The organism is Rhodococcus baikonurensis, assembly GCF_040489275.1.
GTDB classification, from domain to species: Bacteria; Actinomycetota; Actinomycetes; order Mycobacteriales; family Mycobacteriaceae; genus Rhodococcus_F; species Rhodococcus_F baikonurensis.
The window spans coordinates 225973-283643 of the sequence record NZ_JBEUOQ010000001.1; the positions used below are offsets into that span (position 1 = coordinate 225973).

Sequence of the window (57671 nt, forward strand, 5' to 3'; positions counted from 1 at the left end):
GATCACGGTCGGCATTGCCGGCCCAGATGTCGAGTACTTTCTCGCCGCCCAGGTACACGACCAGCGCGCCGCCGCCTTGTTGCGGTTGGCGATACATCGCGAAGAAGCGGTCGGCCAGGGGAAGGAATCGCCGGTCCACGTACAGCTCGGTGCGCGAAGGCACCTCCACCCGGGCGAGCGAACCCCGTCGTGCATTGGGAGTCATCGCGTCCTCCGATCCCCACTGATTCAAGTTGTCCGGTCACCGGATCGGTGGCGGGAGCTTGACACCATTGTGACCACTGTCACGCAAGGGGTTCAGGACCGGGGTGCACTCACGGGGTGACCCACGTCGAAGTGCCGTCGCTGAAACATCCCTGACCTGTGGCAATGTTGAAAACAAGGGTGGGTCCGCCTGAGCAGATGGCTCCGACGTCTGCGTCACCCACCGCCGCTCTGCCTCCTGGTCCGCTGAGCACCACGGCAAAGGGTGAGGAATCGGTGCGGCCGAGTGCGAGCGAACCGGGGCCGTACGCAATGGCAGCAAGCACTCCACCGCGCGACTCGGCGGCAGCGACGCCGCCGAAGAGCCCCACGCCTGCAGACCTGCCGCCGTCGCGTGAATCTGCGACGCCGACGCCGTCACCCTCCACGTGCGAAATCGCATAACTGGAGGGATCGGCCACCGCTCGGCATGCTGATGACCCGTCGACGATCGTCTGATCTTGGCCGCGCGCCGAACAATCCAACGTCGCAGCAGATGCCGTTCCGCTACCGAGAGACAATCCGAAGGCGGCCAGAACGATGCCGCCCGCCGCCAAACCTGCTGCTCGCTGTTTCCGGCGATCCATATCCAACCCCCACAGTGCATTCGACGTGACCGTACATTCGACGTCTAATCGAATTACCCGATATGTCCGCCTCTGACGCTACCCGTCTTTGTTCTTCCTATCTCGGTCCTTGCTCGGTTGAACACGTTTGGGTTCACCGGGCATTTTGGGATAGTTCGGGGGGTACGGCAGATCGCCCAGTCCTGCCGCCAGATCCTTCTCCCACATCTCCAGCAGAACGTCGAGGGCAAAGGCGTTGTCGTGCATCGCTTCCATCGGATCACCACGGTCGGCGAGCAGGCCGGGAACCGTGGCAATGGTGCAGTCGTCTGGATGCACGTCGCGCAGTTCGTCCCAGGTCACCGGCGTCGACACTGTTGCGATCGGAGTCTTACGGGCTGAGTACGCCGCCGCGATGGTCCGGTCGCGGGCATTCTGATTGAAATCGATGAAGATTCGCTCCCCCCGCTCTTCCTTCCACCATGCCGTGGTGGCGCGGTCGGCACTACGACGCTCGACTTCGCGAGCAAGCGCGATACCCGCGTGACGGACCTCGACAAAATCCCAGCGCGCTTCGAGCGGGATGTAGACGTGAAGGCCTCGGCCACCGGAAGTCTTGGGGAATCCTTCCAATCCCAACTCGTCGAGTAGCGGACGAAGGACTTCGTCCGCGATCGCTACGGCCTCGTCGAACCCGGTCCCCGGTTGCGGATCGAGATCGATGCGGAGCTCGTCCGGATGGTCGGTGTCCGGGCACCGCACGGCCCACGGATGAAACGTGACGGTACCGAGATTGGCAGCCCACACGATGTTCGCAGCACTGCGCACTCGAAGGACGTCGGCCTTGCGACCCGACGGGAACGTGACCTCGCAGGATTCGACGTGCTCTGGCCGCTTCGCCGGCAGCCTCTTCTGGTAGACCTCTTCGCCCTCGATGCCGTCGGGGAACCGCTGAAGATGTGTGGGCCGATCTCGGAGCGCCCGCAACGCTGCACCCTGCAGTGCCACTGTTCGGTAGTACTCGACAAGATGCCGCTTGGTTCCGCCGTCCTCACCCAACTGCGGATAGTAGATCTTGTCCGGGCTCGACAACCGGACCGCGATCCCGTCGACGTCCAGCTCCTCTGCCGGGCTCGCCATCACTTACCGCCTGCAAGTACATCCGCGAAGTCGTATCGCACCGGAACCTCCAACTGATCGAATGTGCATTCGTCGGGCACCCTGTCCGGACGCCAGCGCAGGAACCGCGCGGCGTGCCGAAAGCGTTCCCCTTCCATCTGGTCGTACGCCACTTCGAGCACCCGCTCAGGACGAAGCGGAATCCAGGAGCGGTCTGCGGCCGATCTCCACCGGCTGGCCTCTCCCTCGGCCACTACGTCGTCCCCGAGGCGCAACGGTTCGAGTTCGGCCAACAACTCGATCCGCCGCGCCGCGGTGAAAGCAGAAGCGCCACCGACCATCTTCAATTCGGAACCGTCGTACAGACCCAGAAGCATCGACCCGATACCCGGCTGGCTCTTGTGGGGACGGTAGCCCAGCAGTACGACATCCGCGGTCCTGGCGTGTTTCACCTTGATCATCTCGCGTTTGTTCGGCAGGTACGGTCCCGCCAGCCTCTTGGCGACAACCCCGTCGAGACCCGCGCCTTCGAAGGTTTCGAACCAGGCCATTGCTTCGGCGCTGTCGGCCGTCGCTGCAGTGACGTGGCAACTCGGCCCGCCACCGACGCAATCGAGGAGCAACGCACGTCGCACACCGAAATCCTCGATCGAGACGTCGCGATCCCCGAGCGCCAGTAAATCGAACCCGACGAATTGCGCGGGCGTCTGTTCCGACAACAATGCGACGCGACTCGCGGCGGGATGAATCCGCTCGGAGAGCGCTTCCCAACTCAGGCGCGTCACACCGTCGATCTCACGGGGAACCACCAGTTCTCCGTCCACCACACATTTTTCGGGCAATTCAGACTTGACGGCTTCCACCGCCTCGGGAAAGTACCGCGCCAAGTCCTTTCCTCCTCGCGACCCGAGTACCACTTCGTCACCATCACGAAAGATGATTGCTCGAAATCCGTCCCATTTCGGCTCGTACGACCACGTCGGGTCACCGGACTCGGGCTGAGGCGGCACAGCGGCCGCAGCCTTCGCGAGCATCGGGGCAAGCGGCGGCATCAGGGGTAGCTCCACCTACCCATACTGACAGTCCGGTTGGCAATTCGACTACCGATGTATTGGAATAGGTCCCGAACAATCTACGAACCAACAGAATTATCCAAGAATCAACAAAGGGGTCCTTATGTCCGGAATCGTCCGGCGACTTTGCACTGCGGTGATCGCAACTTCTGCAATCGCCGCCTTCACCGTCGGTTGCGGTTCCGACATCGAGCCGAAAGCCATTGCGGAATCGTCTTCCTCGGTTGCCGATTCGACCACTACCTCCGCGGCCCCGACCACCTCGAAGATCACCGGCCAGGAAGGCTCCGACGACGGCGGCGACGTCGACATCGACGTGTCGATCGGTGATTGCGTCAAACTCGGCGGTACCACGACGGCCGCGGAAATCGACAACGCGGACTGCGGTAGCAAGGATTCCAACTACAAGGTGGTCGCCAAGGTACCCACCTCCGACCAGTGTGCCTCCGACGTCGACTCGTACTACTACGAGACCCTCGCGGGTGACGAGCAGGGCGCTGTCTGTCTCGACGTCGACTGGGTAGTCGGCGGATGCATGGACCTCGGCAGCGGAATGGATGAGCCCGCCCGCATCGAATGCTCGGATACCAGCGGCACCAATGTCGTCGAGGTCGTCGAAATCCTGCAGAACTCCACGTCGATCGACGAATGCGGTTCGGGGGCAGACTCGGGATTCGAGCACCCGGAACGTAAGTTCACGGTCTGCGTCGCAACGCTCTGATTCGAGCGCCCTCCCGAAAAACACCTGTGCGCCTTGCCAACCGATCTCGGTTGGCAAGGCGCACAGCGCTTTCTACAACCAGCCCCGACGTTTGAAGATCGTGTAGAGACTTCCACACGTCAAGAACATCATCGAGAGCGCAAACGGATAGCCCAAGTGCCAGTGCAGTTCCGGCATGTCGTCGAAGTTCATTCCGTACACGGTTCCGATGAGCGTCGGCGCGAAGAGAATTGCCGCCCACGCCGAGACCTTCTTGATCTCCTCGTTCTGCGCGTAACTCGCCTGCGTCAGATTGCGCATCTCCTCGTTCTGGTTCTGCGACACCAGAGTTGCGTTCACCGTGAGGATGTTTCCGAGCAACTGACGAAATCCGTCGGCCCGCTCCACCACAGTCGTCGCATGGTCGGTGACGTCGCGGAGGTAACGCTGGAGTTCTTCGTCCGTGTGGTACTTGTCGAATCCTGCCGACAACCCACGCAGCATCCCCAGCAGCGGACGAGTCGCCCGCTGGAATTCGATCACCTCACGGGTCAGTTCGTAGATGCGGCGCGAAACTCCGGGATCGCCACTGAACACTTCGGTTTCGATCTCGTCGATGTCGTTCTGCAGGCCGGCCACCACCGGGGCGTACCCGTCGACGACTGCGTCGAGAATGGCGTAGAGAACGGCCTCGGTACCCAACCGCAACAGGTCAGGATCGTTCTCCATGCGAGTCCGCACCGCCGAGAGATCCGGCGATTCACTGTGACGGACGGTCAGAATGAAGTTCGGACCACAGAAGATGTGCAACTCGCCGAATTCGACCCGCTCGGTCTCGTCGCGGTACCGCGCAGCACGCAGGACCACGAACAGTGTCTTGCCGTAGCGCTCGAGCTTCGGGCGCTGGTGCGCGACAATCGCATCCTCGACCGCCAGCTCGTGGAGATCGAAATGCTGTGCAGCGGCATACAACTGGGCGTCATCGGGCCGGTACATCCCGATCCACGCCATCGACTGCGAATCAGGAAGGCATGACAGTGCTTCCGCCAGGGTGGACGGTGACGCTATCCGCTCGCCGTCGCGGTACACGCCACTGTTGACGACAGTCGATTCGACGGGCGCCACCGCCTCGGGCGGGGCAGCCTTGACGACGGTGCGTGCGGCACGCGAGTGCCCGGGATGCGAGTCACCGAGACCCGCAGAACGACGTGGCAGTACCGAACGTGAACGACGAAATTCGCGCATGCTGAACAGCTTTCGAGGGAAGAGTGAACGACGACGCTTGCTTCACAGCAAAGCCGAAGCCGATGAACACACGATGAAGCTGCAGCAAAATACCGGATCAACCCGGGCGGCTACAGCTTCAGTTGGTACTCGGAGGTTGGCCACGCATTACAGCCACACCTCCTCTTCCCTGAATTCCCGCGCAAGTCCGCGCACGACGCCAACATGCTACCCCGACTGCCAGGGCACGACAAACCGAACGACAAGCCGCAGGACCGCGTGAGCCTGCCGAAGGAATCCCGCTCGGTGAATGCAGCTTTCAGTCAGCTCGCGGCGCGCAATCCGCCGATCAACAGTTCGACGATCTCGTCCGCCAACGACTCCGTCTCCGCCAACGTCTGCCCTTCGCGCCTTCGGTACCAGAGGTCGATGCCGTTGAGACTGCTGAGGAGTACTTTTGCCGCCATCCGAGGTGAGCCCACGCGAATGGAACCATCCGCGACGCCTTCGGTCATCACGTCGACGAACAGATTCTCGTAGTCGAGCCGCAGCGAATTCAGTTCCACGAGGACTTGCTGTTGCCTCGGCTTGAGCGCGGAGTTCATCTGGCCCCGGACACCTTGGTGGATCGTGTGGTGGTACCCGAGATGTGTCATGAGATTGACCAGGTGGGCGTGCGACATCGATTCGAGACGCGCGAGGCCGCTGTCTGCGCCGTCCATTCGAGACTCGACTTCGGCGCGAAGCAGGCTCATCCCGCGCTCGTAGATTGCCAGGTAGATGTCGAACTTCGAACGGAAGTGGTAGTAGACAAGACCTTTGGTGGCACCGATTCGATCGGCCAGTAGATCGACAGTCGTGGCCGCGTAACCATCTTCGGCAAAAGCGTCGGCGGCGCTCGTGATGATCGCGGATCGCACGTCCGGAAGATCACTACTCATTCGACTTCCACTCCCATTCACACTGCCTGCCGGCCCTTGACTGTTTCCACGCTATCGCATAGTAATACTGAGTAGTATCCCAGATCAGAGAGGTTTTCCAATGTCGTTGGATTTTTCCGGCAAGGTAGCGATCATCACGGGCGCAGGCGGCGGACTCGGCCGTTCGCACGCATTGGCCCTCGCCGCGCGCGGCGCTCGCGTAGTCGTCAATGACATGGGTGGTTCGGTCAACGGCAGCGGCGGCGCCGATACTGCGGCAGCCAAAGTAGTGGCAGAGATCGTCGAGCTGGGCGGCGAAGCGATCGCGGACCACTGCGACATCACCGACGTCGACGCCGTTGCCGCCATGGTCGCAACGGCTGTGGACAAGTGGGGCCGCGTGGACATCCTCATCAACAACGCCGGAATCCTGCGCGACAAGTCGTTCATCAAGGCCGAGCTCGACGACTTCCGCAAAGTCATCGACGTGCATCTGATGGGTTCCGTCATCTGTTCGAAGGCAGTCTGGCCGCACATGGTCGAACAGAACTACGGACGCATCCTCATGACCACGTCGGCATCGGGAATTTACGGCAACTTCGGCCAGGCAAACTACGGCGCCGCGAAGTCCGGCGTCGTCGGCCTGATGAACGTTCTCGCCATCGAGGGTGAACGCAAGGGCATCCGCGTCAACTCGCTGGCGCCGACCGCCGCGACCCGCATGACCGAAGACCTCCTCGACGAGAAGACTCTCGCTCTGCTTGCACCCGAATCGATTTCACCCGGCGCACTGTTCATGGTCTCCGATGACGCACCGACCAAGACCATCCTCAGCGCCGGCGCCGGCGTCTTCGCGATCGCTCGCATGGAAGAGTCGCAGGGCGTGTACATCCCCGAAGGCGCACTCTCCCCCGAGGTCGTCGCCGAACGGTGGTCCGAGATCAGTGACATGACCAATTCCGTCCAGGTGCCCGCGGCGTTCGATCAGACCCGCCGGTTCGTCGAGAAAGCTGTAGCCGAGCAGCCGACCACCTGAGCAGGGCAACCAGCCAACTGATCGATCCTGCTCCCCCTAAGGTGTGGTGGTGACCACACCCACGGGAGTTTCGATCGTCGACATCGTCGACAGACTGGGAATGACGTTCCTCAGCGGAGGCGACACCGTCGACGACGCCCGCACTGTCAGCCGAGTGACCCTGCACGAAGGGTCCGGAGTTACGCAGGACAGTGCGGGCGCCGTCGTGCTCGGCGCAGGACTCGCCGGGTCGGCCGACATTGCCACTGCAGTAAAAGAATACGGTTCGGCCGGAGCCGTCGCGCTGATCGTCAGGGAGCCATTGGCTGTCGACGACAGCGTCGCACGGGCGGTCGCCGAAGCCGATATCGCACTACTTGGAATGGTCAAGGATGCAAGTTGGCTGCAAAGTGCGTCGCTGATCAACGAGATCCTCGAATCCGGCAACAACGGGGACCACACGTCGGCCGCCGACGCCGACCTGTTCGATCTTGCCAACTCGATCGCTCAGGTACTGAACGGCCCGGTCACCATCGAGAATCAGTCGAGCCGGATCCTCGCGTTCTCGGCAGATCAAGCCTTCGGTGACGAGGCACGTAAGCAGAGCGTCCTCGGACATCAAGTGCCGCAGCACTATTCCGACCGACTCCGATCGATGGGGTACTTCAACAAGATCTACGGCTCCACCCTGCCGGTATTTCTACCGGGTATCGGGCCAGGCATCAGGCCCCGAGTCGGCATGCGAATACATGCGGCATCCCAGATCCTCGGTTCGATCTGGGTGATCTTGGACGAGGAGCCGAACGAATTGCAGGTCAAAACGCTCGTCGAGGCGGCGGGCGTAGCCGCGATGAGTTTGCTTCGCGCCAAGCTGGCAGCCGATTCCGCACGACGACTGAGGTTGGGCGAGGTGATCACGCTACTGAGTGGCGGCACTTCGGCCAAGGAAGCGGCCGAGCGTCTGGGGTACGGCCGTTCGAAGGCAAACGTGCTTGCGGCCGGCTTCCGTAGCGGCGCCGGCGCATCGTTGGAGGCCGAAGCCGACGTCGATCAACTGGCCCTGACACTCAATACCTACCTCCACCAAGTATTTCCGCTGTCGGTGGCGGCAGCGATCGGCGGCACCGTCTACGCCGTCATTCCACACACCCGGCACCAGACCGACGACGACTACGTGCGTCGGATCGCGTCGGAGTTTGCAGACCGTTCCCGTTCGGAAAAGTCGGTGGTCATCGGAATCGGTGCGACAGTGGCCGACGTGATGACGCTGGAGAAGTCACGCGACGAAGCCGACCGAGCGCTTCGCGTTCTGAGGTCGACGTGGAATTCCTCGGGCCGGACCGTCGCGCGCGCCGACGACGTGCAGATCAATTCCCTGCTACTGCGCCTCTCCGACGCCCTGGCGGACGAGGACGAGACCGCGTCGGGACCGCTCGCGGTACTGCGTGAGTACGACCGCACTCACGACATCAACCTCGTCGACACCCTCCGCGCCTGGCTCGACACGTTCGGCGACATTCCGGCGGCCGCGTCGTTGGTTCACATCCACGTCAACACGTTTCGATACCGCCTCAAGAAGCTTGCCGGGATTGCCGGAATCGATCTCGACGATCCGGAAACTCGATTCAGCCTGATGCTCCAGCTTCGTCTTTTCTATCCGACAGCGTTGTAGCGATCTACCAAGTCTCACGAAACATTCGTAAATCCGGACGATGTTCTCCACCTTTTGTTGGGTGAAGATTCAAGCAATCGACTTTTGCTCCTGACCCGACAGACCTCGCGTCACTCGGGGGCGGGACTTCACCTTCCGGAGGCACCATGAAACAACGGTCCTACGCACTACTGGCTGCGGCAACTGGCACCGTTCTTGCCCTGAGCGCATGCTCATCGGGTGGCTCGTCGGGTGCGGGTGGGGGTGAACCCGTCACGGACGGCACCTTCAAATTGGCTCTCGTGGCCGACCCCGGCGCTCTGAATCCGCTGATGACCGCCGCATCGCCGGCGCACCAATTGGCACGTCTGAGCTACGACTATCTGGTCCACCCGGACCCCGATACCGGTGTCACCAAGCCGTGGCTCGCCGAAAAATGGGAAGAGACAACCACTTCCGCGTCCTTCACCATTCGCGACGGCGTTACGTGTAACGACGGATCCGCTCTGACTGCCCAGACGGTCGCGGACAACGTCAATTTCATCACCAACGCTGCAAACAAATCCGCTCTCCGCGGGGTGTACGCCCCGGCTACCGCGAGCGCCACCGCCGACCCGGCGACCCGGACAGTAACGGTCACAACTCCGGAGCCCTCTCCGTTCCTGCTTCTCAACCTGGCGCGAATACCGATCATGTGCGAGGCCGGGTTGAAGGATCCGACGGCGGCAAACAAGACGACCTTCGGGTCGGGCATGTTCCAGATGACCGAGGCAGTCGCCAACGATCATTACTCCTACGTTCGGCGCGACGGATACAACTGGGGACCGGACGGCACTACCTCCGATACTGCCGGAGTACCCAAGAATGTCGTCGCATCCATCATCACGAACAACAGCACAGCGGCCAACCAGGTGTTGTCCGGTGATCTGAATGCCGCAGCGGTTTCCGGCCCCGATCAGGATCGCATGAACGCCGCGAACCTGGATACCGTCAAGCAGCCTGCTCCGGCGGGCGAGATGTTCTTCAACCACAGTCCTGGCAATCCGACGAGCGATCCTGCCGTACGCAAGGCTCTGGTCCAGGCTCTCAATCTCGACGACCTCGCCGAGATCTTCACGGCCGGTCGCGGAACCCGATCGACCACGATGGTGTCCATCGAACCGCGGGCCTGCATCTACGACTCTGTCGCCGGAAACCTGCCGGACTTCGATACCAGTGCAGCCGCAGCAACTCTCGAGTCTGCGGGCTGGAAGGCCGGCGCGGACGGTAAGCGCAGCAAGGACGGCACACCGCTCCGAATTCGGATGGTCTACGAGACGTTCGGTGACGCGACCGATGCTGCCGCCGACGTCGCGGTCAATGCGTGGAACGACCTGGGCGCCACCGTTGAACTCACCAGTGGTGACTCGAACAAGATTCTCGATGTAGCACTCAGCGGCAAGGACAACACGGCGTGGGATGTCGCGTGGGAGCCGATCAACGTCGCGCTGCCCAGCATGCTGGTCCCCTTCCTCTCCGGTCCGGTGCCCGCTGCGGGAATGAATTTTGCGTCGATCTCCAACCCGGCCTACGACGCAGCCGTCGAAAAGGCTTCCGGGCTGACAGGCGAGGACGCTTGTGCCGCTTGGGCAGACGCCGAATCCGAAATCATCAAAGCAAACTCGGCGGTACCTTTTGCCGACAAGATCACGACTCTCTACTTCAACAATGCGGGTCTTGCATTCGGCCGCAATTTCATCGGTTCGGCCCTGCGCCTGTACCAGTAGAACACCGGTAGCGACCGGGGAAATCGTTCTGTTTCGCCGGTCGCTGTCGGTATACGGACAGGTATTCACTGATCCCGCCGGTTTTCGTGGGAGCGGACGAAAATCGACCCGATTTTCGTGAGGATCGACAGAGATGCGCGTCACGTCATACGCCAAGATTTAGCAGTCAACACTCAACCGCGCCCTCACGTTTTTCGCTCGGGCCCCTGCTCCATCACGGAGGCACCATGAAACACCGCTTCTACCCAACACTTGCAGCAGCCGCAGGGCTCACGCTCGTGTTGTCTGCCTGTGGCTCGGGAGGCACGTCCTCGGGCGCCAGTGGCGGTGAACCGGCCACGGACGGAACCTTCCGTTTCGCTCTGCAGGCCGACCCCGGTGCACTCAACCCGATCATGTCGGCAGCGTCGGCGACCGCAGAGTTGTCGCGTTTGGCCTATGACTACCTCGTCTACCAGGATCCCGATACCAGTGAAGTCGGACCGTGGTTGGCCGAGAAGTGGGAAGAGACCCCGACCTCTGCGTCCTTCACCATCCGCGAAGGGGTGACCTGTACCGACGGATCCACGCTGACTTCCCAGACCGTCGCGGACAACATCAACTTCGTGGCCAATCCGGACAACGGTTCACAGTTGCGCGGGTCCTCCGTTCCGACCGGTGCCACTGCAACCGCCGACGCTGCAGCGCGCACCGTCACGGTCACCACTCCGGCGCCGAGTCCCTTCCTGCTTCTCAACGTCGGTCGCCTGCCGATCCTGTGCGAGGCCGGGTTGAAAGATCCGACAGCGTCGAACAAGAAGTCGCTCGGCACCGGCATGTTCGAAGTCACCGAAGTCGCCGCCAACGATCACTACACGTTCCAGCGTCGCGAGGGCTACAACTGGGGCCCCGACGACACGACCTCCGACACCCCGGGTGTCCCCAAGACGGTCATCGCCGCGATGTCGCCGAACGTGAGCACCGCCGCCAACCAGCTTCTCTCGGGTGAACTCAATGCAGCTCCGATCGCCGGTCCGGACAAGGACCGCGTCGCGGCAGCCAATCTGGACTCGGTCGGCCGTCCGCTGCCTTCCGGTCAGATGTACTTCAACCAGATCGCGAGTAATCCCACCAGCGATCCCGCAGTGCGCAAGGCCCTGATCCAGGCGGTCAATCTCGACGACCTCACTCAGGTCATCACTGCCGGACACGGAGTCCGGGCAACCAGTCTCGTCGCCGTCGAACCGCGCGCGTGCGTCTACGACTCCGTCGCAGGCAACATTCCGGACTTCGATCTCACTGCCGCCAAGGCAACACTGGACGCTGCAGGTTGGACCGCTGGTTCTGACGGCAAGCGAAGCAAGGACGGAAAGCCGCTCAATCTCCGTCTCGTGTACGACGGCACAGACGATCCGCGCAACGCAGCAGCAGAACTCGCTCAGTCGGCGTGGTCCGAACTCGGCGCAAACGTCGAGGTGATCGGCGGCGACTCGAACAAGATCATCGACGTCATCCTGAGCGGCAAGGACAACTCTGCCTGGGACATCGCCTGGGTCCAGATCAACTCCTCGCTCCCCAGCACCTTCACCGCCTACTTCACCGGTCCGGTTCCCGCTGCAGGCAAGAACTTCGGGTCGACAAGCAACCCCGCGTACGAAGCAGCAGCCACCAAGGCTTCCGGTCTGACCGGTAGCGACGCTTGCGACGCTTGGGCCGACGCCGAGTCGGAGCTCACCAAGACGATCTCCGCTGTGCCGTTCTCGGATTCAGTTATGAACGTGTACTTCAACAAGGCTGGACTCTCATTCGGTAAGTCGCTCAACGGTTCTGCGTTGCGCCTCTACCAGTAGGTCGCCCGCCCACTCTGAATATCTTCCCGCCCCAGCATCCCGCCCTCCGGAAAGACAGCCCATGAGTCAAACTATTGAAGCCGCGAAACCAGAAGCGGCGCCTCAGGCTCGAGCAAAGTGGCTCGAGTCTGACAGCTGGCCCGCATATCTTCTGCGTCGTTTCGGCACCTTCGTGATTTCACTCTGGGCGCTGGTGACTGCGGCGTTCCTGATGCTCCAACTGATTCCGGGCGACCCTGTTCGGTTGGCTCTGGGAATGAACGCACCGGTCGAACTGGTCGAGACAACGAGGTCTCAGCTCGGTTACGACCTTCCCTTGTGGCAGCAGTACTTCCGATTCGTCGGCGGGTTGCTGAGCGGGAATCCCGGTGACTCGATCACCTTGAGGACTCCGGTCTTCGAGGTGATCGCGTCCCGCCTCCCTGCAACACTCGAACTGGCTGTACTCACAGTCGTCACGGTGCTGCTGTTGGGCATTCCGATCGGCCTCATCTTCGCTGCACTGACCCGCAACGGCCGACGACGCGGAGTCGAGATCGGTTACACCGCAACGTCGGGCACCATCGCCGTGATCCCCGAGTTCATGTTCGGCACGGCGCTGGTCTACCTCTTTGCCGTCACGTTCCCTGTTCTGCCCGTCGCCGGCCGCGGTGGACCGGAAAGTTACATCCTTCCGGTCGCGGCCATGTCGATCGGTGCCATCGCCTCGATGTCGCGCATCGTCCGTGCAGAGGCGCTCGGCGTGTTGGACATGGACTACATCCGTACGGCGCGCGCCAAGCGAATGACTGTGGCACGAATCTACTTCCGTCATGCAATGCCCAACCTCATGACGTCGACGCTGACGCTCGCCGGACTCCTCCTTGGTGGTCTGATTGCCGGCACCGTGCTCATCGAGAGCATCTTCGCCTGGCCCGGCATGGGCATGGCGCTGGTCAAGTCCATCACCGAGAAGGACTACCCGCTCGCCCAGACACTGGTCGTGATCTACGGCGCCATCGTCCTTCTCATCAATTTCATCGTCGACGTGGTGCTCGCTCTCATCGACCCACGATCCACAATTCGGGAGAACTGAGTTGAGCACCTCACCTACGGCCCCCACTGCGGCCCCCAAGACGCCCCCGCGACGACACTGGATCGTCGGAACGTTCCGCACCCCACTGGGAATCCTGGCCCTCACCTTCCTGACCGCTCTGATCGCCCTCGTCATCTTCGGACCGATGATCTGGGGTGACGCCGCTGTCGCAGCCAACCCGAAGGCACTGTCTCAGGGACCGAGTTCCGAGCACATCTTCGGCACCGACGCCGGCGGGCGTGACGTCTTCGCCCGCACGATGACCGCCGCGAGACTGTCGGTGCTCATGGCTCTCGGAGCCGTCGCACTCGGTGTCACAATTGGCCTGATACTCGGTACGCTCCCGACGCTCGCTCCCCGCTGGGTCGGACGCATGGTTGTGGCATTCCTCAACTTCGCCATCGCATTCCCCGGGCTGCTCCTCGCGATCTTCCTGTTGGTAGTTCTCGGACAGGGTGCGGGCAGCGCGGTGATCGCCATCGGTCTTGCCCTGGCCTCGCCGTTCGCGAGGTTGACGTACGCACTGGCTTCGTCGGTCAACGGACGTGACTTCATCGACGCAGCACGCATCCTCGGGGTCACCAAGCCCGGGTTGCTGTTCCGCCACATTCTCCCCAATATCCGTGAACCACTCATCGTCAATGCCAGCATCGCTGTCGGCAGCGGCCTCGTGGTCTTCGCCGGACTCTCGTTCCTCGGCTTGGGCATTCAGCCGCCTGCATTCGACTGGGGCCGGATGCTCAACGAAGGTCTGTCGAAGATCTTCGTCAACCCGGCCACCGCACTTGCCCCCGGCATCGCCGTCGTGCTCGCCGGCTTGACCTTCACGCTGCTCGGCGAGGCCATTGCTCGCGGCTCGGGAGTTCGCAGCCCGATCAGCAGTCGCCTGCCGAAGTGGAAGCCGATCAACCGGAAAACTGCCCAGGCCGATTCGGCACCCAGCGACGAGGACGCAGTTCTCACCGTCCGCAACATGTCCGTCGCAGTCCCCGCGGGTGACGACTGGCGTCGCCCCGTCGACAACATCAGTTTTACAGTTCATCGCGGCGAAACCGTGGGCATCGTCGGTGAATCCGGCTCCGGAAAGTCACTGAGTTGCATGGCAATCGCGCAGCTGACCGACCATCCCACCGTGGTCGACGCCGGGCTCATCGAGTTCGACGGCACCGTGCTGATGAAGGACGGGAAGCGGCCGGACAACGCGGCTTCGCGCAAGGTTGCCCGCCAACTCGGCACACGTATGGCGATGGTGTTCCAGGATCCGATGTCGTCCATGAATCCGTCTCTCAAGGTCGGATACCAGGTCGCCGAGATCGGTTGGCTCCACGAAGGTATGAGCAAGGCCGACGCGAAGAAGGCGGCAGTCGAGCGACTGAACGCCGTCAAGATCCCCGACGCGCCCAAGCGTGCGAAGCAGTACCCCCACGAGTTCTCCGGCGGTATGCGTCAGCGCGCGATGATCGCCATGGGTCTGATGGGCAAGCCCGCTCTGATCATCGCGGACGAACCCACCACCGCGCTCGACGTGACCGTTCAGCGTGAGGTCCTCGGGCTGCTCCACGAGGTTCGCGAAGAAACCGGCGCCGCAATCCTTCTCATCTCGCACGACATGGCCGTCATCACCGGCATGTGCACCCGTGTCCTGGTCATGTTTGCCGGCGAAATCGTCGAAGACATCGCAGTCGACGATCTGATTGCCGGTCGTGCAAAGCATCCGTACACCCGCGCGCTGATCGCCGCGGTCCCCACCATGAGCACAGATCGCGACAAGCCGCTTGCCACCGTCGACGAAGCCTGGCAGGTGGAGAGCCTCGACGCCGAGGAGAGCACCGCCGACATCGAGTTGGAAGAACTGTTGGCTGTTGCAGAGGAGATCCGATGAGCAGGCTCGAATTCCGTGACGTCAACGTCCACCTCGGTAGCGGATCGAAAAAATTCCACGCCGTCAAGAACATCAATCTCGACATCCCCTCCGGATCGGTGGTCGGGCTCGTCGGTGAATCGGGTTCCGGAAAGTCGACACTGGCGCGAGCAACTGTCGGCCTGGCCGAGCCCAATTCCGGCCAGATCCTTCTCGACGGTGTGGACGTCGCTCATGCCCGCGGCGCGACGGCTCGTCTGCGCCACCGGATCCAGATGGTCTTCCAGGATCCGTACTCGTGCCTCGACCCACGAATGACGATCGGCCAGTCACTCGCCGAGGCTCTGCGGTCCACCGAGCGTCGTGACAAAGCTCGCCGCAGCCGCGGCGACCGCGCTGCCGAGGTGGCCCGACTCCTCACCACCGTCCAACTGCCGGTGGAGAAGGCGCACGAATACCCGTCGTCGTTGTCTGGTGGTCAGCGCCAACGCGTTGCCCTCGCACGGGCATTGGCAGCCGCACCGGCAGTTCTGCTTGCCGACGAAATCACCTCTGCACTCGACGTATCCGTACAGGGCGCGGTTCTGAATCTCTTGGTCGATCTGCAGAAGCAACTAGGTCTGACAGTTCTGTTCGTCAGTCACAACCTTGCGGTGATCCGCTATGTCTGTGACCACGTCGCAGTCATGCTCGGCGGCGAGATCGTCGAACACGGGCCGGTTCTCGACGTGATCGATTCGCCCAAGGAGCCGTACACGGCAAAGCTGTTGTCCGCGATCCCGACCTTCGGGGAGCCGATGTTCCAATGACAACACCGACTACTCTCGAATCCCCTGCTGCCGTATCCCGTGCCGAAGAACGTCGTTCGGCGCGAATCCACGATTACGCATCAGTGGTCACACCAACCGGCATCGCTGTATCGGCGTCGGGATGCATTGCATACGTACGTACGGAGTCGAACCCGGGCGCAGATACCAACGAGCACTCGATCTGGTTGGCTTCCCCGCAACTACAGCTCACGGTAGGTCCTGCCGATACCTCGCCGGCGTGGCATCCCGTTTCCACGCTGTTGGTCTTCGTGCGGCCGGATTCCTCGGGCACACCACAACTGTGGAAGGTCGATGCCGGCGGTGGGCCCGCCGTTCAGATGACCACCGCGGAACAACTCCCGCTCGGTGCTGGGGCACCGGTGTTCTCTCCCGACGGCGCTCGAATCGCCTTCAGCGCTCCGGTCGACCGCACTGCCGCCGGATCGTCACACCTCTTGGTGGCGAAACGCCTCAACTACAAGGTCGACGGATCCGGTGTCCGGGGCAGCGTTCGGGCGCACCTGTTCGAGTTCGATCTGGCCGCCGGGTCGCTACGGCAACTGACGGACGGCGATTGGGACGCTTCGCATCCCGCGTACAGTCCCGACGGCACTGAGCTGGCCTTCACCGCAGCGATGGACGGCGACGCCGATCTGACGCGGGCGAGTTCCGCCTGGACCGTGTCGCTTACTGATCTCGCCGCCGCTCCGCGGATGTTGGGGCACGCACGCGGGATCGCCGGACCACTTGCGTGGACACCGGCCGGCGACGCCGTCGTAGCAGTCGGTTGGCACACGCCGATCATTCACAACAGCGAACTTCTCGTCCTGCATCGCGACCAGCGAATGGAAGACCGCAGCCTGACATCCGAACTCGACCGAAACGTCATGCCTGGCGGGACCGGTTATCCCGGTGGCGCACCGAGTTTCACCGCGGACGGCAACATCGTCTTCTGCATCCGCAACCACGGCTCCACCGAACTGCACAAGGTGGATTTCGGATCAGGCTCCGTCTCACCACTTCTCATCGGAGAGCAGGCAGTGGTCTCCGGCCTGGCCTTGACGTCCGGGCGGGCCGTCGTCGCGCTGGCAACGGCGACGTCCTTCGGTGAGGTCGCCGTCATCGATCTCGAGACTCGCGCCGTCGAGATCGTCACCGAGTTGAACACGGAACTGACAACTTCCGTCGCGTTTCCCGTCGCCACCGAGCGTTGGTTCGACATCAGCGACGGCACCCGAGTTCAGGGTTGGATCCTGCGCGACCCGAACCTCACGGGCACCGGACCACTGGTCCTGGACGTCCATGGTGGGCCGCATAATGCCTGGACCGGTACCCCCACCCTCATGCACGCGTACCACGCGGAATTGGTTGCGCTCGGATACACGGTCTTGATGATCAATCCGCGTGGAAGTGACGGCTACGGAAACGACTTCTTCGACGGTGTGCGGGACGGCTGGGGCGAGGCGGATCGTGCAGACCTGCTCGAACCGGTCGAAACCCTTGTCGCCGAAGGGGTAGCCGATCCGAAGCAACTGGTGCTCACGGGCTACAGCTATGGCGGATTCATGACGTGCGCCCTGACGTCCGTCACCGATCGGTTTGCCGTCGCAGTCGCCGGTGGCCTCGTTTGCGACATCGCGAATACGGCCGGCCCCTCGGACGAGGGCATTTTGCTACAGACGGTCGAATTCGACCCGCAGTCATCTCGGGTACAGGAACTTTCGCCGCTGGGGCGAGTCTCCCAGGTGACGACACCGACGCTGATTCTTCACGGCGGCAGCGACGTGCGCTGCCCGGTCAACCAGGCAGAACAGTGGTTCGGTGGACTGCGTTTGGCCGGCACCCCGACCGAGCTGGTGGTCTTCCCGGACGCGTCGCATGCCTTCGTGCTGACGGGTCGGCCGTCCCACCGTCTGGGCTACAGCACTCGTCTCGTCGACTGGATCGAACGCCACCTCTCCCCTACGCCGGCACTGACCACGGTCGATCCCGACTACTGGCAGTACCGACTCGACACCCTGAGTGCGAAATACGGGGTACCTGGTGCCTCGCTGGGAATTCTGACCACTACCCGCAGCGGTTTCGACCGCACCGTGGTCACGTCCGGTGTCGTCAGTACCCGCACGGGGGTCGCGGCGACTCCCGACACGTTGTTCCAGATGGGTTCGATCAGCAAGGTCTGGACGGCCACGCTGATCATGCAACTCGTGGAGGAAGGGTTGCTCGACCTCGATGCACCTGTTCGGAACATACTGCCGGACTTCGCAGTCGACGATGCGGTAGCCACTGCAACGGTCACGACTCGTCAACTGTTGACTCATACCAGCGGCATCGACGGTGACGTCTTCATCGATGGCGGCCGCGGCGACGACTGCGTCGAGCGTTACGTTGCCGCCCTGAAGTCGACGGTGCAACTCTTCGCACCCGGCACCGATTGGTCGTACTGCAACACCGGCTTCGTGATCGCCGGACGAATCATCGAGGTTCTCCGAGGCAAGAGTTGGGATGCGGTTCTGCGCGAGCGAATCATCGAGCCGCTCGGCCTGGCCAAGACCACGACCCTGCCTGAGGAGACGGCGCTGCACCGCGCTGCAGTCGGGCACGTCGGCGGTGGCGACAATCTCGCGCAGACACCACAATTCCTCATCCCTCGCTCGATGGGCCCGGCCGGCCTCATCAACAGCACAGCCGAAGATCTACTCCTGTTCGCGCAGGATTCGATGCGCGAGGATCCGATTCTGCTTCAGCGTTCCACTCATCTGGCGATGCTCGAGGAGCGCCGCCAGATCGGTGACGTGTCGTCTGCAGACATCATGGGAACCACGTGGCTACTGCACAATTGGGACGGAGTGCTGGCGCATGGCCACAACGGCGGAACTCTCGGACAGCAGTCCTTCTTGAGGGTGGTCCCCTCCTGCGGCATTGCCGTAGTCCTGATGGCCAACGGCGGTGCAATGGACGCACTCTCGGGCGACCTTCTCGCCGAAGTGATCGGTTCCATCGGCGGCGTCGCCGTGACACCGGCATTTTCGCCTGGAGACCCTCACACCCGCACCACATCCTCACCTGAGGAACTCGATGCACTGTGCGGTCTGTACCGCGATGCTGCAGCCGATTTCGTCCTGGAGAGGACCGGCGGTTCCCTGACCGCCCGCCGCACCGATCACATCGACCCTTCGATCAACGCCGAAAGCGCAGAGTCCATCTCTCTCAGCCTGATCGAAGTTCACCCTGGAGTATTCGCGACCCAACTACCGCAATCAGCGGGTTGGATCCGGATCACTTTCTCCGACACCGGGAGTACACAATTGCTACACGTCGGAAGCCGCGCGTATCCGCGAGTGAACAACCGATGACCATTCTCCGCGATCTGGCCGAGCGCCAACTTCCTCAGATCCTCGAGGATGCCATCGCGCTCATCGAAGTCGAGTCGCCGTCGCACGATCTCGAAGCTGTTGCACGCAGCGCGAAATGGACGTCAGACCTTGTCCACGAACGACTCGGCGTGACACCGGAGTCGATAGTGACGGAAGGCCGAACCCACCTGGTGACCCGCTTCGGTGATTCCCCGACGCGGTTGATGCTCCTCGGTCATCACGACACCGTGTGGCCGATCGGCACCCTGACGCGTCTACCCGCAGCGGTGACCGACGGAGCCCTTCGAGGTCCGGGTGGACTCGACATGAAACTTGGTGTCGTTCAGGCAATTCACGCCCTGTCGATCGTCCGGGAGTTGCACGGCGACGATGCACTCGACGGAATCACACTCCTGGTCACCGGTGACGAAGAAATCGGTTCACCCACATCGCGAACCCTCATCGAGGAACTTGCCGCAGGCGCGGTGCTCGTCCTCGAAGCCGGCGGCGACGGTGGCGAACTCAAGACCGTCCGCAAGGGAGTGTCGCTGTATCGGATCCATGTTGCCGGTCGCGCAGCGCACGCCGGGTTGGAGCCGGAAAAGGGCATCAACTCCGCAGTCGAACTGGCTCGCCTCGTGATCGCGATCAACGACTTGTCCTCGCCGGCGCAGGCAACCACTGTCACCCCGACCGTCATTTCAGCCGGAACCACAACCAACACCGTTCCGGCAGAAGCCTTTGTCGACGTGGACGTACGCGCAACCAGCGCTGCCGAGCAGGAGCGCGTCGATTCGAACATCCGAGCCCTGCAGGCAATCCACCCCGAAGCCGAAGTCACGGTCTCGGGTGGCGTCAACCGTCCGCCTCTCGAAGCGACGATGTCCGCACCGTTGCTGGCGTTGGCGGAACGCGTTGCGCTCGAGCATGATCTGACTCCTCCCGTCGGACTCGCCGTCGGCGGAGCCTCGGACGGAAACTTCACTGCCGGCATCGGCATCCCCACCCTCGACGGCCTCGGTGGCGTCGGCGGCGGTGCACACGCCGAGACCGAGCATGCGCTCGTGTCCGCTATCGCCCCGAGAACGGCGTTGGTTGCGGGCCTTATTCGTTCGATCACGTCTGAAGGGGGCCCTCGTGTCGAAAAGCAAAGCGGTTGAGTTTCGAGAACTGGTCGACACCCGCGAAATAGCTGATCTGTCTGCCGTTTTCGACGAGATCTGGGCTACAAGTCCCGGACCGGCTCATTTCGGAACGGCGATGTTGGTTGCGCTTCACCACGGTGGTCATTACGTGGTGGGAGCCTTCTCTGAAGGCGAAATGATCGGAGGTTGCGTCGGATTCTTCGTCGAGCCTCTCGGCGAGGTCCTGCACTCACACATCGCCGGAGTTCTACCCGGGCATGCAGGCAAGGGAATCGGCCGCGCCCTCAAGCATCATCAGCGTGACTGGTGCATCGAGCGCGGCGTCAGGACGATCCGGTGGACCTTCGATCCACTCGTCGCACGAAATGCCTACTTCAACATCCAGCGTCTCGGTGCCGAACCCGCCGAATACAACCCGGATTTCTACGGATCGATGGCAGACGGCATCAATGCCGGCGACGCCAGCGACCGCATGCTGGTCAGCTGGGATCTCGACGCCGACGGAGCTCCGAGTTCTTCTGTGGCCGTTGATGATACATTCAAAGTGCTCCAACCCACCGAAGACGGGACGCCTCGGATGCTCCCGATCCCACCCGACTGCGTCGACATCGCGGTCGGAATACCCAGAGACATAGAGCATCTGAGAACCGTCGACCGCGCTTCTGCCTTCGCCTGGCGACACGCGCTTCGCGAGTACCTCGAACCACTGATCGCCTCGAAGGAATGGCAATCGACCGGCTTCGACCCCAGCGGCTATTACATGTTCACGAAAATCTGCGAGACAACCGGAGAAGAGCAAGTCCATGCACATTGAGTCCGTCGAATTGCGCGAACTGCGCATCCCTCTCGTCTCCCCCTTCACCACGTCGTTCAGCACCCAACTCGAGCGCAACACCCTCGTCCTGAAGGTGAGTGGCACCACCGACGGCCCCAATGGCCCGGTGGAGACTGTCGGCTGGGGCGAGTGCGGCTCGCTGAGCGATCCGTACTACAACTCGGAGTACACCGCCGGTGCGCGCGCGATGCTTCGCGAGTATCTCGTTCCGACGCTGCGTAAGTCGCAGTCGGATCAGCCGCTCACTGCCGAGACCGTCGGCAGCGTGCTTCACCACATCGTGGGTCACCAGATGTCCAAGTCGGCCATCGAAATGGCAATCCTCGACGCCGAATTGCGCGCTCGTGGACAATCTTTCGCTCGGTACCTCGGTGCAACGCGCACACGAGTTCCCTCGGGAGTATCCGTCGGCATCCAGGACAGCATTCCGCAGTTGCTCGAGACCGTCGGCAACTATCTGTCGCAGGGATACGTCCGAATCAAACTGAAGATCAAGCCGGGCTGGGACATCGCTCCCGTGGCGGCGGTGCGCAAGGAGTTCGGCTACGACGTGCCCCTACAGGTCGATGCGAACGCCGCGTACACCCTCGTCGACGCACAGTTGCTGCGTCGCCTGGACGAATTTGCACTGCTCCTCATCGAACAGCCGCTGGCCGAAGACGATTTGGTGCAGCACGCCAAGCTCGCCCAGTCTCTCTCGACTCCGATCTGCCTCGACGAGTCGGTCGAGTCGGCCAAGGATGCAGCGGATGCCATCACGCTCGGTGCCGCTTCGGTCATCAACATCAAGCCGAGCCGTGTCGGTGGATACCTGGAAGCCAAGCGGATCCATGATCTCGCCTCGGCGCACGGTATCGCGGTGTGGTGCGGCGGGATGCTCGAGACCGGAATCGGACGCGCCGCCAACGCCGCACTCGCGGCACTGGACGGCTTCACACTGCCCGGTGACATCTCGGCGTCCGATCGCTTCTACAAGGAAGACATCACCGAACCGTTTGTCATCGAGGACGGCCACATCTCCGTGCCGCAGGGACCGGGCTTCGGTGTGACTCCGCGTGAAGACGTCATGGAGCGCTTCACCGTCGGAACCGAGATTCTGTAGGTTACCGGCGTCAGCTGCAGTCACCTCCACCTCACCTGGTGGAGGTGACTGTTCGCCGTTTGTGTCGGTAGCTCGGTGCATAGTGATTCGGACATGACGTACTGCACCGAAAGGCCCCCGATGAGTAGCTGGTCCGATCGCCCGATCTGCGCGTTCGACCTCGAAACCACGGGACGGAATCCGTCGACCGCCCGCATCGTCAGTGCCTGCGTCGCGGTGATCGACGGTGCGAAGGTCGAAACACGCACGTGGCTACTCGATCCCGGCGTCGACATCCCCGCCGGTGCCTCGGCCATTCACGGCATCAGCACCGAGTACGCGGCGCAACACGGCCAGAACTACTCCGAGGGCTACGAAGAGATTCGCGAGGCTCTGCACAATTCCTGGGCGCGCGATCACGCCGTCGTAGCGTTCAACGCCTCCTACGATCTGACGGTCATGCATGCCGAAGGTCTGCGCATCGGTAAGCCCGCCTTCGTTCCGGGGTTGGTCATCGATCCGTACGTGATCGATCGCGCGATGGACACGTTCCGCAAGGGCAAACGAACGCTCGCAGCCGTGTGCGAGCACTACGGGATTTCCCTCGAGGCTGCCCACGAAGCCGAGGCCGATGCCAAAGCAGCGGCGGCGTTGGCCCGCGAGCTCGCCGTACGGTTCCCCGACATCCTGGGGCTCGATCTCATGGTCGATCAGGCCGATTGGCATGCCGAGCGGCAACGCGATTTCGCCGAGTACCTACTCAGCCAAGGGAGGGACGTGGCAGATGTGAACGGCCAGTGGCCGATTCGCATCATCGCCTGACGCCCTCCCCGGCTCGGACGGTCGCGCGCGCTACTGCGGGACCGGCGGCCACACCGGCGCAATGGACCACGGACGCGCCGTTTCGAGTTGCGACGCAACCTGAATCAGCAAATCTTCACGCCCGAACGCGCCGACCAACTGCACGCCGATCGGCACACCGGCCGAGTCATGACCCATCGGCAAGGAAATCGCAGGCTGACCGGAACTGTTGAACGGACTGGTCAAGCCGCTGTATCCGGCCGAATGCTCCCAGATCGACATGGGATTTGCCGTATCGAGCAAACCGAGCGGAGCTGCCGGCCGAGCCATTGTCGGAGTCAGCAGCAGGTCGTGATCGACAAAGAACGCACCGATCACCTGGGCAGCCCGCTCGAGTTCCTGCAATGCCTTGACGACGTTCGTCGCACTTTCGGACTTCGCGCGGTCGTAGATCATCCGAGCCATCGGCTCGAGGTCGTCGTCGCGGATTGCGCGGTTCAGTGTCTCCAGTCGTTCATCGACCTCGATCGTCATCGGAATGCCCATCAACACGGAGAGTCCGGCAGTAAGGGCATCGAGCGGAAAGTTCGGGGCGCCCTCGGTGACATCGTGACCGAGTTCTTCGAGCAGGCCGGCAACACTGGTTGTGACGGCCGCGCACTCCGGGTCCACCGGGGTGCCGTCCGGCAGCACGTTGCTCAGACCAATCCGCAACCGTCCGGGATCCGCACCCACTTCCTCGATGTACGGCCGCCTCGGCGCCAGGATCACGTAAGGATCGCCCACTGTCGGCCCGGCGGACAGATCGAGAAGCAGCGCAGTGTCGCGGACACTTCGGGTGAGTGCGTGATGAACACTCATCGGCGACGAGAACAGCGTGCGCGCCGGTGCCGTCGGAGTGCGTCCGCGGCTGGGCTTGAGGCCTACCAAGCCACAGGCCGATGCGGGAATACGGATCGATCCACCGCCGTCACTGGCATGGCCGCCGGGCACGATCCCGACGGCAACCGCTACAGCCGTGCCACCCGAAGATCCGCCGGGTGAACGATCGAGGGCGTAAGGGTTGCGGGTGGGACCGAACAGCGCAGGTTCGGTACTCGCGTTCTTACCGAACTCCGGTGTGTTCGTCTTGCCGATGACAACCAGACCGGCCTCACGGTATCGCTCCACGAGCGTCGAATCTTTTTCTGCCACAGCGTCGGCGAACAATCGAGATCCGTTGGTGCTCGGCAATCCTGCGACGTCCAAGCCCAGGTCTTTGATCACGAACGGGACGCCGTGCAATGGACCTTCCGGCAGGCCGTTCGATACTTCGTTGCGCGCTTCCTCGCGACGCTCACTGATCACCGCATTGACTGCAGGGTTGCGCTCGTCGAGTCTGTCCAGGCTGAACTCGAGGACTTCCTTGGCTGAGACGTCACCGCTCTTGATCGCTTCGGCAAGGCCGGTCATGTCGTTGTTGTCGAACAAATCCTGCATCGATGCCCTCATCACTCGTGTGGAACTCTGCCGATAGTGAGGTCCGTCATATCAATCGGAGCCTCGACGTGGTGTCGAAATTCCGCTTGGCGGGACCGCCGCGCAGGGTCAGCCCTACAGAATCAAACCTTGCCGCCGCGCTTCCACAACAGCTTCGTGACGACTGCGGACATCGAGCTTTCCCATCAGATTCCGCATGTACGTCTTGATCGTTTCGACGCTCAACGACAACCTCTCGGCTATCTCGGCGTTGCGCAGTCCGAGAGCGACGTAGCCCATCACCTCCCGCTCGCGTGGCGACAGGACAACACTGTTCACAGCTGGAGTGTTCGTCGAAGGCTTCGGCGACACCAAAGCACGCAGCTTGGCCTCGACGGCATGGACCTGTGCGCTGAGAGCAGTGTCCTCGAGGTTCGCCGCGATCTCGCCGAGCGCCAGAACGCTCTCGGTCAGCCCTTCGGATATCTGGGCGTCTCGGTTCGAACCATGTTCCACCGCAGCGGTATCGAGCATCGCCACCCGCCGATCCACCTCGTCGCGGATCTCGAATTCGCGGGCCAACGCGTACGACGATCGCATCATCGTCTCGGCAATCACGTCTCCGATCGGCAGGTTGGCGCGCAGTCCTCCGTAGATCGCTCCGCGGGTAACCCCGCGTACGACGATCGGCACCGCCATCAAGGATTCGATCGCTTCGGTGCCCACTTCGTAGTCGTAGTCGTGAGTGATGTGCGACGAGTTCGCGTAGTCCTGGACTGCGCCCGGTCGTTGTTCTGCGATCGCCCGACCGCCGAGTCCGCATTCCGCGTCGATCCGCAGGTTTCGCAGGATGTTGCTGCGCGTGCCGACGTGACCGGTGATGGTCAGCGACCGGTCGCTGACGCAGCCGCCGAACAGAACCGGCAACTCGGTTTTGGGGTGCAGCCGACGCAGTTCGCCGCGCAACGCGTCGTCGTCGCTCGGTCTCAGTACCCTGCTCACTCTCACCTCCACGTACCCAATTCAGAGGGTAGCGGCACCTTCGGCTGGGCAATAGCGTGCATCCAGGCCATTTGTAGTGCCGATCACACTTATCGTGACACCAACCGTGTCACGTCGCCTTCGGAGGAACCGTGTCTGTCTCGAAAGCTCTCGCAGCCAACAACACCCCGCTCAGTCCGCTGCGCTTTCTCGAGCGCAGCGCTGCGGTGTTCCCCGATCGCACCGCCGTAGTTCACGGCGACCGGACGTACACGTACCGAGAGTTCGGCGACGAGGTCGCCGCGCTGGCCCGCGTCCTACGTGAGCGCATCCAGCCCGGTGACCGCGTTGCATACCTGGCGCCGAACGTTCCCGAGATGCTGTTCGCGCATTTTGCCGTCCCGCTCGCCGGTGGGGTCCTGATCGCCCTGAACTCGCGTCTCGCCGGACCTGAGCTCGAGTACATCCTCGATCATTCGGGAACCGCGATCCTGTTCGTCGACTCCGAATTCGTCGGCTCCGTCTCCTCGTCCAAGACAAACGTCGCAAGCCTTCGCGAGATCATCGAGATCCCGGACTCCACCGTGCCGTACCCGGAGGTCCCCGCCGCAATCGTCACCGGGCAGTACGCCGATCTGATTGCCGAAGCCGAAGCACTCGCCGATCAGCCATTGCACTGGGGCGTCGACGACGAGCAGCAGTGCATCGCCATCAACTACACCTCGGGCACCACCGGAAAACCCAAGGGCGTCATGTACTCCCACCGCGGGGCGTACCTGAACTCGCTCGGCGAGACCTTCCACAACGGCTTCGACGGATCGACGAAGTACCTGTGGACGCTGCCGATGTTCCACTGCAACGGGTGGTGCACGCCCTGGGCCGTCACCCAGGCCGCCGGCACACACATCTGCCTCCGTGCGGTCCGCGCCGACGCGATCTGGGATGCCATCGACAATCTGGGCGTGACGCATCTGTGCGGCGCCCCCACCGTCTGCTCGACCATCGCGGATGCCGAGCAGGCCCACAAGGTCGACGCACTACGCATCACGACGGCCGGGGCTCCGCCGTCGCCGACGATCATCGGAAAACTCGAAGACATCGGCGTCACCGTCGTTCACGTCTACGGCCTCACCGAGGTGTACGGTCCGTACACGATCTGCGAGTACCAGGAAGCCTGGGACGACAAGCCGCAGTCCGAGCGCACCGCACTGCTCTCCCGCCAGGGAGTCGGCATGGTGCAGGCCGAAAATGCCCGCGTTGTCGATGCCGAGATGAACGACGTTCCCGCCGACGGTCGGACGATGGGTGAGATCGTGCTCCGCGGCAACAACGTGATGCTCGGGTACTACCGAGACGAGACCGCGACCGCCGAAGCGTTTGCCGGTGGTTGGTTCCATTCCGGCGACCTCGGCGTCATGCATCCCGACGGTTACATTCAGCTCAAGGACCGCGCGAAGGACATCATCATCTCGGGCGGCGAGAACATTTCCACGGTCGAGGTGGAGCAGGCGATCATGAGTCACCCGGCCGTGGTCGACGTGGCAGTCGTCGGCGTTCCCGACGAGAAGTGGGGCGAGCGTCCGAAGGCATTCGTGGTGCTGGGCAAGGGATTGCAGGCTTCGGCAGAAGAGATCGTCGAGCACACCCGCACCTTGCTGGCCGGGTACAAGGTTCCCCGCGACATCGTCTTCCCGCTCGACCTTCCGCGCACCCCGACAGGCAAGGTTCTCAAGTTCGAACTGCGTGCGTCGAAGTAACTCGGCCGACGGGTCTCAGCGCACCGGAGAATATCGCCGGCGCAGATCGACAGGTTGCCCGTCCGAAGGGAAAGGCAACGACGTGAAGTCGAGCGGAGCGACGTAATCTGCGTCGACGTTCCAGTCGAAGCGCGTGAGGAGGTGGTGCATGATCGCCTTGATCTCGGCGCCGGCGAAGTGCATCCCCAGACATTTGTGCACTCCACCCCCGAACGGCTCCCACGCGTACCGATGAACCTTGTCTTCGCGTCGATTCTCGGCGAAACGCTCGGGATCGAAACGCTCGGGATCGGGCCAGTACTGCGCCATGTGGTGTGTGAAGTGAGGGGCGACGGAAACATACGTTCCCGCAGGCACGAAGTGACCGCGTACTCGAGTGTCGCGGACCGCTCGCCGCGCCATGACCGGTACGGGCGAGACGAGTCGGAGGCATTCCTTCATCACCAGGTCAAGGCTGCTCAGGCCGTCCAGATCTGCATAACTCGGCGTCGAGGTCGCCAGGGCGAGCGACTCGGCGCGGCACCTGTCCTGCCACTTCGGGTGTTGCCCCAGGTACTGCATCATCGTGGACAGGGTGATCGTCGAAGTGTCGTGTGCGGCCATCAGGAGAAAGATCATGTGATCGATCACTTCGTCGTCGCTGAAGCGTTGTCCCGCTTCGGATTCGATGTGACAGAGTACGGAGAAGAGGTCGTCGGTTTCGAGATTTCGACGCGCCGGCAGGTACCGACGGAAGAACTCCTCGAGAACCCGCCGGCCGTCCAGGCCGCGCTTCCATCGCGTCCCCGGCACCGGGTAGCGGATCAGAGAGGTTGCTGCCTGGACACAATCGACGAAAGCCTTCTTCACCGAGGATATTTCACTCTCGGTGCTTCCTTCCACCCCGCCCATGAAGATGTCGGTCGCGAGATCGAGGGTCAGTGTCTTCAATGCCGTGTAGGCACGGAATTCGTCAGTGGGCGACCACGCGTCGAGCGCCGAGTCGATTGCGGGATTGAGAGCGTCGACAGACTTCTCGATCCGTGTCCGGGTGAACGCCTGCTGCATGATTCGACGGTGTCGTAGATGTTCCTCCGAATCGAGCAGCATCAGCCCGCCGTGAAAGAAGGGGCCGATAAGTACCGACCAGCCGTCGCTGTTGACGAATGCCCGATCCTTGTTCTGCAGCACCTCCTGACACGCGTCAGGCCCGAGTACAGCGATCCATTTCCGACCGACCATCGAGAACCAGGACACCTCGCCGAATCGATCCCAATTCTCTTGCATCAGGGCGAGCGGATCGCGAATGTAGGCGAGCGCGTGTCCGACCAGGGGCAGCCCGGAACGGCCCGAAATCGGTTGCAACTGCGAGTTCATGGGGGGACGAGCCAGGATCTTGGACACTGTGACCTCTATTCTCGCTCAATCTGACAGTAGCCCCTGTCAGATTGACTGTAGTCTGCGTCACACCCATGCGTCTGTCAATATCGACCTATGACTTCTCCTACGCCGCGGCGGTATGCCGGCCTGAGCGGCGACCAGCGCTCAGCACTGCGGCGCGAGAGCTTGCTCGAGGCAGGGTTGGAACTGTTCGCGGCCGCGGGCAGTCGAGGCGCCACGATGACCGCGATCTGTGCGCGAGCGAAGTTGACGGAACGCTACTTCTACGAAAGTTTTTCCAGCAGAGACGAACTGCTGAAAACAATCCTGGACGGAATTGCCGACGAGGTTCGCGACGCCGGCCTGACCGCACTACGAGCGAGCGACGGGACGCTCGAGCAGCGCGTACGAGATGCCATCGCGTCGTTCGTCACCCTCCTCACCGACGATCCCCGCAAGGGGCGTGTGGCAATGATCGAATCCGCTGCATACGAACCGCTTCGCGCACACCGGCGCGCGGTACTGCACGGCTTCGCCCAGATGGTCGCGGACGAAGCCACGCGAATGTACGGCGACCGAGCTTGGCCACCTCATCAAGGTCAGATCAACGGACTGCTCTTCGTCGGGGGCCTTGCCGAATTGGTCACCGCGTGGTTGAACGAGGAGATCGCCATCACCCCTGACGAGATCGTCGAGGCGGCAACTTACCAATTCACGTCCACCGCTCACCGTTGAGATGGAACTGATCGGCATCCGGATACCGCCCGCCACACCGGGATGGTGCGAACAGGCGCAATACTTGACCCCATGAGTGAACGCGCAGACCTGCCCGGAACTGACCCCGCACAGTTTCGGGTACACGTCGCGTCTCAAGCGATTCGGTTGTTCTCGGAGAACGGGTACGAAGCCACCACCGTCGAGCAGATCGCCGCTGCCGCGGGCGTGTCACGTCGGACGTTCTTCCGGCAGTTCCGCTCCAAGGAAGACGTGATCTTCGCCGATCACGAGTCCCTCCTCGAACACGTGGCCGAGTTCCTGGCGTCCGATTCCGCCGACCCCTGGGCATCGGTGTGCGACGCGGCGGGACTGGTCTTCGATTTCTTCCGCCGGAACCGTGACCTGTCGATGCGGCGATACCGCGTCGTACAGCACGTCCCCGCTCTTCGCGACCGCGAGCTCGTCACCGGATTCCGTTACGAGCGCCTCTTCGTCGACTACCTACGCAGCGCTGTCCCCCGCGAACCTGTCCTCGAGGTTGTCGGTTTTGCCGCAGCTGTCACCGCGTGCCACAACTACCTCCTGCGAAGCATGATCAAGGGTGACGAGGACGCCACGGCCGATGCGCTGAGTCAAGCACTGCTCGACGTTCGGCGGACGTACGGCGTGGCCCCTGGATCCAAGACCAGCGCGCCGGAATCGAAGTCCGTGCTGGTAGTAGCATTTCCCCCGGGCACTTCTGCCGAGGAGATCAGCAGAAAGATCCACGAACAACTCGGCTGACACTCCTCGTGCACCGAAACTTCACACACCCATCCCTTGACCTGGCACTCAGTGCCGTGTTTGACTGGGGTCATTGGCACCGGTCTGTCCGCGAATCTCGTCGGTAACGCCGGAGCCGCACCAACCGCCTTCAAGCCACCTTCACCAAGGAGCGTTCCCATGGCAGGAAACCCGGATTTCAATCTCTTCGCGTTGAACGAAGAGCACGACGAACTGCGGGCTGCTATCCGCGGACTCTCCGAGAAGGAAATCGCGCCGTACGCCAAGGACGTCGACGAGAACGCACGCTTCCCCGAGGAAGCACTCACCGCTCTCAACGCGTCGGGCTTCAACGCCATCCACGTTCCCGAGGCTTACGACGGCCAGGGCGCCGACTCCGTCGCCACCTGCATCGTCATCGAGGAAGTTGCCCGCGTCTGTGGCTCCTCCTCGCTGATCCCCGCCGTGAACAAGCTCGGCACCATGGGCCTGATCCTCAAGGGTTCCGAAGAGCTCAAGTCCAAGGTGCTCCCGGATCTGGTCAACGGCGGAATGGCGTCGTACGCGCTGTCCGAGCGTGAAGCCGGATCCGACGCGGCCTCGATGCGTACCCGCGCGAAGGCTGATGGCGACGACTGGATCCTCAACGGCTCCAAGTGCTGGATCACCAACGGCGGCAAGTCGACCTGGTACACCGTCATGGCTGTCACAGATCCCGACAAGGGTGCAAACGGCATCTCCTCCTTCATGGTCCACAAAGACGACGAGGGCTTTGTCGTCGGACCGAAGGAAAAGAAGCTCGGCATCAAGGGCTCCCCCACCGCTGAGCTGTACTTCGAGAACTGCCGCATCCCCGGCGACCGCATCATCGGCGAGCCGGGCACCGGCTTCAAGACGGCACTCGAGACCCTCGACCACACGCGTCCCACCATCGGCGCACAGGCTGTCGGTCTCGCCCAGGGCGCACTCGACGCGGCCCTTGCATACACCAAGGACCGCAAGCAGTTCGGCAAGTCCATCAGCGACTTCCAGGCTGTTCAGTTCATGCTCGCCGACATGGCGATGAAGGTCGAAGCAGCACGCCTGATGGTCTACACCTCCGCAGCTCGCGCCGAGCGCGGCGAGAAGAACCTCGGCTTCATCTCCGCCGCCGCCAAGTGCTTCGCTTCGGACGTTGCCATGGAGGTCACCACCGACGCCGTTCAGCTGTTCGGTGGCGCCGGCTACACCACCGATTTCCCGGTCGAGCGCATGATGCGCGACGCCAAGATCACGCAGATCTACGAGGGCACCAACCAGATTCAGCGCGTCGTGATGTCGCGTGCGCTGCTGAAGTAGGGCCTCCGGCCCTGTGCGCGGTTAGGCAGTCCATAGACTCCTTAACCGCGCACGGGGGCTTGTCCCCTGTCTGAAGAATCTTGAGGAGAATCGTGGAACTCGTAGGCGTAATCGGCGGCGGCACCATGGGTGCCGGCATTGCCGAAGTTTGTGCAAAAGCCGGTAGCTCGGTACTGGTGCTCGAAACCAAGGAAGAATTTGCCGCCGCTGCTCGCGAACGGATCGCCAAGTCGATCAACCGCGGCGTAGCCAAGGGCAAGATCACGCAGGAAGACGCCGACGCCGCCATCGCACGCGTTCGCGTCACCCTGGACATGGAAGAGTTCGCCGATCGCGATCTGGTGATCGAGGCCGCTCCCGAGATCGAAGCTCTCAAGTACGAGATCTTCGGCAAGCTCGACAAGATCGTCAAGCCTGCAGGCATTCTGGCGACCAACACCTCGTCGATCCCCGTCATCAAGATCGCCAAGGCCACCTCGCGCCCCGGCCAGGTTGTGGGCGTTCACTTCTTCAACCCCGTGCCGGTCATGCCGCTCGTGGAGATCGTGGTCAGCCTCACGACGTCCGAAGAGACCGTCCTCGCCGTCACCGACTACGCCAAGAACACGTTGCGTAAGAAGACGGTCCGCGCGGGCGACCGCTCGGGCTTCATCGTCAACGCTCTGCTCATCCCGTACCTGTGCCAGGCAGTCCGGATGCTCGAATCCGGCTACGCCACAGCAGAAGACATCGACGAGGCCATGAAGGGCGGCTGCGGCTACCCGATGGGCCCGCTGACGCTCCTCGACACCGTCGGTCTCGACATTGCCCTCGCAGCAGCCGAGTCCCTGTACGCGGAATTCGCAGAACCGCATTACGCTCCGCCGGCGCTGCTTCGTCGCATGGTCGACGCCGGTCGCCTCGGAAAGAAGACCGGTCGCGGCTTCTACGAATACGCCTGAGACCGCCCGCTTCACTCTTTCCGGCCCCTTACCTGTTGCAGGTGAGGGGCCGGAGTTGTTTCGGACAGATCTTGTCGAATCCATTGACAAATTCGCGTGGCGCAGCAAAAGTCATCATGTGACAACAACCGTTGTCACATGAGCGCAGGCGGAGGGGCCACCCAGATGAGCAGCGATGCAGACACGGACACTCGTCGATCGAAGCCTCGAGAACTACGAGCCGATCCGATCGGCCCCGGCTCCCTGACGTGGACGCACTTCGGCGACGTTCGCGGCCTGCTGTACCTCGGACGCGCAGGCACCCTGCAGAACATGCACCCCGCGGTAAGCGGAGCGCTGCAAGATCATTCGAATTTCTTCGACAATCCGCTCGACCGCCTGTTCCGCTCACTGCCGCCCATCTACGGCGTCGTGTACGACCGGACCGAAGAGGGCACAGGCACGCTCGTTCGCAACTTCCACACCGATCTCAAAGGAATCGACGAAACCGGCGGGCGCTACCACGCCCTCACTCCTGACACTTTCTGGTGGACACACGTCACGTTCTTCGAGGTGATTCTCGATTTCAACGAGCGATTCGCGTACAAGAAGTTCACGCAGGAGCAGAAGGACCAACTTGTCCGTGAGGCCGTAACTTGGTGGCGCTGTTACGGACTCACCGATCGACCGGCTTTCGACGACTACGCCGGCTTCCGCACGTATTGGGAAGACATGCTCGACAACCACCTGATCAACACCCACACCACAAAATGGTCGACGCGCATCGCCGAGCACGACATCGCACCGGCTCCGAAGGTTCCGACGTGGCTGTGGCGTCTTAGCTCTCGCCCCACGATGGCCGTGGCGAACTGGATCGGCAAGGCACTGATGCCGGAGAAGGCACGCAAGACCCTTGAATGGGAATGGACGCCGCGCGACGAACGGATGTACTTCTGGTTCGCCCGCTTCCTGACATTGACAGATCGGTTCTGGCATCTGCTGCCGCTACGACTGCGGTATGCACCGCGCGCCTACTCGGGCATCCGCGCGCAGGGTCTGTGAGCACTCGTCGGTAGGCTGGAGTGCGTGCCAGCCCAACTCCCCTCCGACGCGATCAGTGTCCGCGTGGACAGCTGGACGTGGGCGGTTCGGCTGTTCAAGACACGCTCGCAGGCGGCGACGGCCTGCCGATCGGGACACGTTCGGGTCAATGGAACGTCGGCAAAGGCGGCTCAGCAGGTGAAAGCCGGCGACGAGGTGCGGGTGCGTGTATCCGGCATCGAACGCATTGTCGTCGTGGTCAAGCCGATCACGAAGCGAGTCAGCGCGGTGCTGGCCGCCGATTGCCTGCAGGACAATTCGCCGCCCCCACCACCGCCCGAACTGATTGCGTCCATTCCGCGACGTGATCGCGGCGCCGGCAGACCGACCAAGCGAGAGCGACGCGACCTCGAGAAGTTGCGCGGCCTCGAGCCCTGATTGCTACCTCGAAACAGGCTGACGCAGAACCGTCTTCAGTTTCTCGGGCGGCGTCCGGCGCGCATCACTGAGGTAGATCTCGTGATGATCGCCGTTGAAACTGAAGCCGTTCGACGGGATGAACGTGTTGTGCAAGCGGTCCAAGGTGGGGGCCTCGTCGTCGTAGGAACCTACGTGAAGAATCTGGACGGACAGGCCCTCCTCCAATTCGAGGAACCGCACCTTGTCCAAAGCCGCCACGTTCTTCTTGGCGCGGACCGCTTTGGCTCGAACTGAGGCGATCGCCGCAGACAGTTCGGCCTGAGCGATCCATTCCGGTTGCGAGATCATCATCGTCCAATCCCAAGCCGCCTTGTCCCGTGTCACGAACACCTCGGGATCATCTGCCCGCCACAACCCTTCCAGCGGGCCAACGACGAAGTCGCGATCCAATTCCTTCTTGCTAGCGAATTTTGCCGAGTAGGACACCGAATACAGCGCTTCGAGCGCCTCGGAGTACTCGGTGGCAGTGTTGGGGTCGCCGTGACCGTCGACAGCGAAGTAGCCGAAGCGTGGAACGGTCACGAGGGCAAAATCGCGGCGCCCGGGCGAATAGAGTTCCTTGTAGACCTTTTTGACGTCGTACTTCTCCATGCGGCACCTACCTGAGCTCGGACCAAGTTCAACATCAGGAAACTAGCCGAAGGTGCCGACAACCGAATAGCGAACCAGCGTCCCCTTGTTAATAGACCAGTGGACCTTTACTCTGGACGGGGTGACTACACACCAGACGACCGACGTCGCCCCAGCAGCACGTCGCAGACCGTTGCGGATCGTGGCTATTTCGGCGATTGTCGCGTCGATCTTGGCTCTACTGTTCGTGTATCCGTGGTGGAGCTTGTTCGTCCGACCGGACTGGCCGACGGCAGTCACAGTCTTCGGCACCGTTCTGTTTGCCGCCCTCCTGGTCACTCTGCCTGTCACCATGGTGCTCAGCCACGGACACACCGATCGTGATCCCATTCGCCTGGTCGGCGACGCACTCCTCGGAATCATCTGGGTCGTGTTCGTGTGGACGTTGCTCGGCGAAGTCCTGAGACTCGGATTGCTCGTCGGCGGCGTGGATGACCCGCTTCGATCGAGAATCGTTGCCGTTGCGGCCCTGATCACCTCGGCCGTTCTGCTGATCTGGGGCTATCGGGAAGCCATGCGTCTGCCACGGATCAAGCATGTCGACGTCACCATCCCCCGCCTTGGTGCGGGGATGGACAAGCTTCGGGTAGTCGCAATTACGGACACCCATTTCGGGCCGATCAATCGTGAGAAGTGGTCGCAGCGCGTCATCGCGGCGGTCAACGATCTCGATGCCGACATCGTGGCCCACGTCGGTGACATCGCCGACGGAACAGTGGCGCAGCGCCTCGGCCAAGCCAGCCCCCTCGCATCGGTCGAAGCCGGACTCGCTCGCGTCTACGTCACCGGCAATCACGAGTATTTCCACGAGGCCCAGGAGTGGCTGGACTACATGACCTCGATCGGCTGGGACGCGTTGCACAACAGGCACCTCGTGGTCACCAAGGGCGGCGACAATCTGGTCATCGCCGGTGTCGACGACGCCACCGCTCTGGGATCGAAACTGGACGGGCACGGCGCGAACTTCGACATGGCCCTGGCCGGCTCCGACCCCGAATTGCCGATTCTGATGCTCGCCCACCAACCGAAGCAGGTTACTCAGTCCGCTTCTGCGGGAGTCGATCTGCAGCTCGCGGGCCATACTCACGGCGGACAGATCTGGCCTTTCAACCTTCTGGTCAAACTCGATCAACCTTCGGTGCACGGGCTCACCCGGCACGGAGAACGTACGCAGCTGTACACCAGCCGCGGAACCGGCTTCTGGGGTCCACCATTCCGAGTGTTCGCACCGAGCGAGATCACCGTTCTGACGCTACACAGCGCCTGATCGTTCTCAGCTCGTTCGGGTTGCCGCTCGCGCCGACAACCCGACGAGCTGGTTGATCAGGCCTTCGCGCAGGCCGACTGCGAACATGTCGGCAGCTGGGGGCGCCTGCATCTCGTTCAGCACGACGACGATGGATTCGGCAGGCTCGGCCGTGGGCCACAAGCCGGCAACGATCACCAGGGTCACCTTGGCGAATTGTGCCGCGTCGCCTTCCGAGAGGTGGGGCAGCTGTGAATGAACCAGCGATGCAAACCTTCCCGAGTTGACCGTCGCCCGCTTCTTGAAGTCGCGGGCGAAGACGACGGAGATGTTTCTTTCGAGGACCCCGGCCATGACGCTCATCAACTCGCACAGCAATCGCTGTCCGACAAGCGATTCCGCAACCGCGGATGCGACATGAATTTCAGGGGCGTATGGCGAGTCGTCACCGGCCGGAGTCAACGACTCGGACAACCCGTCCAACCACGCAACCCAGTTCTCGTCGAGCACTTCGAGAAAGATGGCTTCGCGACTGTCGAAGTACCGGAGCACGTTCGACTTCGCGAGGCCGACGCTCTCACTGAGCTCACGCAGACTGATGTCTGCGACTGGCTTGGACCCGAGCATCGCGCGAGCTGCGTCGAGAATCGCGCACCGACGTGCTTCGATCTGCTCGGGCCTGCGCGCGCGCTGGAATCCATGGGTCGCCACCATCACGCAAGATTATCAGACCATCGTTCTATTGTTTGCTGCCCTGCGGGTCAATTGTCCAAAGGTGCATGCTGCGCCACCGCCCACCACAATGTCGTTCCGTACGACGCGATGGCGGCACTCTCAGAGACCAACCGCACCTTATTCGATCGGTACGTCTGCACCGCGTCAGATGAAGGGCAACGCAATCACAGTGCGCTTAATCCCATCTTCCGCGACACCTCAATCGCTGCCGCAAATTCACTGCGAAATGGACTGACACCCGCCAAAAGTTGCAATCAAACTTTCTATAAATTCACCAAAAGTATTAACAATTGAATTCCGATACCCACCAAAGGTATTAGTCACAAGCGGGAAATTTTCTTAACGAAGCAGACGTTAATGCATAGGTTTTCAGCACCGACATAGAATCCCCAGAAGGCTCCTGGCCGATAGGTCAACCCACGACTAGTCACCCAATTTCGAAATACTGAAACTCCCTACCTAAATATACTTTTGGCGGCCTCAAACAGCTCTCTTGAACAATTTTCCGATGATTCGATGATGATCACGGAATTTTCCACAAGAGGCGCAACTTGTAGTCAATTCTGAACGTCGACTTGACAAGGCTCCCAATAGAGAATTATCTCCCAGTTCGCACCTGCCCACGAAGGTGCGAAATTCATTCTGCTTGCCCTACGAGTTTACGGTTTAAACTTTGGCCAACTGACGATCTTGGACACACCTTCACGTTTCCGTCGAGTGGCAAATCGCCAGCATCCAGCGCGGAAAGAAGAATTCAAAAAACGGATACAGGTTTCAGTTTTTCGGGTTATCGTCTTGCCTGTCACAAAGCGGGCCTATCGAATGTACAGCCCGATTCATACGTCACACGGGGTGCAACTGAGGTCGCGACATCGGCCCGACCCGCACACAAGCGGAGGAAATGTACATACGCACGAGATCTCACCAGTGAGGAATCACTCAGTATGAAAATCAAGCAGATCGGACTCGGGGCCGCAGCACTGGCCTCAGTCGCCACCCTCGCATTCGCAGGGCCCGCATCCGCAGCAGCGGCGAACTCGGTACCCACAACCAACTACCAACTGTGCGGCAACGTCTATAAAGGGACCTGGAATTCGAACTCGGCTCCGCCCTCAGGCTCCGGCTCCACCGGAGTCGCGGGTGTCACGATCACCGGTAACTTGTATGACCCGACGTCGGCAACCCCGACCGTACCGGTCTTTACCGGCACCTCCACGGCGACCGACGCCAACGGAAAGTACTGTGTCAATGCGAATTCGAGCTTGTCCGATGTCGTTGTCAACAACGGTGGATACGTCGAACTGACGCTCAACACTGCCACGCTACCAACTACGACTCCGCCGACAACCGTCACGAGCGCTAACCCCTGGTCCAATGCGGGCACCACCCACATCGGCACCTCGACCTTCCTTGCTCACAAGCACTTGATATGGCTGTCGGCATACAACTTCCATTTCACCGTCTCGTAAAGGACCTTTGAATGCTTGCAGTATTCGTCGCCCTGATGGGTGCTTTCATTTCCGGGGTAGCACCCGTGCTGGGCGGTTCGATCGACGGCCTGAACGCGATGTCGTCCAACAATTATTCGAGCGGAGCGCAGTGATGGGATCTATTGCCGAGGCCACGTCATCGTTGGGCCAGACGGTGACGCAGATGCTCCCTATGATGTTCGATCTTCTGATCCGGACCCCTCTGAACCTATCGTTCGGGTTCATCCCCCAGTGAAAGGAACAACCGCGCAATGTCTTTGCAGGCAGTAGTTCTCGACCTCCTTGCGGTGGTATTCGACTCATGGATGGGCTCGTTGGGGCCAATCGCTGAGTTGATCCCCGCGCTATCCTAAGAAAGGCTGAGGTGCAATACGATGTCGTCTGACTACTTTTCAAATGTAGCGGCGCTGATCGCCGGTCTCATCACCATCGGTTTGTTCGGCCTCAACACAGCATCCAGTGAAGGCGCCGGGTGGGGAAGTCTGGAGTCGGCAAGCGCCGACTGAAAAGATGTTCTAACACTCTCAATATGAGTGTGGTCTGGCGGGCTGGTCTGGTGCGGAACGAAATTCGTTTGTCACCAGACCAGCCTGGTCGGCCTCAATGCTGTTCAGTTGGCCTCGCGGTTCGACGGAGGCGTGCCCCATACCTGCGCGTGACCGGCAGAACCGACTCAGATCCGAGTGTGCGTCAAGATGTTGAGCGCCATGGGAACTGCCTCGATCGTGATGGGCAACGGCCCCACCCGATCGCCGTCCGCGTAGGCGATGATGCCCTCGGAGACCAACCGCACCTTCTTCGACCGATACGTCTGCACCGCATCCAAGGAGACGTGAGTTCCCTTGTACACCCGCGGAAACAGGCGCACCAGACGCAACCTCGAACCATGCCCGACGACGGTCAGATCCAGCAACCCATCCGACTTCGACGCGCCCGGGGTGATGAGCATGCCGCCACCGTACGAACGCCCGTTACCGACTGCGACCAGCGTCGCGTCCACCGTGATGACCTCGTCGTCGAGTTCGATCCGGTACGGCAACGGCTTCATCTTCGCCAACTCGGCAAGCATCGCCAGGTTGTAGCGCATCGGCCCCTTGGGCCAGGACATCCGATTGGCCCGCTCGCTGACCAGCGAGTCGAATCCACTGGCGATGATAGTTCCCGACCAGACGACGGAACCGTCGGCCAGCGTGATCTTCGCCAGATCGGACTGCTGCACGACGCCGTCGGCGATCACATCGGCTGCTGCCTCGGGATCACCTGTGGGAATACCGAACTCACGGGCGTGATCGTTGCCGGTGCCTGCCGGGATGAGTCCGATCGGCGTGTCGGTCAAGGCAGCAGCCTGCAATCCGATACTGATGGCGCCGTCGCCGCCGACCACCACCAGCGCGTCGGTACCTTCCTCGATCGCACGACGCGCCAACTTCTTGGCGTCGTCGGCGTCGGTTCCGATGATCTCGGTGACGGCAACTCCCCGAGCACGCAGTCGCGCAACACCTTTGCGTCCGGCCGCAGGCGCGTGACCATGCCCCGCCATCGGATTGATCAGGACGGTAACCTTCTCGATCTGACTGCGGGTTTCGGTCACGGAATCAGCTTTCCAGGATTGAGGATGCCGGCAGGGTCCACTGCATTCTTCACTGCGCGAAGGATATTCGCGCCCAATTCGCCGATCTCGTCCTTCATCCACGGGCGATGATCAGCGCCGACTGCATGATGATGGGTGATCGTGCCGCCGGCCGAAATGATCGCATCGCCCGCGGCAGTCTTCGCCTTGTGCCACTGAGCGATCGGGTCTTCGGTCTGCGCGCTGACCACTGTGAAGTACAGCGAAGCGCCGGTCTTGTAGGTGTGCGAAATGTGGCACATGACGAGCGGCTGAGTACCCTGCTCGACGAGAGCCTTCGTCAGTGCCTCGGTGACCGAGGAGCGCAGGTTCGCGAGGTTGCCCCAGGTGGTTGCCGTCTCGAGGGTTTCACACAGCGCACCGACATCGAGGAGAGCGTCACGCAGATACGGTGCATCGAATCGCCCGTGCTCCCAACTGTTTCCGGGCTCCTCACCGAGCGAAGTTCCGCCGTGAGCGGTGAGAATTGCGCGGGCCTCCGCCATCCGTTCAGCGGTGTGCGAAGCCGTGCCCTCGTAGGTGGTGATCCCGAGGCAACCACCGGTGAAGGCGTTCTCACCGATCTTGTCGGTGGTCGCCAGATTCACGCCACTCTCGGCCTCGTCGGACAACCGCAGGACGGTCGGAGCCGATCCTTCCTGAACCAGCTCACGCAATGCGGCTGCGCCGGTAGCGAAGTCGGGGAAGCTCCATCCCTCGCGCACGGTGGTTTCGGGCAGGCGGTGAACCCTTACACGCACGTGCGTGATGACGCCGAACGTGCCCTCGGAGCCGACAAAAAGCTCACCCAGATCGGGGCCTGCAGCGGATGCCGGCGCACGCCCGGTCTCGATCACGCCACTCGGGGTGACAACGGTGAGGCCCTGAACCATGTCCTCGAAGCGCCCGTATCCAGCCGACGCCTGCCCCGAAGAACGGGTGGCGGCGAACCCGCCCAGAGTGGCGAACAGGAAGCTCTGCGGGAAGTGCCCCACCGAGAAGCCGTTCTCACGCAGAAGCTCCTCGGCGCGTGGACCGGTGGTTCCGCCGCCGAACGTCGCGATACCCGATTCCTCGTCCAACCCGACGAGCTGATCGAACCTGCGCAGATCGAGAGATAGAACTGCGTCGAACCCGTCACGAATGGGATCGAGCCCGCCGACGACGCTGGTGCCACCACCGAACGGGACCACTGCGATCCGGTTGGCAGAGCAGTATCGGAGAACCTGTTCGACCTCTGCGTCTGTCCCTGGAGTGACGACTACGTCCGGTGCGTCCTGCGGCTCGGCGCTACGACGGCGGAGCAGATCCGGGGTGCTCTTGCCACCGGCCCGAAGGATTCGATCCGAATCCTTGGTGCTGACGTACTCCGCCCCGACCAGCCCGGCCAGCGCTTCGACGTGCGACTGAGCCATAGCGGACGGAACCACCTGGACGTCTTCGATCGCGAGGCGCGATCGCGTCGGTGCGGAGACACCGAGAAATCCGGTCAACAGTGATGTGACTGCGTCCGACAGTTCACGCTTCTTGGTCGGATCGCCCCAGGCGTCCCACTGCATCGGCGGTTGCAAGGCAGACTTTTCGGTGCTCATAGACACTAGTGTTACATATTTGTGTGATGTGTAAACATCCCGGTTGATCGAGCTGTCGATCAACCCATCGTCTTGGATCCGTCGATGGCTTCACGAAGCATGTCCGCGTGGCCCGCATGCTGGGCCGTCTCGGCGATGATGTGCAGCAGTGCGCGCCGCGCTGACCAGCGAGCTCCCACTTCGAACCACGGCGCCGACGGCAGTGGATGCGAGATGTCGAGGCTGTCCAGCGAGGCCACCAACTCGTCGGTCCTCGCCGCGATCCCCTCGTATTCGGACACGATGCTTGCCAAGGTCTCACCCTCGACCATGGCAAATTCGTTCGCCCGTTCCTGCTGCATCTCTTCCGACCACTGGGTCGGGTCGAAGTCACCACCAAGTCCGGCCGGCCCTTCCAGAATGAAGTCGACCCAACCCTTTTCTGCCTGACCTACATGCTTGACCAATCCGCCGAGGCACAGTTCGCTCACGGTCGGCCTCGAAGCAGCCTGGTCGTCGGTGAGGTTCTTGACGGTGAAGAGCAGGAATTCGCGATGCTGACGCAGGCTCTGGAGGAGATCCGCGCGCTCGCCGGTGACGGTGGCAGTCGGTGCGTTCATGATGTTTTCCTTCGCTCGTGGGTTCCTTGCCCTGTGAGAACTACGTTAGAAGTCATTGCGGACAGAAACGGTCCTCAATAGAAAACGATCAAGAAAAAACTCCCGGCACTCACCCATGAAGGTGAGTGCCGGGAGTTCCAGCGAGCTACGACGAAATAGGACTGCGCGAGATCAGACCGTGCGGGCCAATCGATCGGCCAGCAGGCGCGTGAAGTGCGCCGGGTCGCTGAGCTCGCCGCCCTCGGCAAGCAACGCCATGCCGTAGAGCAACTGAGCCGTCTCCGTCAGGTTCTCCGCATTGTCGTTGGCGGCCTGCGCCTCCCGCAGCCCCGAAACAAGAGGGTGCTCCGGGTTGAGCTCGAGGATGCGCTTGCTGTGCGGAACAGGCTGACCCGAAGCCTTGTACATCTTCTCGAGCGTCGGAGACATGCTGAACGCGTCGCCGACGATGCAGGCGGCCGACGTGGTCAGTCGCGTCGACAGACGCGTTTCCTTGATGTCGTCGGACAGGGTTTCGGTCAGCCACGTCAGCAACTCGCCGAATTCCTTCTCCTTCTCTTCGCGCTCGGCCTCGGCCGCCTTCTTCTCGTCCTCGGTGTCGAGGTCGACCTCGCCCTTGGCGATCGACTGGAAGGTCTTGCCGTCGAAGTCCGAGACGGCGTCGACCCACATCTCGTCCACGGGGTCGGTGAGAACCAGAACCTCGAGGCCCTTGGCCTTGAAAGCCTCCATGTGCGGGGAGCTTTCGATGAGGTGACGAGATTCGCCGGTCATGAAGTAGATCTGTTCCTGACCGTCCTTCATTCGCTCAACGTACTCCGCGAGAGTGGTCACGCCCTCTTCGCTGTTGGTCGAGGCGAAGGACGAGACGTCGAGCAAGGTCTTACGGTTGTCGGCATCGGCCATCAGGCCTTCCTTGAGCGCGCGCCCGAACTCCGTCCAGAAGGTCGAGTACTTCTCGGGCTCGTTCGCCTTCATGTCCTTGATGGTCGAGAGGACCTTCTTGGTCAGACGACGACGGATGGCAGCGATCTGCCGGTCCTGCTGCAGAATTTCACGAGAGACGTTGAGCGAGAGGTCTTGTGCGTCGACCACACCCTTGACGAAGCGCAGGTAATCGGGCACCAACTCTTCGCAGTCGTCCATGATGAAGACGCGCTTGACGTAGAGGTGGATGCCGGCCTTGCGCTCACGCATGAACAGATCGAACGGCGCCGTCGACGGAATGAACAGCAGCGCTTGGTATTCGAAAGTACCTTCGGCCTTCATCGGGATGACCTCGAGAGGCTCGTCCCAGGCGTGGCTGACGTGCTTGTAGAACTCCTTGTACTCGTCCTCGGACACCTCGTCCTTGGAGCGAGTCCACAGAGCCTTCATCGAGTTGATCGTCTCGGTCTCGATGGTGACCTCGGGCTCTTCGCCCTCCGCCGGCGTCGACGTACGAGCGACATCCATGCGGATGGGCCACGCGATGAAGTCGGAGTACTTCTTGACCAGTTCCTTGATCTTCCATTCCGACGTGTAGTCGTGCAGGCCGTTCTCGGAATCCTCGGGCATCAGGTGCAGGGTCACGGAGCTGCCCTGCGGCGCCTCGTTCACATGCTCGAGCGTGTACGTGCCTTCGCCGGTCGACTCCCAGCGCGTCGCGTGATCTTCACCGGCGCGACGGGTCAGCAACGTGACCTTGTCCGCCACCATGAACGTGGAGTAGAAGCCGATGCCGAACTGACCGATCAGTTCTTCGGATGCCGCTGCATCCTTGGCTTCCTTGAGCTTACGACGCACCTCGGCGGTACCGGACTTGGCGAGCGTGCCGATCAGGTCGACGACCTCGTCACGCGACATTCCGATGCCGTTGTCGCGGATGGTCAGGGTGCGTGCCGCCTTGTCGATGTCGATCTCGATATGCAGATCGGAGACGTCGACGTCGAGGTCTTTGTCCTGGTACGACTCGAGGCGGAGTTTGTCCAGCGCGTCCGAAGCGTTGGAGATCAACTCACGAAGGAAGCTGTCCTTGTTCGTATAGATTGAATGAACCATCAGATCCAGCAGCTGACGTGTTTCTGCTTGGAACTCGAGCTGCTCGGTATGCGCGGTCACTTCGATCCCTTTCTCTTCTCGGACTGATCACAGGGATTTTACTCGACCTCGAATGCCGCGGGCCGCCCCCCGCACGGACAAGGGGAGGCCACGCGACCTGCGCATGACCTCCCGTTATCTTCACCCACCGATCTACTCGGTGACGTTCACCATCGAATAGTGCGAGACGCCGCCGGCCAGCACCCTGAGGTGATCGTCCGAAGCGCCCAGAGTGTGTTCGATGGCCACCAGCCGCGAGACGTAGTGCCCGACCGGATACTCGGCCGTCATTCCGATACCACCGTGCATCTGAATTGCTTCCTGACCGATCTGATGCGCAGCGCGACCGACAGCCAGCTTCGCTCGCGACGCGATGGTCGGATCGATCACACCGTCGGCGATGGCCATGGTGGCGTACAGACTCATGCTGCTCGCCAGTTCGAGAGCGACGTACATGTCGGCCGCACGATGCGTCAGCGTCTGGAACTTCGCGAGCGGAACACCGAACTGCTTGCGCTGCTTCAGATAATCCGTCGTCAGTCGGAGCGCTTCGGTCATGATTCCGATGGCCTCGGCACACAGAGCTGCCTGCGCCCGGACCTCTGCTTCGACGATCGCCGCCGTGACATCGCCGCCCTCACCAAGTTGTTCGGCCGCGGCATCGGTGAACGTGAACTGCGCACCGCGACGGCCGTCGTGGGTGGCGTACGCAGTCCGGGTGACACCCGCACCTTCTGCATCCACCAGGAAGAGCCCGGTGCCGCCGCCTGGAAGTGCGGCGCTGACGATCACGACGTGCGCGCTGTCGCCCTGCAGGACCGGGTTCTTGACGCCGGTGATCGTCCACCCCGATCCCGCCTGCGAGGCCGCGGTCGTGACAGTGGCGACCGGCCAGCGCGTGCCAGGTTCCGTATGGGCAAAGGCCGACAAAGTGGTTCCGTCGCTGAGCACCGGCAGGAGTCGCGCCCGCTGATCTGCCGAACCGATCGCAGCAATCAAACCGCCGGGGATCAGAACACCACCCAAATACGGCTCGGGTGCAAGCGCGCGGCCCAGTTCGGTCATCACCACCATGGTCTCGACCGGCCCAGCGCCCATCCCGCCGTCGGCCTCCGCGAATGGTAGGCCGAGCAGCCCGAGTTCGGCGAACTGCTTCCACACCGAGGCATTCCATCCCTCGTCAGTGGCCGAGGTGGCGTTGCGCTTCTCCGCGTCGTAGCTGCGGCTGAGTAATTCGCGCGTTGTGTCGCGAAGCATCGTCTGTTCGTCGTCGAGTTCGAAATTCATGTCAGATGCTCACAATCCGAGGATCGAGGAGGCAATGATGGAGCGCTGCACCTCACTTGATCCGCTGTAGATGGAAACCTTCCGGTAGTTCAGGTAGCGCGGCGCCGCCTGCTGCGCCCACTCCGGCGAGTCGATCTCGGCCGTGTTCACCGGCAACGAGTCCGGACCCGCAACATCCATCAGCAATTCCGTTGCCGCCTGCTGCAATTCAGAGCCACGGAGCTTGAGCAGCGACGATGCCGGATTCGGCTTTCCGTCTGCCGAACTCGCCACAACTCGCAGTTGAGTCAGATCCAGTGCAAGCAGTTCGTTTTCCAGCTCAGCCAACCGAGCCGCGAACAACGGATCCTCGAGGAGTGTGCCTTTTCCGACGCGGACCTCCCGCGCCTTCTCTTTTGCCGTGGCGACAAGGGTTTTGGAGAACCCGACCCGTGTGACCCCCGTGCGTTCGTTGCCGAGCAGGAACTTGGCGTAGTCCCAGCCCTTGTTCTCCTCGCCGACAAGATTTTCCGCAGGTACGCGGACGTTGTCGAAGAACACTTCGTTGACCTCGACGCTGCCGTCGATCAGTTTGATGGGGCGAACCGTGATGCCGGGAGTTGCCAGATCGATGAGCAGGAACGAAATTCCTGCCTGCCGCTTCTGGGCACTGGCATCTGTCCGCACCAGACAGAAGATCCACTCGGCGTGCTGCGCGAGTGTAGTCCACGTCTTCTGACCGTTGACGATGTAATCCGCGCCGTCACGGACAGCGGCCGTCTTGAGTGAAGCGAGATCCGAGCCTGCTTCTGGTTCCGAAAAACCCTGGCACCACCAGATATCGGCGTTGGCCGTCGCCGGGAGAAACTTCTCCTTCTGCTCCTGCGAGCCGAAGGCCGCGATAACGGGGCCAACCATGCTCACGTTGAACGGCAACGGGTTGGGTACCGACGCCAACTGCATTTCCTCGGAATAAATGTGGCGCTGTACCGGAGTCCAGTCCTTGCCGCCCCATTCGACCGGCCAGTGCGGAACCGCCAGTCCGTGAGCGTTCAGAATCTGTTGGCCCGAAACGATGTCTTCACGCGTCAGCTTTCCGAATCCTGCTGCACGTGCACGAAGTTCGGGCGAAAATTCCGTGGTGAAGAACTTTCGCATCTCCTCGCGGAACGCAACTTCCTCACCGGTCAATTCGAGATTCATGTGGAGTCTGCTTTCTTATGTCAGGAATTCAGAACAAGATTCGTGCGACGGTCTGCGCAACAACGGCGGGCTTGTCCACGCCTTCGATCTCGACGGTGTTGGTAATCTGACTCTGCATCGAACCGTTCGGCAACTCTTCGATCGCGGAGAGCACTGCAGTGTTTCGAACCTTGGCTCCGACAGGCACCGGACTCGGGAATCGAACCTTGTCGGACCCGTAATTGATGACCATCTTCGCCCCGTCGATGCGGTACACGGACTTCGACAGAAGCGGCAGGAGCGAGAGGGTCAGATACCCGTGGGCAATCGGACCACCGAAAGGTGATTCACGCCTTGCCCTTTCGTCGTCGACGTGGATCCACTGATGATCACCGGTCGCGTCGGCGAATTGATGGACCATCTCGCGGGTGACCTCGACCCACTCGCTCGAGCCCAGCATTTCACCGACCGCCCCCAGGAGATCTGACTTGTTCTCGAACACCCGTGTCATCTGATCCTCCACGTTCCCGAACACTGTTAGGTTAATTGGATAATAAACTCACAGTGTAAGGTTGTCCAGTACTCAGACGAAAGGTTTCTGTGCGATGGCGCGACCGCGGGTTCCACTACTGAGCAAGCCGATCATCAGGGACACCGCCCTGAAACTGGTGGACGAGCACGGTTTGACAGACTTCTCGATGCGCAAACTCGCCACCGTCCTCGGCGTGCAGGCACCGTCGCTGTACAGCCATTACGCCAACAAGGACGAATTACTGGACGACGTCGCGAACGTCATCATGGAGTCCGTCGACGTGAGCGGCTTCGACTCAGACGATTGGCGCGGTGCGCTGCGCACGTGGGCGCGGTCCTACCATGCGGCCCTGGGCAAGCATCCCAACATCGTTCCCTACTTGGCCTACGGTCCGAGCGTCAGGCCCATCGCCCTTGACCGCGCCAACGCCATCCATGGCGGCCTGGTGCGGGCCGGATGGCCGCAGCGCACGGCAACGCTGATCGGCGCTTCCGTCAAGTACGTGGTCATGGGTGCTGCGACAGCGACGTTCTCCGGCGGATTCGTGGACGATCCGGCGATCTACGCCGAGCGTTACCCGCACCTCACGCGAGCACACCTGCTACGCGAGCGTGCTGCGGAAATCGACGGTGCCAGTTTCGAACTCGCGCTGGAATCCCTGTTGGACGGGCTGGAAGCCAAATATGCACTGCTGCAGCACACTTCAGAGTAGTCCTCAGAAATCTAGGGGTCGCTACTTTCGGTCGAGCACGCCGAGCATCGCGACGAAGGCCGCCTGACGATCCCCGAGAGCGGCAAAGAATTCCCGGTCCGATGCTTCCACCGAGCGATTCGCCTTGCCTGCCAAGTTCGCACCCGTCTGGGTCACCACCAGTGAACGCGCCCGGGCATCGGTCGGGTGTGGACGTCGTTCGACAAACCCTTTGGATTCGAGGGTCCGTATCACCTGTGACGTCATCATCGGATCGGTGCGCGCATACTCGGCAAGATCGCGTTGAGTTATCGGCGTTTCCGCGTCCAGCCAGGTCAGAGCGGCGAGCAGAACGAACTGCACGTGAGTCAGGTCGAAGGGCCGCAGCGCCGCGCGAATCGAGGCCTGCCAAGCATTGGTGACACGCCACAACATCAGACCCGGACTGTCGCCCGCATCCTCGAAGTCGGTTTCCAGTTTCTTCGCCACAGCGTCAGTGTGTCAGCTCGTTGCCGAGCGCAGAATCTCGACGTCGTTGCCATCCAACGGAATCAAGCCTCGGCGGAGCTGATACCCCCAATTCGGTGTCGAGGTCACTGCCAATCGACTCCGTACGTCGCCGAGAGGAACGGGCGTGAACTGCTCGTATCGCACTCGACGCCGAAACGGCTTGAAGCACCCCTCGTCCGCCTGCCAGATCTCACCCTCTTCGATCACACCGAGGGCTGTGAACTCGCGCAACGGATCTCGATCACCAATGGACTCGACCGGCGAATAGTAAACAAGCACATCGCCCGCCTTCATCCGCTCCAATCCGGACCTCTTCCCGTGCCCGATCTGCGCGATCCCAAGATCCACTGCGCGACGCACATGTTCGGCCGAGACAACCCCCAACCAGGCGTTCATCGCCGGCCACCTGTCGAACCGAGCGCAAGTTCAATCATGAATTTAGTATGCGCGCTTATTATATTCCTCGCAACAGATCGTCTATTGAACGTGTTCAACTTCAAGGCGTACGCTGAACTTGAACACGTTCAAAGAAGGGGAGCCCATGAGCAGTCGCGGGATCGAAACCAGGGAAAAGCTGGTGGAAACAGCTTTGCGGCTCTTCCGCGACGAGGGCTTCGCAGCGACGACCATGCGCAAGATCGCGACTGAGGCAGGTGTCTCCCTCGGGAATGCCTACTACTACTTCGCCAGCAAGGACGAACTGGTTCACGAGCTGTATCTCGTCATCCAACGTGATCACCGAGAGCGTGCGCTTCCACTCCTGCGGCAAGGTGGCTCACTCGCGGAAAATATCGCGATCGTTCTGCACACCGGACTCGATGTCATGGGGCCATATCACGGGTTCGGTGGCGCGTTTCTGCACGTTGCCCTACCAACCGCATCGCCGTCCAGCCCGTTCTCGGCCGAGTCGAGCGATGCGAGATCGATGGCCGTCGAATTGATGCGCGAAGCACTGGCGGCGTCGAAGCAGAAGACGCCGGCGTCATTGGCGACCCAGCTCCCCACACTCTTGTGGCTCAGCTACCTGGGCGTGACGCTGCATTGGGTCACCGACTCGTCTCCGGGGCAAACGCGCACTCGTTCCCTGGTCGACGGACTGGTCCCGATCATCGCGAAAACACTCGCCCTCGCCCGGCTACCGGTGGCCCGCGGCCTGGTCGGTGACGTCGCCGCCCTGATGACCAAAGTCGTTTCTCCAGAGGGGAACACAAAATCATGAAGACTGTCGTTGTATCCGGTGCGTCGGGCTACATAGGGCAATCTCTCGTTCGAGCGCTCGAACCCAACGGGGTGGACGTACGAACGATCGGCCGGGGAGGAACGAGCGATGCCATCTGGTCCGACGAGCAAGGTGTTGCCGACGTACTCAGCGGCGCGGATCTGCTGATCAACCTCGCCGGACGCTCTGTGAGCTGCCGATACAACAAGCGCAATGCCGACGAAATCTTCTCCTCCCGCGTGGAAACGACCGCACTGTTGGGTCGCGCACTGGCCCGTACGCCGCAGCCACCTTCGCTCTGGGCGAATGCCAGTACCGGCACGATCTACCGAGACGCGCGGGATCGACCGATGGACGAGAAGAGCGGCGAACTGGGTAAGGGATTCTCCGTCTCTGTCGCGCGAGCGTGGGAGCACGAATTGTTCTCCGCCCCAACCCCGGTTCGAAAAGTAGCGCTACGAATGTCGATCGTTCTCGGAGCCGGCGGCGGAGCAATCAACCCTTTCGTCAACCTGGCCCGAACAGGCTTCGGAGGACGAATGGGCGACGGACGACAAATGTTCAGCTGGGTACACATTTCCGACGTCGTTCGCTCGATCATCCACATCTACGAGCATCCGGAGATCTCAGGCCCCGTCAATATCGCATCCCCGTATCCGGTAACCAACACCGACATGATGCGGATGGTACGAGCGAAACTTGGCCGACAATACGGGTTTCCGACGCCGGGCTGGATGCTCGAGTTCGGCGCGCGAATCATCCGCACCGAGGCTGAACTGGTGACGAAGAGTCGCTGGGTTTCACCAGGGGTGCTCGCGGACAGCGGCTTCCAGTATCAATTTCCGACGTTGGAGTCTGCGCTTGAACAGATCGCTCAGGAGACCCCGCGAGGGCTGCTTCCGGTCACACTCGGCTGAAGTTCGGTCGCGGTCGCGACCGCTCGCACGATATCATGCTCGAGCAGATAGTGATTCAGTGCAATCGCAGCCTTCGACCCAGCGGCGGCGGCGGTGATCAACTGTGCAGGCGAGTCCGACACGTTCCCGGCGGCCCACACACCAGGCGTGCTGGTACCTCCCGCAGGATCAGTTACCACCCAACCATTTTCGTGAGCGTCACATCCCAGGTCAGTCAGCAAAGCGTCGCGTGGAACAAACCGTGGACCGACAAACACCACACTCCGCGGAACAACCTGACCGGAGGCCAGCTCGACGCCGTCCATGCGACCGTCTGCCACCGAGACCCCGGCCACGTCGCCTTCTACGATGCGAATCCCCCTGACAGTCAGCCGATCCCGCTCGGTGCCGGTCAGCTCGATACGATTCGGAAAGAAGACAACATCGTCCGACCATTGGCGCACCAACGACGCCTGATGAATCGTGAAGGGTCTGTTGTCACCACCGAGTACACCGATCGGCGTATCACGAACCTCGTACCCGTGACAGTAGGGACAATGCAAAACGTCGACTCCCCAGCGATCCTGCAGCCCAGCGATGTTCGGCAGCTCGTCACGTAACCCCGTCGCCACCAGAACAGTCCGTGCCTCCAGCGACGCAGTCGCGTCGGTTTGCACAAGAAATCCACCGTCGTCCGTTCGCTCGATTCCGATTGCGGTGCCAGTCGTCACTTCGCCGCCGTACTCGAGAACCTCCTTGCGGCCGGCCGCAAGTAATTGCCTAGGACTCTCACCGTCCCGCGTCAGGTACCCGTGCAGGTGCTCGGAGACACCATTGCGCGGGTTACCAGCATCGACGATCATCACTCGCCGCCGAGCCCGAGCCAGAACAAGCGCGGCACTCAACCCCGCCGCACCGCCACCGACAATCACCACATCGAACCTCATGCACTCCCCCAGTCCCGCAGTTCGTCCCACCCCAGACGGTGAGCTATTCTGGCAATCTAGCAAATTTGTTTACCAGTTAACAAAACTGAGGAATCGTGAACGAACCAACACTCCGCTCCCGTACGTGCAACCTTTGGGCCGAAAACAATCCTGACCTCGACACGTCGCCCATGGAAGTTGTCGCGCAACTCAAGCGGATCACGGCGCTTCTCGAACTCGCCGTCGAACCGGTGTACCGATCCGCGGACCTCACCGTTTCGGAAGTCGAACTGCTTGTGCCGCTTCGATACGCCGAGGAACCGGTCACCGCGATTCGTCTCGCCGAACGCCTCGGTATGTCTCGGGCCGGAGTCAGCAAGGCACTCGCACGATTGGAGAAGCGAGGCCTTGTCTCCCGCACGAGAAATCCCGAAGACAGGCGATCTGCACTGATCACGATGACGATCCAGGGAAACGCTGTCGTCGATGACGTCTTTCCTCGCGAACTCGCCGCTCACGGTGAATTATTCACCAAACTCGGACGGGACCGCGGAAAAATTCTCGCGGCACTCAAGCAGTTGGCGCTATCCATGGAAGGCGGGCTGGATCGAACGCAGGACAAGAAGTAGCCCGCGCTACTCCTGCTCCCCGGTCCGCCCGCCGTACGTCGCAATCTTGTACTCCGTCGCAGCCAAAGACAACGTGAGCTCCTTGATCTGCCGACGAACGATGTCCCGGTGCTCGAGCAGCATGTCGAGCCTCTCCGGAACTGTCCCTTCACCGGCGTCCACCAGTTCGACGTAGTGCTGCAGGTCACGAATCGCCATGCCTGATATACGCATGCGGGTCAGAAACACCAGCCTGCGAATAGATTCCGGGCCGTACACACGATGTCCGCTCGAGTCACGATCGACCGTGACCAGGCCGATCTTCTCGTAATAGCGCAGGGTGTGTGCCGAAACATCCAGTAGGTCCGACACTTCGGCGATCGACATCGGATCTTCGACGTCCCCTGCATCGACGAGCCGGTGAATGATCTCGATCGACATGGGCCCGTCCACTTCCCCAAGGGCCTCGAGCGCCTTACGCATCAAGTCTTCGGTAGCCATGACTCCCAGCCTAGAACGGGCGGACAGGTCCGGCAGCATCCGCGAAATCGGCGCTGCGAGCGAGGTCGGCCCAGACAGATACCTCGGCGAGATTCTTCCGATACGACGCGGATATCCGCTCCACGGCTTCCTTTCCGAGTGGCAGACGAAGTGGCACGTTCTCACTGTGCACCAGCGCATTGATGATTGCCGCTGCTTTCTCCGGATCGCCCTCCTGAACACCGTCTGCCGCCGCCATGTCACGCAGAACCGGATCGAGCACTTCACGGTAGTCCGATGATGATTCGGCGAAACTCAGAACGCCGGGGGTGTTGAATGCCGTGCGGAATCTGCTGGGCTCGACGATCATCACTCGGATGCCGAACTGCCCGACCTCACCGGCGAGAGCCTCCGACCAACCCTCGAGCGCGAACTTCGACGCCGAATACGCCCCGACCCCGGGAAACGACATCCGGCCGCCTTGGCTGCTCATCTGCACGATCGTCCCACTTCCCTGCACTCGCATCGAAGGGAGGGCGGCGCGAACCAACGCGGCGGGTCCGATCAGGTGCAGTTCCATGAGATCCCGCAAGGTCGAATCGTCGACCAACTCCGCCGCGCCGACCATCCCACGACCGGCATTGTTGACCAGCACGTCGACGCGACCGAAACGCTCGAGCGCGTGTTCGACTACCCCCGGAGCTGCTTCGGTATCTCGGACGTCGAACGTCACAGTCGAGAACCGATCCGGATGCTCCGACGCAATATCTGCAACGGCTTCAGGGCGACGAACTGCCGCGACCACCGCGTCCCCTGATCGAAGTGCGGACAGTGCTAGTTCGCGGCCGAAGCCTCGAGAAACTCCAGTGATGATCCAGGTCTTTGTTGTCATGGTCGGGAACGCTAAGGGTTAGAGCGCGCTCCAACGCAAGCCTTTGGTTCTACAGCCGAGCTACGCGCCGGCCCAAACCGGTCGCTCGCCGCGAAGGAAACCGTCGACACCGGCTTTGAAGTCGTCACTGCTGTAGATCATGCGCATCAGATCATCGTTGTCGGTGATCGATCGGGTCCTGATGCGGCGCAGGGACTCTCGAATCGTCCACACGGTCATCGGGGCAGCCGCAAGGAGTTCCTGCGATACCTGGGCAGTCAGGCTCGCGAACTCGGTCTCTGTTGCACAGTCGCTGAGGAAGCCGTTCCGCAGAGCCTCGTCGCTCGACATGACCCCCGCCCGAGCGACCAACGACATCAGACGCGAACTGCCGATCCTGTCCGCGAGCAACGCCACGGAATGGACCGACAACGAGTTTCCGAGTGTGCGCGCGATCGGGAGGCAGAAGCGGGACCCGCGCGTCGCGATCCGCACATCGCACGCTGCCGCTAACAACAGCCCGGCTCCCGCGCACACACCATCGATGACCGCCAGCGTGGGAACCCGCACTTTCTCGAGTTCGGTCAGCACGCCGACGAACCGACTTTCGTAATCGAGCCCTTCGTGAAAACTCGAGAAGGGCTGAAAATGGCGTATGTCGGAACCCGCCGAGAACGCCTCTCCCCCAGCACCTCGGAGAGTGAGTAACCGGATCTCGCGGTCGGAGTCGGCGCTCCGGCAGGCTCCGGCAATGGCGTCGTACATCTGAGGAGTCAGTGCGTTGTGTTTTTCCGGCCGGTTGAACACGACGTCAAGCGTCTCGCCACGACGGATAATCGAGATGTCTTCGTGCGTTTCAGTCATGACACTGACGCTATTACCGACAAGGAACAAACGAAACACATTGCACTCGAGTATCTTTGCGAATATTCGGTGCGAAGTTGCAGATAGTGCGAACGGAGAAGCGTCGACGAGGCCAGGAGACGGTGATGCCAGAACCGAACCTCGCCGACGCAGCATTAGTGGGGTGTCATGCCACGACTACCAAAACTGTTATGCCACAACGGTCCGCTGCGGCACGCCGGAGTACTGGCTCAGCGGCCTGATCAGTGCATTCGACTGCCCCTGCTCGATGATGTGCGCCGTCCATCCGGTGATTCGACTCATCACGAAGATCGGCGTGAACATCTCGACATCGAAGCCCATGAGGAAATATGCAGGGCCGGTGGGGAAATCGAGATTCGGTTTGATTCCGGTGGCACTGACCATCGCCTTCTCGAGGATCTCGTACATCTGCACCCACTTCTCGCCGTCCGTCGCTGCCGCTACGTCGAGGAGCGCCTGCTTCATGGTCGGAACACGCGAATCACCGTTCTTGTAGACACGGTGTCCGAAGCCCATGACCTTCTCCTTGGCGGCCAACTTCTCCGACATCCAGGCTTCCGCGCGGTCTGGGTCGTCGATCTCGAGCATGTCGTGCATGACGGCTTCGTTTGCGCCGCCGTGCAGCGGGCCCTTGAGCGTGCCGATCGCAGCCGTCACTGCGCTGTAGATGTCCGAAAGTGTGGACGTCACAACACGAGCGGCAAACGTCGAGGCGTTGAAGGAGTGCTCCGCATACAGGATCAGCGAGACCTCGAAGGCCTTCACGATCGCCTGCTCCGGAACAGCACCGAAGCACATGTTCAAGAAGTTTTCGGCGAAACCCAGGTCCGACTGCGGCGCGATGGGATCCTGACCACGCCGGCGGCGGAAATCGGCTGCGACGATGGTCGGCAGCACGGCCGTCATCCGCAGTGCCTTGGCTAGATTGGCCTTCTCGGAGTTGTCGTCCTCCGCCGGATCCTCGGCGCCGAGGTAGCTGATCGCCGTCCGGACCACGTCCATCGGGTGGCAGTTGTCGGGCATCTTGGTCAGGAGCGAGAGCAGTGAGCGATCGGCACGGCGAGCCGCACGCTCACGCAGACAGAGCAATTCGAGCTGCTCGGGAGTCGGCAGTTCGCCGTACCACAGCAGGTGCGCAACTTCTTCGAAGCTACAATTCGCGGCGAGGTCCTGCACTGCGTAACCGCGATACGTCAACGAATTCGTCTCGGGCACTACCTTGGAGATAGCCGTCGTGTCGACGACAACTCCGGCCAAGCCCTTGTAGATCGTCGGAATCTGTTCGGTCATGTCCTACTCCCCTCCAAGCTGAAATTGAAAATGCCACTGTCGAATTCGTTGTAACGCTCGTACTCGAGAATCTCGTACAACCTGCTGCGGTGCTGCATCTCACCGAGCAGCCCTTCTTGCGTGCCCTCCGCAAAAATCTCGCGCAGGCCCTTTTCGATGGCGAACATCGCCAACCGAAGAGTGGTCACGGGGTAGATGACGGCGTTGAAACCGATCTCTTCCAACGTCTTCGCCGAAATGAGATTCGACTTCCCGAACTCGGTCATGTTGGCGAGCAACGGAGTGTCGACTGCTGCGCGGAACTTCTCGAAGTCTGCTTCGGTGGCAAGAGCTTCGGTGAAGATCAGATCGGCACCGGCATCCGCGTAGGCCTTTGCTCGCTCGATCGCTGCGTCGATACCGTCGATTCCGGCAGCATCGGTGCGCGCGCAGATGACGAAGTTCGGGTCGCGACGTGCCGAGACTGCAGCACGAACTCGGCGAACCATGTCTTCGGTGGGCACGATCGCTTTGCCGTCGAGGTGCCCACAGCGCTTGGGGTTGATCTGATCCTCGAGGTGCAGACCGGCTATACCGTCGTCCTCGAAGATCGTGACCGTGCGGGCAGCGCTCATGGGTTCACCGAAACCGGTGTCGGCGTCGATGAGCGTCGGGAGGTCGGTGACCCGCGCGATCTGCTTGCTGTGGGCGGCGACCTCGGTCAACGTGGTCAGCCCGATGTCGGGAAGGGCCAATCCGGCGGAATACGCACCACCCGAAACGTAGACACCTTCGAACCCGATTTCCTGAATGAGCTTGGCTGTCAACGGATTGATCGCACCGGGGAGTCGTTGAATCTTTCCGGACGTCAGCCCGGCCCGGAAGGCAATCCGCTTGTCTGCTGCAGACGTCGATGCGGCAATGAGGCCCGTCATCAGAAGAGTCCCTTGGCGACCTTGGGGGCCCGAGCGAGAACGTCTTCGGAAACGGTGAAGGTCAGCTGATCGAGTTCGCCTGCCTTCAATTCGGGGGTGCGTTGTGCCGCGTCGAGGAAGCGATCCTGTTCGCTCGGCTCGATGACGCCCTCGGCGAGGGTGCGGAACTTCGCGACGTACTGATCGCGAGCGAACGGACGTGCGCCGAGCGGGTGCGCATCGGCCACCGCAAGCTCGTCGACGATGACCTCGCCGCTCTTCAAGGTGATCTCGGCGCGGGCACCGAAAGCCTTCTCGTCGGGATCCGTCGAGTGGTAACGGCGTGTCCATTCGGGATCTTCGCGTGTGGAGATCTTGTTCCACAGTTCGATCGTGTCGGGGCGCTGTGCACGCTCGGGCGCGTAGGAATGCTCGTGGTGCCACGTACCGTCCTGCAGCGCAACGGCAAAGATGTACATCACCGAGTGATCGAGAGTTTCGCGTGATGCGGTGGGGTCGAACTTCTGCGGATCGCCGGAACCGGTGCCGATGACGACGTGGGTGTGGTGACTGGTATGCAAGACGATCGAGGCGATCTGGTCGAGATCGCCGACGCGAGAACGCATCCGGCGAGCGAGGTCGATCGGCGCCTGGCTCTGGTACTCCGCGGAGTGTTCCTTCGTGTACGAGTCGAGGATGGCGCGCTTCGCCTCACCAGAACCCGGAAGCGGAACGTGGTACTCCTTGTCCGGGCCACCGAGCAGCCAGGCGATCACGCCGTCTTCGCCTTCCCAGATCGGTGAAGGTGCACCTTCACCGCGCATCGCACGGTCGACTGCCTCGACGGCAACCTTGCCGGCCAGCGCCGGCGCGTAGGCCTTCCAGCTGGAGATCTCGCCCTTGCGGGACTGCCGTGTAGCCGTCGTGAGGTGCAGCGCCTGGCCGATTGCCTGGTAGATCGTCTCGGTCTCCAGGCCGAGCAAGGTTCCGATACCTGCCGCGGCCGAAGGGCCGAGGTGTGCGACGTGATCGATCTTGTGCTCGTGCAGGCAGATAGCCCGAACCAGGTCGATCTGGATCTCGTAGCCAGTCGCCAGACCGCGAATCAGGTCTTGACCGTCACGCCCGGCGTGCTGAGCGACGGCAAGGATCGGCGGGATGTTGTCACCGGGGTGCGAGTACTCGGCGGCCAGGAACGTGTCGTGGAAATCGAGTTCACGAACCGCTACGCCGTTTGCCCATGCGGCCCATTCAGGCGAGAAGGTACCCGAGATACCGAACACGGTGGAACCGGGCGTGTACGGATGAGACTGCGCCTGTGCACGCGCATTCACTACGGGGCGGCGCACCAGGGAAGCTGCGGCAACTGCCGCGTTGTCGATGATCCGGTTGACGATCATGTCGGACGTGGCGTCGGTGACCTCGACGGAATCCGTCGCAACTTCCGCGATCTTCCACGCGAGGTGGTCTTCCTTGGGGAACTCTTCGGCAGAGCGGTGGGTGCGTACGAGATGCGTCTTCATCGATCCTCTTCTCACGTGCTTCGGTATCTATTTGCAC

Annotated in this window: 55 protein-coding genes (1 of these 55 running past the window's edge); 28 read left to right on the plus strand and 27 right to left on the minus strand. The window is 61.8% G+C overall.

Going from position 1 to position 57671, the window contains the following annotated elements:
• From ABWI03_RS01150 to ABWI03_RS01165, 4 genes are all read right to left on the minus strand, one after another.
• Nucleotides 1-205, minus strand: the beginning of a protein-coding gene (locus tag ABWI03_RS01150) for a serine hydrolase domain-containing protein (RefSeq protein WP_095968563.1). 1007 nt of this gene lie to the left of the window's left edge; 205 of the gene's 1212 nt are visible here — the first part of the coding sequence; it begins with the start codon at nt 203-205; its stop codon lies beyond the left edge, outside the window.
• A gap of 109 nt (nt 206-314) precedes the next feature.
• Entirely contained in the window at nt 315-830 is a 516-nt protein-coding gene (locus tag ABWI03_RS01155) for a DUF6764 family protein (protein WP_095968562.1), read from the minus strand.
• 78 nt (nt 831-908) lie between these two features.
• Nucleotides 909-1949, minus strand: coding sequence for a non-homologous end-joining DNA ligase (ligD, locus tag ABWI03_RS01160; protein WP_298777192.1), 1041 nt, complete (start codon nt 1947-1949; stop codon nt 909-911).
• A complete protein-coding gene (locus ABWI03_RS01165) occupies nt 1949-2995 on the minus strand; it encodes an ATP-dependent DNA ligase (protein WP_298777191.1) in 1047 nt (348 codons plus the stop codon). Before ABWI03_RS01165 ends, ligD begins: the two co-directional genes overlap by 1 nt.
• 109 nt (nt 2996-3104) lie before the next feature.
• Between ABWI03_RS01165 and lppU the strand changes: the two genes are divergently transcribed.
• Nucleotides 3105-3722: an LppU family putative lipoprotein gene (gene lppU, locus ABWI03_RS01170; protein WP_019745226.1), complete on the plus strand. Its 618-nt coding sequence runs from the start codon at nt 3105-3107 to the stop codon at nt 3720-3722.
• A 72-nt stretch (nt 3723-3794) separates the two neighbouring features.
• Here lppU and ABWI03_RS01175 read toward each other — a convergent pair whose 3' ends face one another.
• Both ABWI03_RS01175 and ABWI03_RS01180 read right to left on the minus strand, forming a co-directional pair.
• Entirely contained in the window at nt 3795-4946 is a 1152-nt protein-coding gene (locus ABWI03_RS01175) for a magnesium and cobalt transport protein CorA (RefSeq protein WP_007731382.1), read from the minus strand.
• Between the two features lie 302 nt (nt 4947-5248).
• Nucleotides 5249-5866 carry a TetR/AcrR family transcriptional regulator gene (locus tag ABWI03_RS01180; protein WP_298777190.1) on the minus strand — a complete coding sequence of 206 codons (618 nt, stop codon included), beginning with the start codon at nt 5864-5866 and terminating at the stop codon, nt 5249-5251.
• A gap of 100 nt (nt 5867-5966) precedes the next feature.
• Here ABWI03_RS01180 and ABWI03_RS01185 point away from each other — a divergent pair, with 100 nt between their 5' ends.
• The 12 genes from ABWI03_RS01185 to ABWI03_RS01240 all read left to right on the plus strand — a co-directional run bounded on the left by ABWI03_RS01185 (nt 5967) and on the right by ABWI03_RS01240 (nt 23090).
• A complete protein-coding gene (locus tag ABWI03_RS01185; protein ID WP_166809165.1) occupies nt 5967-6881 on the plus strand; it encodes an SDR family NAD(P)-dependent oxidoreductase in 915 nt (304 codons plus the stop codon).
• A gap of 49 nt (nt 6882-6930) precedes the next feature.
• Nucleotides 6931-8532, plus strand: coding sequence for a PucR family transcriptional regulator (locus ABWI03_RS01190; RefSeq protein WP_296551857.1), 1602 nt, complete (start codon nt 6931-6933; stop codon nt 8530-8532).
• A 146-nt stretch (nt 8533-8678) separates the two neighbouring features.
• Entirely contained in the window at nt 8679-10277 is a 1599-nt protein-coding gene (locus ABWI03_RS01195) for an ABC transporter substrate-binding protein (protein ID WP_298777189.1), read from the plus strand.
• A gap of 227 nt (nt 10278-10504) precedes the next feature.
• Complete coding sequence (locus ABWI03_RS01200) at nt 10505-12106, plus strand: ABC transporter substrate-binding protein (RefSeq protein WP_166809162.1); 1602 nt, start codon at nt 10505-10507, stop codon at nt 12104-12106.
• Nucleotides 12107-12167: 61 nt separating this feature from the next.
• A complete protein-coding gene (locus tag ABWI03_RS01205; RefSeq protein WP_095968556.1) occupies nt 12168-13181 on the plus strand; it encodes an ABC transporter permease in 1014 nt (337 codons plus the stop codon).
• A gap of 1 nt (nt 13182) precedes the next feature.
• Nucleotides 13183-15063 (plus strand): dipeptide/oligopeptide/nickel ABC transporter permease/ATP-binding protein, encoded by a 1881-nt coding sequence (locus ABWI03_RS01210; RefSeq protein ID WP_298777188.1) that lies wholly within the window; start codon nt 13183-13185, stop codon nt 15061-15063.
• The gene (locus ABWI03_RS01215) at nt 15060-15851 is read left to right on the plus strand and encodes an ABC transporter ATP-binding protein (RefSeq protein WP_298777187.1); all 792 of its coding nucleotides are present in this window, start codon (nt 15060-15062) and stop codon (nt 15849-15851) included. The genes ABWI03_RS01210 and ABWI03_RS01215 overlap by 4 nt, the downstream gene beginning before the upstream one ends.
• Complete coding sequence (locus tag ABWI03_RS01220) at nt 15848-19207, plus strand: serine hydrolase (protein ID WP_298777186.1); 3360 nt, start codon at nt 15848-15850, stop codon at nt 19205-19207. Before ABWI03_RS01215 ends, ABWI03_RS01220 begins: the two co-directional genes overlap by 4 nt.
• The gene (locus ABWI03_RS01225) at nt 19204-20367 is read left to right on the plus strand and encodes a M20/M25/M40 family metallo-hydrolase (RefSeq protein WP_298777185.1); all 1164 of its coding nucleotides are present in this window, start codon (nt 19204-19206) and stop codon (nt 20365-20367) included. Before ABWI03_RS01220 ends, ABWI03_RS01225 begins: the two co-directional genes overlap by 4 nt.
• On the plus strand, nt 20345-21166 hold the full coding sequence (locus ABWI03_RS01230; RefSeq protein ID WP_021345496.1) for a GNAT family N-acetyltransferase: 822 nt from the start codon (nt 20345-20347) through the stop codon (nt 21164-21166). The genes ABWI03_RS01225 and ABWI03_RS01230 overlap by 23 nt, the downstream gene beginning before the upstream one ends.
• The gene (menC, locus tag ABWI03_RS01235; protein ID WP_095968553.1) at nt 21156-22289 is read left to right on the plus strand and encodes an o-succinylbenzoate synthase; all 1134 of its coding nucleotides are present in this window, start codon (nt 21156-21158) and stop codon (nt 22287-22289) included. Before ABWI03_RS01230 ends, menC begins: the two co-directional genes overlap by 11 nt.
• Before the next feature lie 120 nt (nt 22290-22409).
• Nucleotides 22410-23090 carry a 3'-5' exonuclease gene (locus tag ABWI03_RS01240; RefSeq protein WP_166809159.1) on the plus strand — a complete coding sequence of 227 codons (681 nt, stop codon included), beginning with the start codon at nt 22410-22412 and terminating at the stop codon, nt 23088-23090.
• Nucleotides 23091-23120: 30 nt separating this feature from the next.
• Here ABWI03_RS01240 and ABWI03_RS01245 read toward each other — a convergent pair whose 3' ends face one another.
• The gene (locus ABWI03_RS01245; RefSeq protein WP_124567779.1) at nt 23121-24548 is read right to left on the minus strand and encodes an amidase; all 1428 of its coding nucleotides are present in this window, start codon (nt 24546-24548) and stop codon (nt 23121-23123) included.
• Between the two features lie 114 nt (nt 24549-24662).
• The gene (locus tag ABWI03_RS01250; RefSeq protein ID WP_298777184.1) at nt 24663-25529 is read right to left on the minus strand and encodes a helix-turn-helix transcriptional regulator; all 867 of its coding nucleotides are present in this window, start codon (nt 25527-25529) and stop codon (nt 24663-24665) included.
• Between the two features lie 131 nt (nt 25530-25660).
• Between ABWI03_RS01250 and ABWI03_RS01255 the strand changes: the two genes are divergently transcribed.
• Nucleotides 25661-27265 carry an AMP-binding protein gene (locus ABWI03_RS01255; protein ID WP_298777183.1) on the plus strand — a complete coding sequence of 535 codons (1605 nt, stop codon included), beginning with the start codon at nt 25661-25663 and terminating at the stop codon, nt 27263-27265.
• Between the two features lie 15 nt (nt 27266-27280).
• Here the strand turns inward: ABWI03_RS01255 and ABWI03_RS01260 are convergent, their stop codons facing one another.
• A complete protein-coding gene (locus tag ABWI03_RS01260) occupies nt 27281-28648 on the minus strand; it encodes a cytochrome P450 (protein ID WP_095968536.1) in 1368 nt (455 codons plus the stop codon).
• Between the two features lie 90 nt (nt 28649-28738).
• Between ABWI03_RS01260 and ABWI03_RS01265 the strand changes: the two genes are divergently transcribed.
• The 6 genes from ABWI03_RS01265 to ABWI03_RS01290 all read left to right on the plus strand — a co-directional run bounded on the left by ABWI03_RS01265 (nt 28739) and on the right by ABWI03_RS01290 (nt 33840).
• Nucleotides 28739-29359 carry a TetR/AcrR family transcriptional regulator gene (locus ABWI03_RS01265; protein WP_298777182.1) on the plus strand — a complete coding sequence of 207 codons (621 nt, stop codon included), beginning with the start codon at nt 28739-28741 and terminating at the stop codon, nt 29357-29359.
• Nucleotides 29360-29431: 72 nt separating this feature from the next.
• Nucleotides 29432-30124 carry a TetR family transcriptional regulator gene (locus ABWI03_RS01270; RefSeq protein WP_298777181.1) on the plus strand — a complete coding sequence of 231 codons (693 nt, stop codon included), beginning with the start codon at nt 29432-29434 and terminating at the stop codon, nt 30122-30124.
• A gap of 159 nt (nt 30125-30283) precedes the next feature.
• Nucleotides 30284-31441 carry an acyl-CoA dehydrogenase gene (locus tag ABWI03_RS01275; RefSeq protein WP_003939784.1) on the plus strand — a complete coding sequence of 386 codons (1158 nt, stop codon included), beginning with the start codon at nt 30284-30286 and terminating at the stop codon, nt 31439-31441.
• 92 nt (nt 31442-31533) lie between these two features.
• Nucleotides 31534-32382 carry a 3-hydroxybutyryl-CoA dehydrogenase gene (locus ABWI03_RS01280; protein ID WP_020909078.1) on the plus strand — a complete coding sequence of 283 codons (849 nt, stop codon included), beginning with the start codon at nt 31534-31536 and terminating at the stop codon, nt 32380-32382.
• A gap of 138 nt (nt 32383-32520) precedes the next feature.
• On the plus strand, nt 32521-33423 hold the full coding sequence (locus ABWI03_RS01285) for an oxygenase MpaB family protein (protein WP_298777180.1): 903 nt from the start codon (nt 32521-32523) through the stop codon (nt 33421-33423).
• 24 nt (nt 33424-33447) lie between these two features.
• Nucleotides 33448-33840, plus strand: coding sequence for an RNA-binding S4 domain-containing protein (locus ABWI03_RS01290; protein WP_029256216.1), 393 nt, complete (start codon nt 33448-33450; stop codon nt 33838-33840).
• 3 nt (nt 33841-33843) lie between these two features.
• Here the strand turns inward: ABWI03_RS01290 and ABWI03_RS01295 are convergent, their stop codons facing one another.
• The gene (locus ABWI03_RS01295; protein ID WP_298777179.1) at nt 33844-34473 is read right to left on the minus strand and encodes a GyrI-like domain-containing protein; all 630 of its coding nucleotides are present in this window, start codon (nt 34471-34473) and stop codon (nt 33844-33846) included.
• Nucleotides 34474-34594: 121 nt separating this feature from the next.
• Between ABWI03_RS01295 and ABWI03_RS01300 the strand changes: the two genes are divergently transcribed.
• On the plus strand, nt 34595-35779 hold the full coding sequence (locus ABWI03_RS01300) for a metallophosphoesterase (protein ID WP_298777178.1): 1185 nt from the start codon (nt 34595-34597) through the stop codon (nt 35777-35779).
• A gap of 6 nt (nt 35780-35785) precedes the next feature.
• Here the strand turns inward: ABWI03_RS01300 and ABWI03_RS01305 are convergent, their stop codons facing one another.
• Complete coding sequence (locus ABWI03_RS01305; protein WP_298777177.1) at nt 35786-36472, minus strand: TetR/AcrR family transcriptional regulator; 687 nt, start codon at nt 36470-36472, stop codon at nt 35786-35788.
• A gap of 965 nt (nt 36473-37437) precedes the next feature.
• Between ABWI03_RS01305 and ABWI03_RS01310 the strand changes: the two genes are divergently transcribed.
• The 3 genes from ABWI03_RS01310 (at nt 37438) to ABWI03_RS01320 (ending at nt 38489) form a co-directional block, all read left to right on the plus strand.
• Nucleotides 37438-37962 (plus strand): hypothetical protein, encoded by a 525-nt coding sequence (locus ABWI03_RS01310; protein WP_133727071.1) that lies wholly within the window; start codon nt 37438-37440, stop codon nt 37960-37962.
• A gap of 11 nt (nt 37963-37973) precedes the next feature.
• A complete protein-coding gene (locus ABWI03_RS01315; protein ID WP_256063008.1) occupies nt 37974-38096 on the plus strand; it encodes a hypothetical protein in 123 nt (40 codons plus the stop codon).
• Nucleotides 38097-38357: 261 nt separating this feature from the next.
• On the plus strand, nt 38358-38489 hold the full coding sequence (locus tag ABWI03_RS01320) for a hypothetical protein (protein ID WP_256063007.1): 132 nt from the start codon (nt 38358-38360) through the stop codon (nt 38487-38489).
• Nucleotides 38490-38656: 167 nt separating this feature from the next.
• Here ABWI03_RS01320 and ABWI03_RS01325 read toward each other — a convergent pair whose 3' ends face one another.
• The 7 genes from ABWI03_RS01325 to ABWI03_RS01355 all read right to left on the minus strand — a co-directional run bounded on the left by ABWI03_RS01325 (nt 38657) and on the right by ABWI03_RS01355 (nt 46821).
• On the minus strand, nt 38657-39574 hold the full coding sequence (locus ABWI03_RS01325; RefSeq protein WP_003940547.1) for a diacylglycerol kinase: 918 nt from the start codon (nt 39572-39574) through the stop codon (nt 38657-38659).
• On the minus strand, nt 39571-41151 hold the full coding sequence (locus tag ABWI03_RS01330; protein ID WP_298777768.1) for an FAD-binding oxidoreductase: 1581 nt from the start codon (nt 41149-41151) through the stop codon (nt 39571-39573). Before ABWI03_RS01330 ends, ABWI03_RS01325 begins: the two co-directional genes overlap by 4 nt.
• A gap of 92 nt (nt 41152-41243) precedes the next feature.
• Nucleotides 41244-41783, minus strand: a complete 540-nt coding sequence (locus tag ABWI03_RS01335) for a DinB family protein (RefSeq protein WP_124567784.1) — start codon at nt 41781-41783, stop codon at nt 41244-41246.
• A 171-nt stretch (nt 41784-41954) separates the two neighbouring features.
• Nucleotides 41955-43883, minus strand: a complete 1929-nt coding sequence (htpG, locus tag ABWI03_RS01340; protein ID WP_124567785.1) for a molecular chaperone HtpG — start codon at nt 43881-43883, stop codon at nt 41955-41957.
• Nucleotides 43884-44015: 132 nt separating this feature from the next.
• Nucleotides 44016-45149, minus strand: coding sequence for an acyl-CoA dehydrogenase family protein (locus tag ABWI03_RS01345; RefSeq protein WP_296551869.1), 1134 nt, complete (start codon nt 45147-45149; stop codon nt 44016-44018).
• A 9-nt stretch (nt 45150-45158) separates the two neighbouring features.
• Complete coding sequence (locus ABWI03_RS01350; RefSeq protein ID WP_296551870.1) at nt 45159-46331, minus strand: acyl-CoA dehydrogenase family protein; 1173 nt, start codon at nt 46329-46331, stop codon at nt 45159-45161.
• 28 nt (nt 46332-46359) lie between these two features.
• The gene (locus ABWI03_RS01355; RefSeq protein ID WP_296551871.1) at nt 46360-46821 is read right to left on the minus strand and encodes a MaoC family dehydratase; all 462 of its coding nucleotides are present in this window, start codon (nt 46819-46821) and stop codon (nt 46360-46362) included.
• Between the two features lie 94 nt (nt 46822-46915).
• Here ABWI03_RS01355 and ABWI03_RS01360 point away from each other — a divergent pair, with 94 nt between their 5' ends.
• Nucleotides 46916-47554: a TetR/AcrR family transcriptional regulator gene (locus tag ABWI03_RS01360; protein ID WP_214883112.1), complete on the plus strand. Its 639-nt coding sequence runs from the start codon at nt 46916-46918 to the stop codon at nt 47552-47554.
• A 21-nt stretch (nt 47555-47575) separates the two neighbouring features.
• On the opposite strand, the gene ABWI03_RS01365 is transcribed toward ABWI03_RS01360, so the two are convergent.
• Nucleotides 47576-48022: a MarR family winged helix-turn-helix transcriptional regulator gene (locus ABWI03_RS01365; RefSeq protein ID WP_081328927.1), complete on the minus strand. Its 447-nt coding sequence runs from the start codon at nt 48020-48022 to the stop codon at nt 47576-47578.
• 12 nt (nt 48023-48034) lie between these two features.
• Entirely contained in the window at nt 48035-48439 is a 405-nt protein-coding gene (locus ABWI03_RS01370) for an EVE domain-containing protein (protein WP_069145619.1), read from the minus strand.
• A 145-nt stretch (nt 48440-48584) separates the two neighbouring features.
• On the opposite strand from ABWI03_RS01370, the gene ABWI03_RS01375 reads away from it, so the two are divergent.
• Both ABWI03_RS01375 and ABWI03_RS01380 read left to right on the plus strand, forming a co-directional pair.
• The gene (locus ABWI03_RS01375; RefSeq protein ID WP_069145618.1) at nt 48585-49262 is read left to right on the plus strand and encodes a TetR/AcrR family transcriptional regulator; all 678 of its coding nucleotides are present in this window, start codon (nt 48585-48587) and stop codon (nt 49260-49262) included.
• Nucleotides 49259-50179, plus strand: a complete 921-nt coding sequence (locus tag ABWI03_RS01380; protein WP_298777176.1) for a TIGR01777 family oxidoreductase — start codon at nt 49259-49261, stop codon at nt 50177-50179. The genes ABWI03_RS01375 and ABWI03_RS01380 overlap by 4 nt, the downstream gene beginning before the upstream one ends.
• On the opposite strand, the gene ABWI03_RS01385 is transcribed toward ABWI03_RS01380, so the two are convergent.
• Nucleotides 50137-51105 carry an NAD(P)/FAD-dependent oxidoreductase gene (locus tag ABWI03_RS01385; protein WP_298777175.1) on the minus strand — a complete coding sequence of 323 codons (969 nt, stop codon included), beginning with the start codon at nt 51103-51105 and terminating at the stop codon, nt 50137-50139. The two genes, ABWI03_RS01380 and ABWI03_RS01385, sit on opposite strands and share 43 nt — an antisense overlap.
• A 95-nt stretch (nt 51106-51200) precedes the next feature.
• Here ABWI03_RS01385 and ABWI03_RS01390 point away from each other — a divergent pair, with 95 nt between their 5' ends.
• Nucleotides 51201-51713 carry a MarR family winged helix-turn-helix transcriptional regulator gene (locus ABWI03_RS01390; protein ID WP_298777174.1) on the plus strand — a complete coding sequence of 171 codons (513 nt, stop codon included), beginning with the start codon at nt 51201-51203 and terminating at the stop codon, nt 51711-51713.
• Between the two features lie 6 nt (nt 51714-51719).
• Here the strand turns inward: ABWI03_RS01390 and ABWI03_RS01395 are convergent, their stop codons facing one another.
• From ABWI03_RS01395 to prpD, 6 genes are all read right to left on the minus strand, one after another.
• Nucleotides 51720-52193, minus strand: a complete 474-nt coding sequence (locus ABWI03_RS01395; protein WP_298777173.1) for a MerR family transcriptional regulator — start codon at nt 52191-52193, stop codon at nt 51720-51722.
• Between the two features lie 10 nt (nt 52194-52203).
• Complete coding sequence (locus tag ABWI03_RS01400; RefSeq protein ID WP_235170281.1) at nt 52204-53064, minus strand: SDR family NAD(P)-dependent oxidoreductase; 861 nt, start codon at nt 53062-53064, stop codon at nt 52204-52206.
• Nucleotides 53065-53124: 60 nt separating this feature from the next.
• On the minus strand, nt 53125-53907 hold the full coding sequence (locus ABWI03_RS01405) for an enoyl-CoA hydratase (RefSeq protein ID WP_298777172.1): 783 nt from the start codon (nt 53905-53907) through the stop codon (nt 53125-53127).
• A 189-nt stretch (nt 53908-54096) separates the two neighbouring features.
• Nucleotides 54097-55218, minus strand: a complete 1122-nt coding sequence (locus ABWI03_RS01410; protein WP_298777171.1) for a bifunctional 2-methylcitrate synthase/citrate synthase — start codon at nt 55216-55218, stop codon at nt 54097-54099.
• Complete coding sequence (gene prpB, locus ABWI03_RS01415) at nt 55215-56132, minus strand: methylisocitrate lyase (protein WP_124567796.1); 918 nt, start codon at nt 56130-56132, stop codon at nt 55215-55217. Before prpB ends, ABWI03_RS01410 begins: the two co-directional genes overlap by 4 nt.
• Nucleotides 56132-57634, minus strand: coding sequence for a 2-methylcitrate dehydratase PrpD (gene prpD / locus ABWI03_RS01420; protein ID WP_124567797.1), 1503 nt, complete (start codon nt 57632-57634; stop codon nt 56132-56134). Before prpD ends, prpB begins: the two co-directional genes overlap by 1 nt.
• Nucleotides 57635-57671: the final 37 nt, after the last annotated feature.

Bases quoted from the DNA above. Each gene is read 5' to 3' on its own strand.
- ABWI03_RS01265 (WP_298777182.1), top strand. From the start codon at position 28,739: ATGACTTCTCCTACGCCGCGGCGGTATGCCGGCCTGAGCGGCGACCAG.
- ABWI03_RS01380 (WP_298777176.1), top strand. From the start codon at position 49,259: ATGAAGACTGTCGTTGTATCCGGTGCGTCGGGCTACATAGGGCAATCT.
- ABWI03_RS01330 (WP_298777768.1), bottom strand. From the start codon at position 41,151: ATGCAGTGGGACGCCTGGGGCGATCCGACCAAGAAGCGTGAACTGTCG.
- ABWI03_RS01335 (WP_124567784.1), bottom strand. From the start codon at position 41,783: ATGAACGCACCGACTGCCACCGTCACCGGCGAGCGCGCGGATCTCCTC.
- ABWI03_RS01195 (WP_298777189.1), top strand. From the start codon at position 8,679: ATGAAACAACGGTCCTACGCACTACTGGCTGCGGCAACTGGCACCGTT.
- ABWI03_RS01220 (WP_298777186.1), top strand. From the start codon at position 15,848: ATGACAACACCGACTACTCTCGAATCCCCTGCTGCCGTATCCCGTGCC.
- ABWI03_RS01395 (WP_298777173.1), bottom strand. From the start codon at position 52,193: ATGGCTACCGAAGACTTGATGCGTAAGGCGCTCGAGGCCCTTGGGGAA.
- ABWI03_RS01295 (WP_298777179.1), bottom strand. From the start codon at position 34,473: ATGGAGAAGTACGACGTCAAAAAGGTCTACAAGGAACTCTATTCGCCC.
- lppU (WP_019745226.1), top strand. From the start codon at position 3,105: ATGTCCGGAATCGTCCGGCGACTTTGCACTGCGGTGATCGCAACTTCT.
- ABWI03_RS01205 (WP_095968556.1), top strand. From the start codon at position 12,168: ATGAGTCAAACTATTGAAGCCGCGAAACCAGAAGCGGCGCCTCAGGCT.
- ligD (WP_298777192.1), bottom strand. From the start codon at position 1,949: ATGGCGAGCCCGGCAGAGGAGCTGGACGTCGACGGGATCGCGGTCCGG.
- ABWI03_RS01310 (WP_133727071.1), top strand. From the start codon at position 37,438: ATGAAAATCAAGCAGATCGGACTCGGGGCCGCAGCACTGGCCTCAGTC.
- ABWI03_RS01275 (WP_003939784.1), top strand. From the start codon at position 30,284: ATGGCAGGAAACCCGGATTTCAATCTCTTCGCGTTGAACGAAGAGCAC.
- ABWI03_RS01285 (WP_298777180.1), top strand. From the start codon at position 32,521: ATGAGCGCAGGCGGAGGGGCCACCCAGATGAGCAGCGATGCAGACACG.
- ABWI03_RS01360 (WP_214883112.1), top strand. From the start codon at position 46,916: ATGGCGCGACCGCGGGTTCCACTACTGAGCAAGCCGATCATCAGGGAC.
- ABWI03_RS01400 (WP_235170281.1), bottom strand. From the start codon at position 53,064: ATGACAACAAAGACCTGGATCATCACTGGAGTTTCTCGAGGCTTCGGC.
- ABWI03_RS01270 (WP_298777181.1), top strand. From the start codon at position 29,432: ATGAGTGAACGCGCAGACCTGCCCGGAACTGACCCCGCACAGTTTCGG.
- ABWI03_RS01180 (WP_298777190.1), bottom strand. From the start codon at position 5,866: ATGAGTAGTGATCTTCCGGACGTGCGATCCGCGATCATCACGAGCGCC.
- prpD (WP_124567797.1), bottom strand. From the start codon at position 57,634: ATGAAGACGCATCTCGTACGCACCCACCGCTCTGCCGAAGAGTTCCCC.
- ABWI03_RS01200 (WP_166809162.1), top strand. From the start codon at position 10,505: ATGAAACACCGCTTCTACCCAACACTTGCAGCAGCCGCAGGGCTCACG.
- ABWI03_RS01155 (WP_095968562.1), bottom strand. From the start codon at position 830: ATGGATCGCCGGAAACAGCGAGCAGCAGGTTTGGCGGCGGGCGGCATC.
- ABWI03_RS01315 (WP_256063008.1), top strand. From the start codon at position 37,974: ATGCTTGCAGTATTCGTCGCCCTGATGGGTGCTTTCATTTCCGGGGTA.
- menC (WP_095968553.1), top strand. From the start codon at position 21,156: ATGCACATTGAGTCCGTCGAATTGCGCGAACTGCGCATCCCTCTCGTC.
- ABWI03_RS01225 (WP_298777185.1), top strand. From the start codon at position 19,204: ATGACCATTCTCCGCGATCTGGCCGAGCGCCAACTTCCTCAGATCCTC.
- ABWI03_RS01355 (WP_296551871.1), bottom strand. From the start codon at position 46,821: ATGACACGGGTGTTCGAGAACAAGTCAGATCTCCTGGGGGCGGTCGGT.
- ABWI03_RS01375 (WP_069145618.1), top strand. From the start codon at position 48,585: ATGAGCAGTCGCGGGATCGAAACCAGGGAAAAGCTGGTGGAAACAGCT.
- prpB (WP_124567796.1), bottom strand. From the start codon at position 56,132: ATGACGGGCCTCATTGCCGCATCGACGTCTGCAGCAGACAAGCGGATT.
- ABWI03_RS01185 (WP_166809165.1), top strand. From the start codon at position 5,967: ATGTCGTTGGATTTTTCCGGCAAGGTAGCGATCATCACGGGCGCAGGC.
- ABWI03_RS01215 (WP_298777187.1), top strand. From the start codon at position 15,060: ATGAGCAGGCTCGAATTCCGTGACGTCAACGTCCACCTCGGTAGCGGA.
- ABWI03_RS01350 (WP_296551870.1), bottom strand. From the start codon at position 46,331: ATGAATCTCGAATTGACCGGTGAGGAAGTTGCGTTCCGCGAGGAGATG.
- ABWI03_RS01405 (WP_298777172.1), bottom strand. From the start codon at position 53,907: ATGACTGAAACGCACGAAGACATCTCGATTATCCGTCGTGGCGAGACG.
- ABWI03_RS01240 (WP_166809159.1), top strand. From the start codon at position 22,410: ATGAGTAGCTGGTCCGATCGCCCGATCTGCGCGTTCGACCTCGAAACC.
- ABWI03_RS01370 (WP_069145619.1), bottom strand. From the start codon at position 48,439: ATGAACGCCTGGTTGGGGGTTGTCTCGGCCGAACATGTGCGTCGCGCA.
- ABWI03_RS01320 (WP_256063007.1), top strand. From the start codon at position 38,358: ATGTCGTCTGACTACTTTTCAAATGTAGCGGCGCTGATCGCCGGTCTC.
- ABWI03_RS01245 (WP_124567779.1), bottom strand. From the start codon at position 24,548: ATGCAGGATTTGTTCGACAACAACGACATGACCGGCCTTGCCGAAGCG.
- ABWI03_RS01345 (WP_296551869.1), bottom strand. From the start codon at position 45,149: ATGAATTTCGAACTCGACGACGAACAGACGATGCTTCGCGACACAACG.
- ABWI03_RS01305 (WP_298777177.1), bottom strand. From the start codon at position 36,472: ATGGTGGCGACCCATGGATTCCAGCGCGCGCGCAGGCCCGAGCAGATC.
- ABWI03_RS01385 (WP_298777175.1), bottom strand. From the start codon at position 51,105: ATGAGGTTCGATGTGGTGATTGTCGGTGGCGGTGCGGCGGGGTTGAGT.
- ABWI03_RS01175 (WP_007731382.1), bottom strand. From the start codon at position 4,946: ATGCGCGAATTTCGTCGTTCACGTTCGGTACTGCCACGTCGTTCTGCG.
- ABWI03_RS01410 (WP_298777171.1), bottom strand. From the start codon at position 55,218: ATGACCGAACAGATTCCGACGATCTACAAGGGCTTGGCCGGAGTTGTC.